General features: G+C 35.3%; 66 protein-coding genes and 2 tRNA genes (1 of these 68 cut by a window edge). 47 read left to right on the forward strand and 21 right to left on the reverse strand.

The window, feature by feature from the left end:
- Positions 1-2: 2 nt before the first annotated feature.
- From tuf to NF27_RS01460, 29 genes are all read left to right on the forward strand, one after another.
- Complete coding sequence (tuf, locus tag NF27_RS01320) at positions 3-1,178, forward strand: elongation factor Tu (RefSeq protein WP_039455024.1); 1,176 nt, start codon at positions 3-5, stop codon at positions 1,176-1,178.
- A 17-nt stretch (positions 1,179-1,195) separates the two neighbouring features.
- On the forward strand, positions 1,196-1,519 hold the full coding sequence (gene rpsJ, locus NF27_RS01325; protein WP_038540059.1) for a 30S ribosomal protein S10: 324 nt from the start codon (positions 1,196-1,198) through the stop codon (positions 1,517-1,519).
- Positions 1,519-2,211, forward strand: coding sequence for a 50S ribosomal protein L3 (gene rplC / locus NF27_RS01330; RefSeq protein WP_039455030.1), 693 nt, complete (start codon positions 1,519-1,521; stop codon positions 2,209-2,211). Before rpsJ ends, rplC begins: the two co-directional genes overlap by 1 nt.
- 14 nt (positions 2,212-2,225) lie before the next feature.
- A complete protein-coding gene (gene rplD / locus NF27_RS01335; protein WP_039455032.1) occupies positions 2,226-2,843 on the forward strand; it encodes a 50S ribosomal protein L4 in 618 nt (205 codons plus the stop codon).
- On the forward strand, positions 2,840-3,136 hold the full coding sequence (gene rplW, locus NF27_RS01340; protein WP_039455035.1) for a 50S ribosomal protein L23: 297 nt from the start codon (positions 2,840-2,842) through the stop codon (positions 3,134-3,136). Before rplD ends, rplW begins: the two co-directional genes overlap by 4 nt.
- A 2-nt stretch (positions 3,137-3,138) precedes the next feature.
- Positions 3,139-3,957: a 50S ribosomal protein L2 gene (rplB, locus tag NF27_RS01345; RefSeq protein ID WP_039455038.1), complete on the forward strand. Its 819-nt coding sequence runs from the start codon at positions 3,139-3,141 to the stop codon at positions 3,955-3,957.
- A gap of 14 nt (positions 3,958-3,971) precedes the next feature.
- Positions 3,972-4,253, forward strand: coding sequence for a 30S ribosomal protein S19 (rpsS, locus tag NF27_RS01350; RefSeq protein ID WP_038540044.1), 282 nt, complete (start codon positions 3,972-3,974; stop codon positions 4,251-4,253).
- Positions 4,254-4,258: 5 nt separating this feature from the next.
- A complete protein-coding gene (gene rplV / locus NF27_RS01355) occupies positions 4,259-4,633 on the forward strand; it encodes a 50S ribosomal protein L22 (protein WP_038540041.1) in 375 nt (124 codons plus the stop codon).
- Positions 4,634-4,638: 5 nt separating this feature from the next.
- On the forward strand, positions 4,639-5,301 hold the full coding sequence (gene rpsC / locus NF27_RS01360) for a 30S ribosomal protein S3 (protein WP_038540038.1): 663 nt from the start codon (positions 4,639-4,641) through the stop codon (positions 5,299-5,301).
- A gap of 5 nt (positions 5,302-5,306) precedes the next feature.
- Entirely contained in the window at positions 5,307-5,726 is a 420-nt protein-coding gene (gene rplP / locus NF27_RS01365; protein WP_038540035.1) for a 50S ribosomal protein L16, read from the forward strand.
- Between the two features lies 1 nt (position 5,727).
- Positions 5,728-5,925 (forward strand): 50S ribosomal protein L29, encoded by a 198-nt coding sequence (gene rpmC, locus NF27_RS01370; RefSeq protein WP_039455042.1) that lies wholly within the window; start codon positions 5,728-5,730, stop codon positions 5,923-5,925.
- A 19-nt stretch (positions 5,926-5,944) separates the two neighbouring features.
- Positions 5,945-6,187 (forward strand): 30S ribosomal protein S17, encoded by a 243-nt coding sequence (gene rpsQ, locus NF27_RS01375; RefSeq protein WP_039455046.1) that lies wholly within the window; start codon positions 5,945-5,947, stop codon positions 6,185-6,187.
- A 20-nt stretch (positions 6,188-6,207) separates the two neighbouring features.
- Entirely contained in the window at positions 6,208-6,576 is a 369-nt protein-coding gene (gene rplN / locus NF27_RS01380) for a 50S ribosomal protein L14 (RefSeq protein ID WP_038540026.1), read from the forward strand.
- 2 nt (positions 6,577-6,578) lie between these two features.
- Positions 6,579-6,911 carry a 50S ribosomal protein L24 gene (rplX, locus tag NF27_RS01385; protein ID WP_039455048.1) on the forward strand — a complete coding sequence of 111 codons (333 nt, stop codon included), beginning with the start codon at positions 6,579-6,581 and terminating at the stop codon, positions 6,909-6,911.
- Positions 6,912-6,923: 12 nt separating this feature from the next.
- Positions 6,924-7,469: a 50S ribosomal protein L5 gene (gene rplE / locus NF27_RS01390; protein WP_039455050.1), complete on the forward strand. Its 546-nt coding sequence runs from the start codon at positions 6,924-6,926 to the stop codon at positions 7,467-7,469.
- A 16-nt stretch (positions 7,470-7,485) separates the two neighbouring features.
- Positions 7,486-7,791 carry a 30S ribosomal protein S14 gene (rpsN, locus tag NF27_RS01395; protein ID WP_039455053.1) on the forward strand — a complete coding sequence of 102 codons (306 nt, stop codon included), beginning with the start codon at positions 7,486-7,488 and terminating at the stop codon, positions 7,789-7,791.
- Positions 7,792-7,814: 23 nt separating this feature from the next.
- The gene (gene rpsH / locus NF27_RS01400) at positions 7,815-8,213 is read left to right on the forward strand and encodes a 30S ribosomal protein S8 (protein WP_038540017.1); all 399 of its coding nucleotides are present in this window, start codon (positions 7,815-7,817) and stop codon (positions 8,211-8,213) included.
- Between the two features lie 13 nt (positions 8,214-8,226).
- The gene (gene rplF, locus NF27_RS01405; protein WP_039455056.1) at positions 8,227-8,760 is read left to right on the forward strand and encodes a 50S ribosomal protein L6; all 534 of its coding nucleotides are present in this window, start codon (positions 8,227-8,229) and stop codon (positions 8,758-8,760) included.
- 12 nt (positions 8,761-8,772) lie between these two features.
- Complete coding sequence (gene rplR, locus NF27_RS01410) at positions 8,773-9,132, forward strand: 50S ribosomal protein L18 (protein ID WP_039455059.1); 360 nt, start codon at positions 8,773-8,775, stop codon at positions 9,130-9,132.
- A gap of 16 nt (positions 9,133-9,148) precedes the next feature.
- Complete coding sequence (rpsE, locus tag NF27_RS01415; protein WP_039455061.1) at positions 9,149-9,688, forward strand: 30S ribosomal protein S5; 540 nt, start codon at positions 9,149-9,151, stop codon at positions 9,686-9,688.
- 131 nt (positions 9,689-9,819) lie between these two features.
- Complete coding sequence (gene rpmD / locus NF27_RS13125; protein ID WP_275574603.1) at positions 9,820-10,062, forward strand: 50S ribosomal protein L30; 243 nt, start codon at positions 9,820-9,822, stop codon at positions 10,060-10,062.
- Positions 10,063-10,084: 22 nt separating this feature from the next.
- A complete protein-coding gene (gene rplO, locus NF27_RS01425; RefSeq protein ID WP_039455064.1) occupies positions 10,085-10,549 on the forward strand; it encodes a 50S ribosomal protein L15 in 465 nt (154 codons plus the stop codon).
- Between the two features lie 27 nt (positions 10,550-10,576).
- The gene (secY, locus tag NF27_RS01430) at positions 10,577-11,920 is read left to right on the forward strand and encodes a preprotein translocase subunit SecY (protein ID WP_039455066.1); all 1,344 of its coding nucleotides are present in this window, start codon (positions 10,577-10,579) and stop codon (positions 11,918-11,920) included.
- On the forward strand, positions 11,917-12,576 hold the full coding sequence (locus tag NF27_RS01435) for an adenylate kinase (RefSeq protein ID WP_039455069.1): 660 nt from the start codon (positions 11,917-11,919) through the stop codon (positions 12,574-12,576). The genes secY and NF27_RS01435 overlap by 4 nt, the downstream gene beginning before the upstream one ends.
- 94 nt (positions 12,577-12,670) lie before the next feature.
- Positions 12,671-13,048 (forward strand): 30S ribosomal protein S13, encoded by a 378-nt coding sequence (gene rpsM / locus NF27_RS01440; protein WP_038539995.1) that lies wholly within the window; start codon positions 12,671-12,673, stop codon positions 13,046-13,048.
- Between the two features lie 15 nt (positions 13,049-13,063).
- Positions 13,064-13,441 carry a 30S ribosomal protein S11 gene (rpsK, locus tag NF27_RS01445; protein ID WP_039455071.1) on the forward strand — a complete coding sequence of 126 codons (378 nt, stop codon included), beginning with the start codon at positions 13,064-13,066 and terminating at the stop codon, positions 13,439-13,441.
- 34 nt (positions 13,442-13,475) lie between these two features.
- Positions 13,476-14,504, forward strand: a complete 1,029-nt coding sequence (locus NF27_RS01450; protein WP_204367850.1) for a DNA-directed RNA polymerase subunit alpha — start codon at positions 13,476-13,478, stop codon at positions 14,502-14,504.
- Positions 14,505-14,539: 35 nt separating this feature from the next.
- On the forward strand, positions 14,540-14,920 hold the full coding sequence (gene rplQ / locus NF27_RS01455; protein ID WP_038539989.1) for a 50S ribosomal protein L17: 381 nt from the start codon (positions 14,540-14,542) through the stop codon (positions 14,918-14,920).
- Positions 14,921-14,958: 38 nt separating this feature from the next.
- A complete protein-coding gene (locus tag NF27_RS01460; RefSeq protein WP_039455312.1) occupies positions 14,959-15,447 on the forward strand; it encodes a GNAT family N-acetyltransferase in 489 nt (162 codons plus the stop codon).
- Positions 15,448-15,600: 153 nt separating this feature from the next.
- On the opposite strand, the gene NF27_RS01465 is transcribed toward NF27_RS01460, so the two are convergent.
- The 4 genes from NF27_RS01465 to proS form a co-directional block, all read right to left on the reverse strand.
- On the reverse strand, positions 15,601-16,362 hold the full coding sequence (locus NF27_RS01465; RefSeq protein ID WP_039455074.1) for a GNAT family N-acetyltransferase: 762 nt from the start codon (positions 16,360-16,362) through the stop codon (positions 15,601-15,603).
- Between the two features lie 14 nt (positions 16,363-16,376).
- Positions 16,377-16,544 (reverse strand): EVE domain-containing protein, encoded by a 168-nt coding sequence (locus tag NF27_RS12255; RefSeq protein ID WP_161791761.1) that lies wholly within the window; start codon positions 16,542-16,544, stop codon positions 16,377-16,379.
- 167 nt (positions 16,545-16,711) lie between these two features.
- Positions 16,712-17,731, reverse strand: coding sequence for a tRNA (adenosine(37)-N6)-threonylcarbamoyltransferase complex transferase subunit TsaD (gene tsaD, locus NF27_RS01475; RefSeq protein WP_039455077.1), 1,020 nt, complete (start codon positions 17,729-17,731; stop codon positions 16,712-16,714).
- Positions 17,725-19,008: a proline--tRNA ligase gene (gene proS, locus NF27_RS01480; protein WP_039455081.1), complete on the reverse strand. Its 1,284-nt coding sequence runs from the start codon at positions 19,006-19,008 to the stop codon at positions 17,725-17,727. Before proS ends, tsaD begins: the two co-directional genes overlap by 7 nt.
- Positions 19,009-19,144: 136 nt before the next feature.
- Between proS and NF27_RS01485 the strand changes: the two genes are divergently transcribed.
- The 3 genes from NF27_RS01485 (at position 19,145) to mreC (ending at position 21,003) form a co-directional block, all read left to right on the forward strand.
- Positions 19,145-19,235 (forward strand) — tRNA-Ser (locus NF27_RS01485).
- 21 nt (positions 19,236-19,256) lie between these two features.
- Positions 19,257-20,165, forward strand: coding sequence for a lipoyl synthase (lipA, locus tag NF27_RS01490; RefSeq protein ID WP_039455083.1), 909 nt, complete (start codon positions 19,257-19,259; stop codon positions 20,163-20,165).
- Positions 20,158-21,003 (forward strand): rod shape-determining protein MreC, encoded by an 846-nt coding sequence (mreC, locus tag NF27_RS01495; protein WP_039455085.1) that lies wholly within the window; start codon positions 20,158-20,160, stop codon positions 21,001-21,003. The genes lipA and mreC overlap by 8 nt, the downstream gene beginning before the upstream one ends.
- 61 nt (positions 21,004-21,064) lie before the next feature.
- On the opposite strand, the gene NF27_RS01500 is transcribed toward mreC, so the two are convergent.
- From NF27_RS01500 to NF27_RS01515, 4 genes are all read right to left on the reverse strand, one after another.
- On the reverse strand, positions 21,065-21,529 hold the full coding sequence (locus NF27_RS01500; RefSeq protein ID WP_039455087.1) for a hypothetical protein: 465 nt from the start codon (positions 21,527-21,529) through the stop codon (positions 21,065-21,067).
- A 21-nt stretch (positions 21,530-21,550) separates the two neighbouring features.
- Positions 21,551-22,306: a pentapeptide repeat-containing protein gene (locus NF27_RS10970; RefSeq protein WP_053332473.1), complete on the reverse strand. Its 756-nt coding sequence runs from the start codon at positions 22,304-22,306 to the stop codon at positions 21,551-21,553.
- A gap of 89 nt (positions 22,307-22,395) precedes the next feature.
- Positions 22,396-23,151 (reverse strand): DUF748 domain-containing protein, encoded by a 756-nt coding sequence (locus NF27_RS01510; protein WP_039455088.1) that lies wholly within the window; start codon positions 23,149-23,151, stop codon positions 22,396-22,398.
- Between the two features lie 22 nt (positions 23,152-23,173).
- Complete coding sequence (locus NF27_RS01515; RefSeq protein ID WP_053332474.1) at positions 23,174-23,890, reverse strand: lysophospholipid acyltransferase family protein; 717 nt, start codon at positions 23,888-23,890, stop codon at positions 23,174-23,176.
- A gap of 212 nt (positions 23,891-24,102) precedes the next feature.
- Between NF27_RS01515 and pal the strand changes: the two genes are divergently transcribed.
- Both pal and obgE read left to right on the forward strand, forming a co-directional pair.
- On the forward strand, positions 24,103-24,567 hold the full coding sequence (pal, locus tag NF27_RS01520; protein WP_039455090.1) for a peptidoglycan-associated lipoprotein Pal: 465 nt from the start codon (positions 24,103-24,105) through the stop codon (positions 24,565-24,567).
- A gap of 75 nt (positions 24,568-24,642) precedes the next feature.
- Positions 24,643-25,629 carry a GTPase ObgE gene (gene obgE, locus NF27_RS01525; RefSeq protein WP_039455092.1) on the forward strand — a complete coding sequence of 329 codons (987 nt, stop codon included), beginning with the start codon at positions 24,643-24,645 and terminating at the stop codon, positions 25,627-25,629.
- A gap of 70 nt (positions 25,630-25,699) precedes the next feature.
- Here the strand turns inward: obgE and NF27_RS01530 are convergent, their stop codons facing one another.
- The 3 genes from NF27_RS01530 to NF27_RS01540 form a co-directional block, all read right to left on the reverse strand.
- Positions 25,700-26,686: a hypothetical protein gene (locus NF27_RS01530; protein ID WP_039455094.1), complete on the reverse strand. Its 987-nt coding sequence runs from the start codon at positions 26,684-26,686 to the stop codon at positions 25,700-25,702.
- A gap of 360 nt (positions 26,687-27,046) precedes the next feature.
- A complete protein-coding gene (locus NF27_RS01535; protein WP_039455096.1) occupies positions 27,047-27,592 on the reverse strand; it encodes a hypothetical protein in 546 nt (181 codons plus the stop codon).
- Between the two features lie 278 nt (positions 27,593-27,870).
- Positions 27,871-29,145 carry an MFS transporter gene (locus tag NF27_RS01540; protein WP_039455097.1) on the reverse strand — a complete coding sequence of 425 codons (1,275 nt, stop codon included), beginning with the start codon at positions 29,143-29,145 and terminating at the stop codon, positions 27,871-27,873.
- Positions 29,146-29,298: 153 nt separating this feature from the next.
- Between NF27_RS01540 and argS the strand changes: the two genes are divergently transcribed.
- From argS to NF27_RS01560, 4 genes are all read left to right on the forward strand, one after another.
- On the forward strand, positions 29,299-31,014 hold the full coding sequence (argS, locus tag NF27_RS01545; protein ID WP_039455098.1) for an arginine--tRNA ligase: 1,716 nt from the start codon (positions 29,299-29,301) through the stop codon (positions 31,012-31,014).
- A 76-nt stretch (positions 31,015-31,090) separates the two neighbouring features.
- A tRNA-His gene (locus NF27_RS01550) sits at positions 31,091-31,167 on the forward strand.
- Positions 31,168-31,477: 310 nt separating this feature from the next.
- Entirely contained in the window at positions 31,478-33,259 is a 1,782-nt protein-coding gene (locus NF27_RS01555; RefSeq protein WP_039455100.1) for a coiled-coil domain-containing protein, read from the forward strand.
- A gap of 232 nt (positions 33,260-33,491) precedes the next feature.
- The gene (locus NF27_RS01560; protein ID WP_039455101.1) at positions 33,492-34,646 is read left to right on the forward strand and encodes a hypothetical protein; all 1,155 of its coding nucleotides are present in this window, start codon (positions 33,492-33,494) and stop codon (positions 34,644-34,646) included.
- Positions 34,647-34,756: 110 nt separating this feature from the next.
- Here NF27_RS01560 and htpG read toward each other — a convergent pair whose 3' ends face one another.
- Positions 34,757-36,643, reverse strand: a complete 1,887-nt coding sequence (gene htpG, locus NF27_RS01565) for a molecular chaperone HtpG (RefSeq protein ID WP_039455103.1) — start codon at positions 36,641-36,643, stop codon at positions 34,757-34,759.
- Positions 36,644-36,830: 187 nt separating this feature from the next.
- Here htpG and NF27_RS01570 point away from each other — a divergent pair, with 187 nt between their 5' ends.
- The gene (locus NF27_RS01570; protein ID WP_039455106.1) at positions 36,831-37,532 is read left to right on the forward strand and encodes a hypothetical protein; all 702 of its coding nucleotides are present in this window, start codon (positions 36,831-36,833) and stop codon (positions 37,530-37,532) included.
- Positions 37,533-37,608: 76 nt separating this feature from the next.
- On the opposite strand, the gene NF27_RS01575 is transcribed toward NF27_RS01570, so the two are convergent.
- Both NF27_RS01575 and NF27_RS01580 read right to left on the reverse strand, forming a co-directional pair.
- Complete coding sequence (locus tag NF27_RS01575) at positions 37,609-38,154, reverse strand: histidine phosphatase family protein (RefSeq protein ID WP_152606814.1); 546 nt, start codon at positions 38,152-38,154, stop codon at positions 37,609-37,611.
- A gap of 22 nt (positions 38,155-38,176) precedes the next feature.
- Positions 38,177-39,754 (reverse strand): lysine--tRNA ligase, encoded by a 1,578-nt coding sequence (locus NF27_RS01580; RefSeq protein WP_039455108.1) that lies wholly within the window; start codon positions 39,752-39,754, stop codon positions 38,177-38,179.
- Positions 39,755-39,908: 154 nt separating this feature from the next.
- Here NF27_RS01580 and NF27_RS01585 point away from each other — a divergent pair, with 154 nt between their 5' ends.
- The 3 genes from NF27_RS01585 to NF27_RS01595 all read left to right on the forward strand — a co-directional run bounded on the left by NF27_RS01585 (position 39,909) and on the right by NF27_RS01595 (position 42,526).
- Positions 39,909-41,150, forward strand: coding sequence for an MFS transporter (locus NF27_RS01585; protein WP_039455109.1), 1,242 nt, complete (start codon positions 39,909-39,911; stop codon positions 41,148-41,150).
- The gene (locus NF27_RS01590; protein WP_039455111.1) at positions 41,150-42,094 is read left to right on the forward strand and encodes a glycosyltransferase family 2 protein; all 945 of its coding nucleotides are present in this window, start codon (positions 41,150-41,152) and stop codon (positions 42,092-42,094) included. The genes NF27_RS01585 and NF27_RS01590 overlap by 1 nt, the downstream gene beginning before the upstream one ends.
- A 129-nt stretch (positions 42,095-42,223) precedes the next feature.
- Positions 42,224-42,526, forward strand: a complete 303-nt coding sequence (locus tag NF27_RS01595; protein ID WP_039455113.1) for a hypothetical protein — start codon at positions 42,224-42,226, stop codon at positions 42,524-42,526.
- 230 nt (positions 42,527-42,756) lie between these two features.
- Here NF27_RS01595 and NF27_RS01600 read toward each other — a convergent pair whose 3' ends face one another.
- Positions 42,757-43,893 (reverse strand): glycoside hydrolase family 3 N-terminal domain-containing protein, encoded by a 1,137-nt coding sequence (locus NF27_RS01600; RefSeq protein WP_053332475.1) that lies wholly within the window; start codon positions 43,891-43,893, stop codon positions 42,757-42,759.
- Between the two features lie 230 nt (positions 43,894-44,123).
- Positions 44,124-47,024 (reverse strand): ankyrin repeat domain-containing protein, encoded by a 2,901-nt coding sequence (locus NF27_RS10975; RefSeq protein ID WP_053332476.1) that lies wholly within the window; start codon positions 47,022-47,024, stop codon positions 44,124-44,126.
- 180 nt (positions 47,025-47,204) lie between these two features.
- Here NF27_RS10975 and NF27_RS01610 point away from each other — a divergent pair, with 180 nt between their 5' ends.
- On the forward strand, positions 47,205-47,762 hold the full coding sequence (locus tag NF27_RS01610) for a DHH family phosphoesterase (RefSeq protein ID WP_161791762.1): 558 nt from the start codon (positions 47,205-47,207) through the stop codon (positions 47,760-47,762).
- 14 nt (positions 47,763-47,776) lie between these two features.
- On the opposite strand, the gene dnaQ is transcribed toward NF27_RS01610, so the two are convergent.
- Genes dnaQ through NF27_RS01625 form a run of 3 tightly spaced genes read right to left on the reverse strand, consistent with a single transcriptional unit; the run spans position 47,777 to position 49,995 of the window.
- Positions 47,777-48,463 carry a DNA polymerase III subunit epsilon gene (dnaQ, locus tag NF27_RS01615; protein ID WP_039455115.1) on the reverse strand — a complete coding sequence of 229 codons (687 nt, stop codon included), beginning with the start codon at positions 48,461-48,463 and terminating at the stop codon, positions 47,777-47,779.
- Positions 48,414-49,058: a dephospho-CoA kinase gene (gene coaE, locus NF27_RS01620; protein ID WP_161791763.1), complete on the reverse strand. Its 645-nt coding sequence runs from the start codon at positions 49,056-49,058 to the stop codon at positions 48,414-48,416. Before coaE ends, dnaQ begins: the two co-directional genes overlap by 50 nt.
- Complete coding sequence (locus tag NF27_RS01625; RefSeq protein WP_039455119.1) at positions 49,039-49,995, reverse strand: glycosyltransferase family 2 protein; 957 nt, start codon at positions 49,993-49,995, stop codon at positions 49,039-49,041. Before NF27_RS01625 ends, coaE begins: the two co-directional genes overlap by 20 nt.
- A 106-nt stretch (positions 49,996-50,101) precedes the next feature.
- On the opposite strand from NF27_RS01625, the gene nth reads away from it, so the two are divergent.
- Positions 50,102-50,734, forward strand: coding sequence for an endonuclease III (gene nth / locus NF27_RS01630; RefSeq protein WP_204367851.1), 633 nt, complete (start codon positions 50,102-50,104; stop codon positions 50,732-50,734).
- Here the strand turns inward: nth and NF27_RS01635 are convergent.
- The gene (locus NF27_RS01635; protein WP_039455123.1) at positions 50,731-52,275 is read right to left on the reverse strand and encodes a hypothetical protein; all 1,545 of its coding nucleotides are present in this window, start codon (positions 52,273-52,275) and stop codon (positions 50,731-50,733) included. The two genes, nth and NF27_RS01635, sit on opposite strands and share 4 nt — an antisense overlap.
- Positions 52,276-52,299: 24 nt before the next feature.
- Positions 52,300-53,391: a hypothetical protein gene (locus tag NF27_RS01640; protein WP_039455125.1), complete on the reverse strand. Its 1,092-nt coding sequence runs from the start codon at positions 53,389-53,391 to the stop codon at positions 52,300-52,302.
- A 186-nt stretch (positions 53,392-53,577) separates the two neighbouring features.
- On the opposite strand from NF27_RS01640, the gene NF27_RS01645 reads away from it, so the two are divergent.
- The 3 genes in view from NF27_RS01645 to NF27_RS01655 are tightly spaced (at most 40 nt apart) and all read left to right on the forward strand, a layout consistent with a single transcriptional unit that may run on beyond the window.
- The gene (locus NF27_RS01645; RefSeq protein ID WP_053332478.1) at positions 53,578-54,075 is read left to right on the forward strand and encodes an RT0821/Lpp0805 family surface protein; all 498 of its coding nucleotides are present in this window, start codon (positions 53,578-53,580) and stop codon (positions 54,073-54,075) included.
- Positions 54,076-54,108: 33 nt separating this feature from the next.
- A complete protein-coding gene (locus NF27_RS01650; protein WP_053332479.1) occupies positions 54,109-54,945 on the forward strand; it encodes an enoyl-ACP reductase FabI in 837 nt (278 codons plus the stop codon).
- Positions 54,946-54,985: 40 nt separating this feature from the next.
- Positions 54,986-56,041 carry the 5' portion of an aspartate kinase gene (locus tag NF27_RS01655; RefSeq protein ID WP_039455126.1) on the forward strand. Its footprint extends 162 nt past the window's final position, so 1,056 of the gene's 1,218 nt are visible here — the first part of the coding sequence; the start codon lies at positions 54,986-54,988; its stop codon lies beyond the right edge, outside the window.

Raw genomic sequence — 56,041 nt, forward strand, 5'->3', positions numbered from 1 at the left:
AGATGGCCAAACAGAAGTATGAAAGGAATAAGCCGCACGTTAACATAGGTACGATAGGGCACGTTGACCATGGGAAGACGAGTTTAACGGCAGCAATAACGAAGTTTTTTGGAAATTTTGTAAGTTACGATAATATTGACAAAGCGCCTGAAGAGAGAGAAAGAGGTATTACAATTAATACCGCGCATGTTGAGTATGAGACTGAAAGTAGGCACTATGGGCACGTAGATTGTCCTGGGCACGCTGACTATGTTAAGAACATGATTACCGGTGCTGCACAAATGGATGGAGCGATATTGGTGGTTAGTGCAGCTGACGGACCTATGCCGCAAACCAGAGAACATATATTATTAGCACGTCAGGTTGGTGTACCTGCGCTTGTAGTGTTCTTAAATAAAGTAGATATGGTAGATGATCCCGAGTTACTGGAACTGGTAGAGATGGAAGTAAGAGACTTGTTAAGCAAGTATGACTATCCTGGTGACGATATTCCGATTATCAGAGGATCTGCATTGTGTGCGCTTGACGGAAGTAACCCCGAGCTTGGCGAGAATGCGATCAGAGAGTTATTAAAGCAGGTTGATGCGTATATACCGTTACCTGAGCGTCCGGTTGACAGGCCGTTTTTAATGCCGATTGAAGATGTATTCTCTATTTCCGGAAGAGGGACTGTGGTTACCGGAAGAGTTGAGCAGGGTGTAGTTAAAGTTGGAGAAGAGATTGAAATAGTTGGTCTTAAGCCTAATGTTAAGACGACTTGTACGGGAGTTGAGATGTTCCGTAAGCTTCTTGATCAAGGACAGGCGGGTGATAACGTTGGTGTGTTGCTACGCGGTATTGGTAAAGAAGATGTAGAGAGAGGGCAGGTTTTAGCTAAGCCCGGAACTATAAAGCCGCATAAGAAGTTTAAGGCTGAAATATATGTATTGAATAAGGATGAGGGTGGAAGACATACACCGTTCTTTAGTAACTATAGACCTCAGTTTTACTTCAGGACTACTGATGTAACGGGCTCTATCGCGTTACCTGAAGGAGTGGAGATGATTATGCCGGGAGATAACACAGCTATAACGGTTGAGTTAATATCTCCGATTGCTATGGACAAGGGTCTTAAGTTTGCTATCCGTGAAGGCGGCAGAACTGTAGGTGCAGGCGTCGTAGCTGAAATAATTGAGTAAATTGGAATAGGTAAAATATGAGCCAACAAGAGATAAAACTAAAACTGAGATCATTTGATCATAGAGTTTTAGATGCAGCTGTAAAAGACATAGTCGGAACTGTAAAAAGAACAGGAGCTACAATCAAAGGACCTATTCCTTTGCCAAAAAAAATTGAGAGATTCACTGTAAACAGATCTACACATGTTGATAAAGAATCCAGAGAGCAGTTCGAAATTAGAAATCATACAAGATTAATGATTATTGAGCTTACTACTCCTCAAACGGTTGATGCCTTATCAAAGTTAGATTTAGCATCAGGTGTGGATGTTGAAATTAAATTGATTGGAGATGAGCAGTAATGGAAACCGTTAGAAGGACTGGTTTAATTGCGACCAAAATCGGTATGACTCAAATTTTTGATGCAACCGGAGAAGCTATACCTGTAACGTTAATGCACGTTGATTCTAATTTTGTGTTAGGCAATAAAGAAAAAAACAAAGACGGCTATGATGCGGTGATTTTAGGGTATGGGAAAGCAAAGCCTAATAGAGTATCAAAGCCTGTTAAAGGTCAATGCAGCAAAGTTAAAGTTGAGCCTGTTAAACATATTAGAGAATTTAGAGTTTCCGGTGGAGCTCAGCTTGAAGTCGGTAAACAAGTAATTGTATCCCACTTTGTGCTAGGGCAATTAGTTGATGTGAAAGGAACCAGTATCGGTAAAGGCTTTGCGGGAGCTATGAAACGCCATAATTTCGGTGGGCTTGAGGCTTCTCATGGTGTGTCGGTTAGCCATAGATCGCATGGTTCGACCGGGCAAAGACAAGATCCGGGAAAAGTCTTTAAGAATAAAAAAATGGCCGGCCATTTAGGAGATGAAAGAGTTACGATTCAAAACTTAGAAATCATTGATATTAATTCAGAAATGAATATAATAGCACTCCGTGGTGCAGTGCCAGGAAATAAAGGAAGCATAGTGTACATTGTTGATGCGATTAAAAAAGCAGTCCCGGTGAGCGCTAATTTCCCAGCAGCTTATGCAGAAAGTAATTAAACTAAGTGATAGTTATGAAATTAGATATAATAAATTTGAATAACGATATAACCGGGCAAATAGATCTTCATCCGGAAATCTTTGGTCTTGAGCCGCAAGAGGATATTTTATATAAAATTATCCATTGGCAATTAGCTAAGAGAAGAGCAGGTACGCATCAAGTCAAGGAAAGAGGGGATGTAAGAGGTTCTACCAGGAAGATTTATAAGCAAAAAGGTACCGGTAAAGCTCGACATGGGGCAATCAGAGGTGCTCAATTTAGAGGCGGTGGAATTATATTCGGTCCGCACTTTAGATCGCATGAGTATAAGATTAACAAAAAAGTTAGAAAATTAGGATTGAAGTTTGCTTTATCAAGTAAATTAAAAGAAGTTCATTTAACTATAATGGATGAATTTAATTTAAGCTCTCATAAAACTGCTGATTTAAAGCAAAAGCTAGGCAACTTTAATGCTAAGTCAATTTTAATAATTGATAACAATATTAACGAGAATGTGAAGAAATCTTGTGCTAATATACATACAATAAACGTTTTGCCTGTAGCAGGTATAAATGTATATGATATTATAAGGCATGAAAAGCTTATAATAACTGTTGATGCATTAAATGCGATTAAAGAGAGGTTAGCATGATTCAAGAGTATTTATACGATGTATTGATTTGTCCGTTATATACCGAGAAAAGTACAATACATGCCGAGCAATCAAAATCCAGCTTCAAAATAAGTGGTAATGCAACTAAAGCTCAGGTTAAAAATGCAGTAGAAAAGATTTTTAATGCAAAAGTTTTAAAAGTTAATGTTATTAATTGCAAAGGTAAGAAAAAGGTTTTTAAGGGTGTTAAAGGAAAAAGATCCGATTATAAAAAAGCTATTGTTACTTTAGAGAAAGGTAAAACTATAGATTTTGCAGGGGGGGCTAAGTAAAGATGGCACTTAAAAAGTATAACCCGGTTACGCCTGGTACCAGACAGTTAGTATTAGTTGATAAATCATCGTTATGGAAAGGTGATCCGGTTAAATCTTTAGTTAAAGGTAAAACCAAAAACGGTGGAAGGAATAACACCGGTAGAACTACTGCTTGGAGAAAGAGTGGTGGTCATAAGCAAAGATATAGATTCGTCGATTTTACAAGAAATAAAAAAGATGATCAATTTGCTACTGTCGAAAGGCTTGAGTATGATCCTAATAGGACGGCGTTCATAGCTTTGATTAAGTATGAAGACGGTGAATTATCTTATATCTTGGCTCCGCAAAAGCTGAGTATTGGTGATAAAGTTGTTTCCGGAAGTAATTCCGATATTAAAATAGGAAATTCTTTACCTTTGAAAAATATACCGGTAGGTACTATTGTTCATAATGTTGAAATGAAGCCCGGTAAAGGCGGGCAGCTTGCTAGAGCGGCTGGAAGTTATGTCCAGCTGGTCGGTAAAGATGGAGGTTATGCTCAATTGAAATTAAGATCGGGTGAGTTAAGAATAGTAGAATCAACTTGTAGAGCTACAATTGGTGCTGTTTCTAACCCTGATAATCAAAATATTTCTATTGGTAAAGCCGGAAGAAACCGTTGGCTTGGAGTTAAGCCATCAGTTAGAGGTATTGCGATGAACCCGGTAGATCATCCGCATGGTGGTAGAACAAATGGTGGAAGACACCCTGCTACGCCTTGGGGTAAACCTACAAAAGGTAAGTTGACAAGGAGTAATAAACGTACCTCTAAGTTTATCATTAGAAAGAGAGATAACTAATCAAAGGAACGAATATGGGAAGAAGATCTGTGTGGAAAGGGCCATTTATTGATAGTCATTTACTTAAAGCGGTTGAAAAAGTAGTTGCTTCAGGTAAAAATAATGTTATTAAAACTTGGTCGAGGCGGTCGACTATTTTGCCTAATTTTGTGGGCTTGACATTTGCTGTATATAACGGTAAAAAGTTCATTCCTGTTCTAGTGACTGAGCAAATAGTAGGTAAAAAATTGGGCGAGTTTGCTCCTACCAGGACATTTATGGGGCATGGTGCTAACAGAAAGGCAAATAGAGCGTAAATAAGATGACAGTAGTAACTAGAAGAAGACATTTGGATCAAAGTAAAACTGCTTATGCTAAAGCTGCGGCTCTTAAGACAAGTCCGCAGAAGTTAGGCTTGGTAGTCGATTTGATTAAAGGTATGGATATAAATCAGGCATTCATGCAATTGCAATTCAGCAAGAAACGTATAGCTAGAGAAGTTAGTAAAGTTCTCAATTCTGCTGTTTCTAATGCTGAGAACAATCATAATTTAGATATTGACAGACTGTTTGTATCTGAAGTTTTGGTTGGGAAAGCTTTTACTCTTAAAAGATTTCACGCAAGAGCCAGAGGAAGAGCAGGAAAGATTTTTAAGCCTTTTAGTAAAATGACAATTTTTGTATCAGAGAGAGGTTAATTAGTATGGGACAGAAAGTTAACCCATTAGGTTTACGTTTAGGTATTATTAGAACATGGGATTCTTTATGGTATGCCAAGAAGGACTATGCTGATAAGTTACTTCAGGATTTAAAGATAAAAGAGCAAGTTGAAAAAAACTTAGCTCATGCAGGCGTTTGTAATGTTAAAATCGAGCGTCCTGCTAATAAGACAAGAGTGATAATTTATGCTTCCAGGCTTGCCGTAATTATCGGCAATAAAGGCTCGGGTATTGAGAAGATTAAGAAAGATATTGAGAAGATTACCAATAATGAAGTTTCTATCAATGTTGTTGAAGAAAGAAAGCCGGAAACTAATGCGATTCTCATAGCTCAATCAATTGCGCAACAGTTAGTGAAGCGCGCTGCATTTAGAAAAGTTGCTAAAAGAGCAGTTCAAACTGCGATGAGAATGGGCGCTAAGGGTATCAGGGTTAATGTATCAGGAAGGTTAGGCGGAGCAGAGATTGCAAGAACCGAGTGGTACAGAGAAGGAAGGGTGCCATTACATACTTTAAGAGCTGATGTAGACTATGGTATAGCAAGAGCTAATACTACTTATGGTGTTATTGGTATAAAGGTATGGGTATACAAAGGCGATAAAATCGAAAAGCAGAAAGAAGAAAGAAATACTAATACAGCAGGTTGATTTTTATGTTGGTTCCTAAGAAAACAAAATATAGAAAAGCATTTAAAGGTAGAATCCATGGTGCTGCTAAAGGCGGTACCGAGTTAAACTTCGGTATTTTTGGCCTAAAAGCTTTGGAGCCTGAAAGAATTACAGCAAGGCAAATTGAAGCTGCTAGAAAGGCAATAACCAGGCACTTAAAAAGAGTCGGTAAACTTTGGATAAGAGTGTTTCCGGATATTCCTGTATCAAAAAAGCCAGCTGAAGTAAGGATGGGTAGCGGTAAAGGTGCAGTGGAATTTTATGCTGCTCGTGTTAAACCCGGTAGAATTATGTTTGAGCTTGATGGTGTAAATGAAGAGTTAGCAAGAGGAGCCTTTGAAAGAGCTTCTGCTAAGCTACCTATTAAGACAAAGTTTATTAAGCGACTTGGCGAGGAAAGTTAATATGAAAATGTCTGAAATAATTGCAAAAACTGATAAAGAAATCTTAATTGATATTCAGAGTCTAAAAAGAGAGTCGATGAATTTAAAGTTTCATAAAGCAACCGGTGAGCTTACTAACCCCTCGAGATTTAAAGTTGTGCGCAAACTAATTGCCAGATATAAAACTATAATAACTCAAAGAAAAAATACTGCTAATTAAGTGATTGGAGCAAATAAGAATGCCTAGAAAAGTATTAGAAGGATTGGTTGTAAGTGATAAAACGGATAAAACTATATCTGTTTTGGTAGAGAAAACTTATAGGCATCCCCTTTACCACAAAATTTTTAAGAAAAGCAAAAAATATGCTGTGCATGATCCTGAAAATTCATGCGCCGTCGGTGACCGTGTTGAGATTGTTGAAAGTAAACCAATTTCTAAAACTAAAAGATGGCACCTTGTAAAAAAAATAGATGCTAGATAGATTTTAGTTAGGAGAAGATTATGATTCAGATGAAAACTAACCTGGAAGTTGCTGATAATTCAGGTGCCCGTAAGGTTCAATGTATTAAAGTTATAGGTGGAACCCATAACAACACCGCAAGAGTAGGTGACGTTATAGTTATTTCTGTTAAAGATGCTATGCCTAAAGGTAAAGTGAAAAAAGGTGATGTGCACAGAGCAGTAGTAGTTAGAACCAGAAAAGAAATTAAGCGCGTTGACGGCAGTGTTATTAAGTTTGATACTAATGCCGCAGTGTTACTAAATAAGCAGCACGAACCAATAGGAACTCGTGTTTTTGGTCCTGTTCCGAGAGAACTAAGGTCTAAAAATTTTATGAGAATAATTTCTTTAGCTCCTGAGGTATTATAATTATGGCGTTAAAATTAAAAATGAGAAAAGGTGATAAGGTAATTATTATCACCGGAAAAGATAAAGGGAAAAAAGGCGAAGTTATAAAAGTATTACCTACTGATAATAAAGTTGTCGTTTCAGGGTTGAATATTGCTCACAAGCATGTTAAGCCATCGAAAACAAATCCTCAGGGTGGAATTATTCCTAAAGAAATGCCTTTAAACATTTCTAATGTTGCACATGTTGATCCAAAGACAGATATGCCAACTAAAGTAGGATTTAAGTTTTTGGCTGACGGCAAAAAAATTAGGTATGCCAAGCGCTCCGGTGAAGTAATTGATAATTTGAAATAATTTGGTATAGCTATGTACAAGAGTAGATTGCAAGAAAATTATGAGAAACAAGGACGTAAAGTTCTACAGGAAAAATTTGGGTATCATAACCCGATGGAAGTTCCGCGTATAATTAAAGTTGTTGTAAGTATGGGACTTAAAGATGCTGTGCAGGATTCTAAGATACCTGATCAGGCAGCGGCAGAATTAATGTTGATTACCGGGCAAAAACCCATTATAAGAAAAGCGAAAAAATCAATTGCTACATTTAAACTTAGGGAAGGTATGCCGATAGGCTGCAAAGTTACTTTAAGAAGACATATGATGTATGAATTTGTTGATAGGCTGGTAAATATTGCTCTACCTAGAGTAAAAGATTTTAGAGGTTTAGATGCAGGGCAATTTGACGGAAGAGGTAATTATTCATTAGGTCTAAAAGAGCAGATTGTATTCCCGGAAATCAATTATGATAAAATTGATAAGATTCGTGGAATGAATATTGCGATTATAACAACAGCTAAAACAAATGAAGAAGCAAAAGTTTTATTAGAAACATTTGATTTCCCATTTACAAAATAAGCGTTTAAAGGTATTTATGGCAAAGCTAAGTTCAATACAGAAAAATTTAAAAAGAATGAAAATGGCAAAAAGAGATGCTTCTAAGCGTCAGGCATTAAAAGCCATTGTTATGGATAAATCTCTTCCTATTGCTGAGAGATTTGAAGCTACCCTTAAATTTGCTAAATTGCAAAGGAACGGAGCTCCGACTAGAATCAGAAATAGATGTGAGCTGACAGGAAGATCGAGAGGTTATTATCGTAAATTTAAACTTTCTCGAATTTGTATTAGAGCCTTAGCAAATGAAGGCAAGCTTCCCGGCGTTGTTAAAGCTAGTTGGTAATTTTTATATAGGTATGGTTTGATATGGCATTAACGGATTTATTAGCAGATGCATTAACTAGGATAAGAAACGGGCAATTAGCAAAGCATGCATTTGCAACGGTTCCGTCATCTAAGCTTGTTAAAGATGTTTTAGAAGTGTTGAAAGATGAGGGTTATATTCTTGGTTATGAAGAGTTTGAACAGAAAAAAGGAATCAATTTAATTAAAATTGATCTTAAGTATTACCAAGGTCAGCCTGTAATAAATAAAATTGTAAAAGTTTCTACGCCCGGAAGAAGAATATATACTCAAATTAAAAAGATGAAGAAATATTTCGGCGGTTTAGGGATTTGTATTGTTTCAACTCCTAAAGGTGTTATGTCTGATGATAAAGCAAGAAAACACCATGTTGGTGGTGAAATTCTTTGTAATGTGTTTTAGTTAAGGATTATTTATGTCTAGAGTAGGTAAATTACCAGTAACTATCCCAGGTAGTGTAAAAGTTAACTTAGATCATTTGACGCTTGATGTTAGTGGTCCTAAGGGAAGTTTGAAAAGAACTTTTGCTCCTGAGGTTAGTATTAAGTATAGTGAGAATCAAGTCCAGGTAGCTCCGATTGAAGATACTTCCAGAGCTAGAGCTATGTGGGGCTTAACACAAAGACTTATATCTAATATGGTAAAAGGGGTTTCTGAGGGATTTACTCGAAAACTTGAAATTAGTGGTGTCGGTTTTAAAGCATCGTTTTCTGATAGTGTGTTAGTTCTTTCGCTTGGATTCAGTCACGATATAATTTATGCAATACCAAAAAATATCGCAGTAGTATGTGAAAAACCTACCCTGATATCGATTTCAGGTTGTGATAAAGAGTTGGTAGGTAAAATTGCGTCGGAAATCAGATCGCTTAAGAAGCCTGAGCCTTATAAAGGTAAGGGTATTAAGTATGAAAATGAGAAGATAAGACGCAAAGAAGGTAAGAAGAAGTAATAGGGCGGTAAAATGTTAAAAGGTAAAAAAAGTTTAGATAAAAGAAAAAGCAGGGTAAGATTTGCTCTTAAAAAAAGAGCGAATTGTAAGCTTAGGCTTTCTGTTTTCAGATCAAATAATCATATATATGCACAAATTATAGATGATATTAATGGTGTAACCTTAACTGCAGCATCTACTAAAGATAAAGAGTTTAAAGGTAAAAAAATGCGGGTAACTAAAGAGTCAGCTGCGGAAGTCGGGAAATTAATTGCAACTAGAGCAGTTGATAAAAATATTTCTACAGTGGTTTTTGATCGCGGATGCTACCTATTTCAAGGAAGAATAAAAGCACTTGCTGACGCAGCAAGAGAAGGCGGATTGAAGTTTTAACAAAGGATTATAAACTATGTTAGTAAGAGCAGAAACAAGTAACCAAGAATTAAGTGATAAACTAGTATATGTCGGCAGATGTGCAAAAGTTGTTAAAGGCGGTAGAAGATTCAGCTTTGCAGCGATTGTAGTTACCGGCGACGGAAAAGGTAAAGTTGGGCTTGGGCTTGGGAAAGCAACTGAAGTTATGGATGCAAAAGAAAAAGCTGTTAAAGTAGCTAGAAAAAATATGGTTAAAATACCCCTTAGAGACGGTAGAACTCTTCATCATGATATTACGGCAACTTTTTGCTCAGGTAATATCGTAATGAGGTCGGCTCCTGCAGGTACGGGAATAATTGCTGGTGGGCCGGTAAGGGCGTTATTAGAGGTATTAGGGATTAAAGATGTTGTTGCTAAGTCTGTTGGAACTACAAACCCGCATAATATGATTAAAGCAGCTTTAAAAGCACTTACAGAGATTAAATCTCCAAGATTTATTGCAGAAAAAAGAAGTAAGAAGATCGGGGAAATAGTTAGTAGAAGAGATAGACAACAAAAAGATACACAAGAATAACTTTGTAAAAAGGTCTTATAATGGTTACAGAAAATAATACAGAAGTGAAAGCTAAGGCTTCAAAAAAAAATAATACAAAAGAAAGTGCTTCTAAAACCGCTAAAGTGACAGCTGTAAAGCAAGATACTTCACTGAGCGCAGCTGTAAAGCAAAATGCTCCAGATAAAGAAGTAAAAGCTAAAAATAATAAAACTTTAGTTAAGAGTACAGTTAAAGTTAAGCAAATTGCAAGCGGTGCAGGAAGGCTGAAAAAGCAAATCGCCACCTTAAAAGGCTTGGGGCTTAATAAAATCAATCGTGAAGTAGAATTAGAAGATACGGTTGCAGTTAGAGGTATGATCAATAAAGTTAAGCATTTAATTAAAGTAATTTGATTGGAATTTAAAGGTAAGAGTCATGTTGAATCAGTTAAGAGATAGTAGCGGTGCAAGAAGAAAAAGTAAAAGACTTGGCAGAGGAATAGGCTCAGGTAAAGGTAAAACTTGTGCACGCGGCGGCAAAGGCCAAACTGCGAGAAGTGGTGTAGCACTGGCCGGGTTTGAAGGTGGTCAAATGCCTTTATACAGAAGGCTGCCGAAAAGAGGATTTAATAGTTTGCATGATAAGTATTTTGCAGTCAACTTTGATGATTTAGAAAAGTTAGTAGAAAAAAATGCTATTGACCCGAATAATGTTACACTTGATGCACTTAGAAAAGCAGGTCTTGTGAAAGGTAAGTCATCATTAAAAGTTAAATTACTCGGGGATGGTGAACTTAAAAATAAATTTAATATTGAAGTTGATGCAGTATCTAAATCTGCTGAAGAAATTCTAACTAAAGCTGGTGGTAAGGTAGTTTTAGTATCAAAAAATAAAAAGTAAATATACTAATTTTTTTATAGATACAATATGTCCTCATTATCTACTAAGCTTGGCGGAAATGTAAGTTTAAATAATTTTACAAAGGCAGCAGAGCTAAAAAAAAGAATATTTTTTGTTTTTCTTATTTTAGTTATTTATAGGATAGGAAGCTATATACCGCTTCCTGGTATCGATCCTCTTGCATTAAGTGAGCTGGTTGATTCACAGTCAGGTGGATTATTAGGCATGTTTAATATGTTTACTGGCGGTGCTGTTGGTAGGCTCTCAATATTCACTCTAAATATTATGCCTTATATAACTGCATCAATTATTATGCAATTGATGACGGTAATTTCGAGTGAAATCGGTGCACTTAAAAAAGAAGGTGAATCAGGAAGGAAAAAAATTGCTCAATATACGCGATATTTGACTGTATGCCTTGCATTGTTTCAAGGATACGGAATTGCAATAGGTATTGAGAAGATGACTACTTCATATGGTTCAGTGGTATTATTTCCGGGTTATTTCTTCAGAGTAGTTGCTATGTTTAGCTTGGTTGGAGGTACATTATTTGTAATGTGGCTTAGCGAGCAGATTACAGTAAAAGGAATCGGTAACGGAAGCTCCTTAATAATATTTACAGGAATTGTTTCCGGCCTTCCTACTGCAATAGCTGCATTTTTTGAAATGGGCAGAACCGGTGCTTTATCAACATTTGTTATTTTGTTAATAATCGGATTAGTTTTCGGCTTAATCTTTCTTATTGTCTTAATGGAAAAAGCCCAAAGAAGGATCTTAGTGCAATATCCGAAAAGGCAGGTAGGTAATAAAGTTTATGGCGGGGAGTCCAGTCACTTGCCTTTAAAAATTAATACTTCGGGAGTAATACCTCCGATATTTGCAAGCTCTTTACTGTTGTTTCCGGCTACTATTGCAGGGTTCTCTCAATCAATGGAGGTTGGCGGCTGGAGGCAATTTATTGCTGAAAACTTCTCACATGGTAAGCCTATCTACATAGTGCTTAATATATTGCTTATAGTTTTCTTTAGCTTTTTTTACACCTCAATAGTATTTAACCCGGACGAAACTGCAGAAAATCTAAGAAAAAACGGCGGTATAGTTTTAGGCAGAAGACCGGGCAAAAATACAGCTGAATATTTTGATTATATTTTAACAAGACTTACAGTAATCGGAGCAACTTACATATGTGCCGTATGTATAATACCAGAAATCTTAATCTCTAAATACTCTATACCGTTTTATCTCGGCGGGACTAGTTTGCTGATTGTAGTGAATGTTGTAATAGATATATTTTCGCAAATACAAACACATTTGCTTACAAAGCAATATGAAGGACTTATAAAAAAATCTAAGCTCCGAGGAGTTAAATGAGGATAATATTTTTAGGTGCCCCAGGGGCTGGTAAAGGTACACAAGCTCAAATATTTGCTTCGATGTATAATATACCTAAGCTTTCTACCGGGGATATGCTTAGAGAGTCTACCAAGTCCGGTTCTGAGATCGGGAAAATTGTCGATAGTATCATGAGCTCCGGTAATCTGGTTTCCGATGATATAATGATTAAAATTATTGAAGAACGGTTACAGAAACTCGATTGCAGTAAAGGATTTATATTAGACGGATTTCCACGTACTATCCCCCAAGCGGAGGCTTTAGATGCGCTGCTTGCAAATTTAAAATTTAATAACACGATTATACTTTTTTTAGACGCGGATACCGAGGAATTAACTAAAAGGATCAGCGGCAGGTTTAACTGTGCTAATTGTGGAGCCGGGTATCATAAATTATCTAATCCTCCGAAAAAGGAAGGTATATGCGATAATTGCGGAGCGAAAGAGTTTACTTTCCGTAAGGATGATAATGAAGAATCAGTAAAAAGAAGGTTGCAAGTTTATAATGAGCAAACTTCTCCATTGATCGGTTATTATGATGAGCAAAAGAGATTAAAAAGAATTAATGCTATGGATTCAATTGAAAATATAACAGCTTCAATTGAAAAGGTGCTTAGTTCTACTAAATTTGGATGATAAGAAGAATAAACAACTATTGACTTGCATGCAAAATTGGTTATTATTCACGATCACTCATATGATAAAAAGTACTAAATTAATGAGGTTATAGGTGGCGCGTATCGCAGGTATTAACATCCCGGCAAATAAAAAAGTTGAAATTAGTTTGACTTATATTTATGGGATCGGAAGAAAGAAATCAGTTGAAATTTGCCAAAAAGCAGGGGTGGATTTTACTAAAAAGGTTAATAATCTCAGCGAAGATGAGGTTATTAAATTAAGAGAAGTTATAGATGCCGGTTATAAAGTAGAAGGTGATTTACGCCGCGAAGTTTCTATGAATATAAAAAACCTTATGGATACTAAATGCTATAGGGGGTTAAGGCATATGAAAAAATTACCGGTTAGGGGGCAACGTACTCATACCAATGCTCGTACCAGAAAAGGTAAGGCTGTAGCAATTGCGGGCAAAAAAAAGGTAACTAAATAATAAGTAGGCATTTAGATGGCGATAAAACCAGTGAAGAAAAAAAGAGCAGTAGTAGTAGGCGTAGTACACATCGCAGCTACATTTAATAATACAACCGTAACCATCTCTGATATGCAGGGTGATGTTTTTGCATCTTCTTCTGCCGGAGCAAATGGATTTAAAGGTTCCAGAAAATCAACTCCGTATGCAGCTCAAATTACAGCTGAAAAAGCAGCTCAAAAAGCTATGGAATGCGGATTAAAAACTGTTTCCGTGAAAATTAAAGGCCCGGGTACGGGACGGGAATCAGCTGTTAGGGCTTTGACAAGTGCAGGCTTAACCGTAACTTCAATTAAGGATGTTACGCCTGTTCCGCATAACGGTTGCAGACCACCGAAAAGAAGAAGAGTATAAAGTGTTTTATTAATAACATAAATAAAGGAATACAATGGCAGAGGGAGCAAAGAACATCATTTCAGGCAATTGGACATCTTTAATTAAACCTACGCAGTACTTTTTGGAAAGTATTTCAAATAATACTGCAGTGTTTAAGGTGGAGCCTCTTGAGAGAGGGTTTGGTGTTACTCTTGGCAATGCAATTAGAAGAATTTTACTATCTTCTCTTCAGGGAGCAGCAATAATTTCTGTTAAGGTTGAAGGTGTTGACCACGAATTTTCAAGCGTTCCAGGTGTTAGAGAAGATGTTACCGACATGATTTTAAATATAAAATCAATTGTTGTTAAGTATGGCGGTAATGAAAGAAAAAGAATGAGATTATCTGCGGTTGGTCCTTGTGTAGTTACGGCGGCAATGATCCAAACTGTTGATGATATGGAAATTATTAATAAAGATTTAGTAATTTGCCATCTTGATAGAGATGCTAAGCTTGATATGGAATTCAGCGTCGGTACAGGAAAAGGATATATAACTGCAAGTGAAAATAGATATACGGAAATGCCGATCGGCGTTATTCCCGTCGACTCAATATTTTCACCGGTTAAGAAAGTAACTTTCAAGGTAGAAAACAGCCGCGTAGGTTCCGAGACTGAATATGATAAACTATTTCTTACTATTGAAACTAACGGTTCGATAACTCCTGATCTAGCTTTATCGCTTGCTGCAAAAATTCTTCAAGATCAATTACAAATTTTTGTTAATTTTGATGAAGTTGAAGAAGCAATTGAAGTTGAAGAAGAAAAATTGCCGTTTGACCCTCAACTACTTAAGAAAGTTGATGATCTTGAGCTTTCGGTAAGATCGCATAATTGCCTTAAAAATGATAATATTCGTTATATCGGTGATCTTGTAGTTAAAACTGAAAGTGAAATGCTTAAGACCCCTAATTTCGGCCGTAAGTCATTAAATGAAATTAAAGAAGTCTTATCTGCAATGGGGCTGAAGTTTGGTATGGATATAGTTGGCTGGCCTCCTGAAAATGTTGAAGAGCTAGTTAGAAAATATGAAGAGCAAAATTAATATAATTTTTGTGAAAATCAGTTTGGAGCAATAAGATGAATCATGGAATTAAAGGAAGAAAGTTTGGTAGGTTTACCGGCCATAGAAGAGCATTATTTGCTAACCTTTGCAAAGCTCTTATCAAGCATGAACAAATTACTACAACTCTACCTAAAGCAAAAGATTTAAGACCTATCGTTGAAAAATTAATCTCTCTTAGTAAGAGGGGTGATTTACATGCCAGAAGACAAGCAATTGCTTATCTGGGAGATGCACCTGAGGTTAGAAAACTGTTTGATGCGGTTGCAGGTCGTTATAAAGAAAGAAACGGCGGTTATACCAGAATCCTCAAAGCAGGTTTTAGATATGGTGATGCTGCCCCAATGGCAGTTATTGAGTTAGTTGATAGAGATGTTAATGCTAAGGGTGCCGCCTAAACCCTTTTATTACCGTTATGGTATTTAAAAAAGACAGTATGGTAAATATAAGCTTATTAGATCAAGATGATTGGCAAGCTTGGAAAGATTTAAGATTAGAAGCGCTCCAAAATGCTCCTCATACTTTTGGAGCTTCTATTGAAGAAGTAAATAATTTAGATAAAAAAGACTTTCAAAGCCTCCTTAGTAAAAATAAAATTTTTGGTGCTTTTCTTAATACGCAGCTTATCGGTTGTACAGGGTTTTATGTTTTAAATTCACTTAAAACAAAGCATAGGGGAGTACTTTGGGGGATGTATGTTACGCCTAAGCATAGAGGCAAAAATATAGCGGATAGTTTAGTTGATGCTGTTATTTCTTATTCTAAATCAATAGTTGAGCAATTAAACCTAAAATGTGTTATGACCAATCATAGTGCTGTTAAGCTTTATAAAAAACATGGATTTAAGATTTACGGTACTGAACCGCGAGCTCTGAAAGTAGATAATAAATATTATGACGAGTATATAATGGTATTAGAGTTATAATATTAAACTAATTTTACTATAGTAATCATCTTTAAAATTCAGTATTTGCTACCCTTGTCAAAGAAAACAACTTCGTTTTGCTTTTTACTAGTAAGGTTGATTATGCTTAAGCAGAGAGCCAATCTGGTTTGTTGCTACCCCCAATAATAAATTTTATTTTAAACTATAAATCTTATTGTTAAACAGTTCCTTAAACCCAATCTTCCTATAAATACTAAGGCCTGCTTTAGAGGCTTCCAGAAAACAATAATCTGCTTTAAACTTTTTTGCCTTATTTAATACATGCTTTATCATAGTGCTTGCATATCCTTTACCTTGAAAGCCGGGCAGTGTGCCAACATCATCAATTCTTGCTATGTTGTTATTGATAGAAAGGGTAATGGAAGTTACAGGGTTTGAACCCGTAAATCCTACATGATGATGAAAATATCCTTTTTTCTTGTTTGCTCTGGAATGAGCTGTTATATATTGATTCATAGCTTCTTCGGTAGATTCGAAAGCCTCTAACAGTGGTTTTGTCCAATTATTTAAATCATTATTACTTTCTATGATATTTAGGCTATTATCAATTTTAAAAATTTGGTTGCATCTTAAGTCGTAAACCATAGCAGTAGATTCATCTATTAATTCTAACCCATTATGCTCAAAAGTATTGTCTAACTCTTCTGTTACAAGCTCTTCTTTTGAAATCCAGATCCATGGCAGGTTATAAGAGCTATATAATTCTATAGCCTGTTTTAGAGATAATTGCGGATTAGTAAGAGTATCTCGTTGTGCAACTATATTAAGTCCAGCAGAATTAACACCTGTTACATAAGCAGTTGTATTATTCTCAAGAACAGCTACTTCTTTGCTAATATTTTTAAAAAAGAAATCTTCTGTTTGGTAAAATAATTTAATTATTCTATTTTCCATTTTCCATTTTACACCTATTTAATTGGCATGTACCCTAACATTTCTTCTGCAATATTTGCAAATGATTCTTGGTCAATTTCTAAAAAGGCAAATCTAAAAACATATCCCCAAGATTCTTTATTTTTTATAAAATTTAGCTTTGGAATTATATGAGTAATATCAACATGCTTTGCCCCTCTCAAATATTCGATATTACTTCTAAATGGTTTAAATTTCGGATACCTTTCTCCCTGATAAACCTCATCATCTTTCTCCTATAGCTGTAAACTTCTTATACGGCTCAGATCCTTCCATAGCCACTTTTGAAGAATAATAGATAATACGATCACCTTTACTAAAAATAATTATATTAAATACTATTAAGCTCTTCCAGGAGCCATCTTGAGCGAGGTTCGAAATTGAGAGAATCAACAATGCCGAGCTTAAATCTTTCAACCCCTACCCAGGCAATCATCGCGGCATTATCCGTGCATAAATGAACGGGTGGAGCATATAAATTGAAATTGTACCGTTCTAAAACTACTTGTAACTTTTCTCTAATATATAAGTTAGCGGCAACTCCGCCGGCAATCACAAAATTATTGGAATAAGGATGGCTTTCTCTAAAAATTTTTATGGCATTTTCCGCTTTTTTACAAAAAATCTCAGCCACCACGTGCTGAAATGAAGCGCAAACATCAGCTTTATTTATATCATCAGTTTGATCGATAGTTCGCTTAACAGCTGTCTTTAAGCCGGCAAAGGAAAAATCACAATTATTTTGATTAAGTAAAGGTTTAGGGAAGTTAAAAGCATTAGGGTTACCGAGCTTAGCCAATTTTTCGATTTCGACCCCTCCCGGATAACCGAGGCCCAGCATCTTTGCTACTTTATCAAAAGCTTCGCCAACTGCATCATCTAAAGTTGCACCTAATCTCTTATATTTGCCGACCCCTAAAACTTCCAATATCTGACAATGCCCACCTGAAACCAGCAGCATAAGGTAGGGGAACTCAATATCGGAAGTAAGCCTAACCGTTAATGCGTGCCCTTCCAGGTGGTTTACCGCAATAAACGGTTTTTTAGCTACGCTTGCCAGAGCTTTTGCCGTCATCACTCCGACCAGTACACCCCCGATAAGCCCGGGTCCGGCAGTTACTGCAAAAGCATCAATGTTTTTGAGTGAAATAGCCGCATTAATAAGAGCTTTATGTACTAGATTGATGATCTGCTCTATATGGCTTCTTGCAGCGATTTCCGGTACTACACCGCCAAACGGCTGATGCTCCTCAAGTTGAGAGAGTGTAAATAGTGATAAAATCTCTTTATTATGGTTTACTATTGCAACCGAAGTTTCATCACAGCTGCTTTCAATCCCTAATACTAACATTGCCTTAATTTATTAATTGCAGTTTCTAAGCTTAGCTCCTCTTTCTCCCCAGTCTTGCGATTTTTAAGTTCAACCATACCGGTACTTATCCCTCTGGGCCCTACAACTAACTGCCAAGGTAAGCCGATTAAATCCATTTTAGCAAATTTTGCACCTGCCGAATCCGAGGTATCATCATATAACACGTTAGGGATTGTATTAATTACCTGCATACACGCTGCATTGCATTTTTCGTCTTCCGCTTTAAGGTTAATCAGCCCTAAGCTAAAAGGTGCAACACTTGCCGGCCAAATAATGCCTTTCTCATCATGAGAAGCTTCAATAATTGCAGCAATTAATCTTGATACTCCGATCCCGTAACATCCCATATGCGGATAGATGAGCTGGCCGTCTTTGCCTTGTAATGTTACTTCCAAAGATTTACTATATTTCTGCCCTAAGTAAAATACATGCCCGACTTCAATCCCTTTTTTAACTAATAAGTTTTCTTCACTAACTTTACATTCTTTCGGGTTATGCTTATCTTTATCAGCTGCATAGTATTTAGAAAATAATTCTAAATCAAAATTACTATTAAGGTGCTTCTCCAGCTCTCTATCATAATAAATTGTGCTTTCACCGGTTTCGGATAAAATATGAAATTCATGGCTATAGTCTCCGCCTATTGAGCCGCTGTCGGCAGTAACGGGGATAGCCTTTAACCCTAATCGGTTAAATATATTTATATAGGTTTGCATCATAGTTTTATAGGTTTTAAGTGCAGCCTCTTTATCAATATCAAAAGAATAAGCATCTTTCATGAGGAATTCTCTTCCGCGCATTAGCCCGAAGCGCGGCCTAATTTCATCTCTGAATTTCCAGCTTATCTGATATAAGTTTTTGGGCAAATCCCGGTAAGATTGAGTATTATTATTAAATAATTCGGAGATTACCTCCTCGGCAGTTGGGGCAAATAGTAATTGATTACCATGTCGATCTTTCATTTTAAGCATTTCTTCGCTTAAATCATCGGTTCCGCCGAACCTACCGGATTTTTTCCATAACTCCGCCGGTTGAATGCAAGGCATTAAAACCTCTTGTGCGCCAGAAGCATCCATCTCTTCTCGTATGATGTTTTCTATATTTTTTAGAACTTTCAATCCCAGCGGTAACCAATTATAAATACCGGAGGTTAATTGGCGTATCATACCGCTTCTTAACATTAATTGATGGGAGACAACTGAAGCTTCAATCGGAGTTTCTTTTAGTATCGGTAAAAAATATTTACTTAAACGCATAATAAGTTCATTCTATATATGGATAAGCCTACTATTTAACATGAATAGAGAAACTATGGAATATGTTATTTAACTAAATCCTTCACCTTGTGTTTTAAAAGTTTATTTAGTATAGTCAGTAGGAATTTATGAATTCGGAAGGATGGCCGAGCGGTTGAAGGCGCACGCCTGGAACGCGTGTATATCTGAATAAGGTATCAAGGGTTCGAATCCCTTTCCTTCCGCCATTTTAAAATTGGTAATGGAAAATGTTAGCAAACCGAACAACCAACAAGCCGACAAAACCGGATTGGATTAGAGTGAAAGCTCCTACTTCAAAGGAATTTTTAAATACCCATGAACTGATTAGGAAGCATAAACTTAATACCGTATGCGAAGAAGCAGCTTGTCCGAATATCGGAGAATGTTGGCAAAAAGGGCATGCTACAGTCATGATTTTAGGTAGCGTTTGTACTCGTGCTTGTAGGTTTTGTAATATTGCTACCGGCATTCCGGATAAACTTGATCCCCATGAGCCTGAAAATTTAGCTAATGCTATTTCTCAACTTAATTTAGCGCATGTAGTTATAACTTCAGTCGATAGAGATGACTTAGATGACGGTGGGGCGAGTCACTTTGTAGAATGCATTGATAAAATTAGAGCTAAGGCGCCAAGTACTACTATTGAAATCTTAACTCCTGATTTTTTAAGAAAAGATGGGGCAGTAGAGAAAATAGTAAAAGCCAGGCCTGATGTGTATAATCACAATATTGAAACAGTTCCGTCATTATACCAAAAAATAAGGCCGGGAGCGAGGTATTTTCATTCACTGAATTTATTGCATAGTGTAAAGAAACTTAATCCTCATATTTTTACTAAATCAGGGCTTATGGTAGGATTAGGGGAAACTAAACAGGAAGTTTTACAAGTAATGGATGATTTAAGAGCAGCTGAAGTGGACTTTATTACTATAGGTCAATATCTTCAACCGACACCAGCTCATGCCGCGTTAGAAAGGTTTGTTACTCCAGAAGAATTTGAATACTATGAAAGAATAGCTAAGTTTAAAGGGTTTTTAATGGTTTCGGCCAGCCCGCTTACCCGGTCATCATACCATGCCGGAGATGATTTTATAAAACTTAGATCAGCAAGAGAGCAGCTTTTGAAAAATGAGTAAGCTGCCGATTAAATCAAAAAGTACTATTAAAGGGAATATTCTTACAATTATTGGTTTAATCTCCGAAAGATTCAGCAGCATCGGAGCAATTATACTTTGCTTGATATTTATGCTTATTCTAAACACAAATAATATAGTTTCAAAGTTTGTTAACAAACAGGCGATCAAGGTAATATCACAAGTATACCAAGTTATTAATTTTCCATTTGAGACAATAAATATGCTTGTTTCGGATATTGAAAGATATACCAGCGTTATTAATGAAAATGAGGTTTTAAGAAAGGAAAATTCCTACTTAAAATATCAACTTAAACAGATGGAAACCGAGATTAATTTTAATATCTCACTAAAAAAATTATTGAATGTAGTCGAATCTTCAAATTATGAGTTTATCACTGCTAAGGTAATCAGTAAGAGTTTTGATAATTTTCATGTAAACCTGTTAATTAATGCGGGAAGTAAGCATGGTGTAAAAGAAAATGATATAGTAGTTTATAATCAGGATCTTATCGGCAGAATTATAGAAGTCTCAGAAACTTCTTCTAGAATTCTTACTATTGCCGATCCTCAATCAAAACTTCCTATCATATTTCAAGATTCCGGCGAGCAAGCGATTGCAATCGGTAACCCTAACAATAAAAACATTTTGGCCGCAAAATATATTACAAATCCGAATATAATACATGAAGGAGAACAAGTAATCACTTCGGGAATGGGAGGAGTATTTCCGTTCGGAATTATAGTCGGTACAGCCAGAGTATTTAATAACGATATATTTATTGTAACTACAATAGATTGGAATAAGCTTGATTATGTGGTTGTTAATTTAAGTAGGTAAATTAATAATAGTTATTTTTTTAAATCTAACTTTAAAAAATATTTGATTTGGTATAAGAAAGCTATCTTTGAATTTGATCGGAGTTTATAATTTTATCTCTTACCGTAGCCTTCTCCACCGGAGAAGTTTCTTGCTGTAAAGCTTCCGGTGCTTCAGTAATACTTTGCTCAGATGGTATATTTTTCACTGTAGGAGCTTCCGACTTAATTTCCTGTAGTGTAACTTCCGTTGCCTCTATAATATTTTGCTCAGGTAGCATATCTTCTATTATGGGTACTTCTGATTCAGGTAAAGAAGGAGTTAGTCTTTCTGTTTCTGTTATTTCTTTCTGTTTGCTAAACAGCTCTCTTATAAAAGAAAAAATGCTTTTATTTTGTATAATTTCAGATTCCAACATTAAATCTTCTTTTCCGGGTAACGGAGTTTTAGTTTCATTAATTATTCCTTCGGTGGTTGCACCATGCCAGCTAACACCCTCAAACTGAGTTTTGTTCCCTTTTAGCTCACTATCATGAAAAGTTGCCATATAATATTCTCTCTCCCTATATTATACCCTAGCATTGCTTAGGTTAGCAAAATCAAAGTTGGAATGATAAAAATCCGAGTATTTTAAAATAGCACCAACCATGCTTGCTCTTTTCATATTAGTATATCTGGCATAAGTAGCAACAATTTTAGCGTTGTTTAAGTTAGCCCCTTCGAAATTAGATCTGTTTAGCCTGGCTCCTGAAAGATTAGCATACTGAAAATTAACTTCATTAAAATCCATGTCCTCTAAATCAAAGTAACAATAACTGTTAAATCCCAGCTCATTATCAACTATATAGCCACCGCTTAAATCCACGCCTTGTAAATCTGCTCCGCGTAAATTTACTTTTTTATTTTTTAACTGATCCTGTAGGGAAATTATATTTTTTCTATCAAGTTTAACTTGTTCAAAGCTAACTCCAGTAAAATCAATGTTATATAAGTTCAAGTCTATTAAATCCAAGCCTTTAATATCAATGCCCCGAATATCGGTCAACCCATTTTTAGCATAAGTTAAAATATACTTGAACTGTTCCTTATCAACTTTTGTATTAATAAATCTAGCTTCAGTAATATCAAATTTATTTAGATCGATGCCTCTTATATCCTGATCGGTAAAGCTCGTTTTTTGAATTTTTACTTTTCCGGAAATAGTTAGATTTTTTCTATTATTAGTAAATGTTTCTAAACAATATAAAAGGTTATCTTTAGTAAGATTAAAGTTTAAAGACTCAAGATATTTGTCAATAGTAAATCTTCTATCTTCAGGCAGCATATTGTTAACTATATAATTAGCATTAATTTTATATTAGCATATAAAAATCAAAATGTAATAGATCTAAAATCAGCTATAAATAACTGTATCTATTGTAACAATGACCTCAATTTACCTTCCGTACTTTTAACCGAGTCTTTTAATGACCCTCTAAGATTATTTAAAGTCTTATCAAAATTAATACTCGGGCTTTTGATATTAGCCTTAAGAGCATCTTTATAAATTTGCTCAAGAACAATTAATAGAACTTGCTCAAATAGTAATTTATTGTTGTCTTTACCAATATTTTTTAAATGTATGCTATTTAGTGTTAAATTTGCTTCAACTACACCTGCTAAAGTGTGTAAATATAAATTTTTAATTTCCAAATGCTCAAGTATAACAGCTTTTCTATCTGCTTTTGCTTTATATAGCTTATCTTTATTGCGTTCCGGAATTTCAGGAGTTTGAACCTTTAAGTTTTTAATAATTTGATTAAAGTTATTATTTTTAAGATTAAATTCAATAGTCATTTTTGGAGATTCGATAGTGACCTTATTTATTGTAATATTTTCACTGAATAGAGAGAGGGGGTTAAATTTAGTATATAGCTGTCTGATTTCAACGAAATGAGGAGAAGTATAGCCATGAGGATTGTTAATATTTACGTCTGAAGCTATAAAAGTACCTTTAAATATATCAAGTTTTATTTCTCTGACATTAACATCTACTTTCAGGAATTCAGAAGCTTTTTTCTCAAATGTGCTTTTAACTATTCCACCGATATCATAAGTAACAACTAGGAAGCCTGTAATTAATGATAAAACTACTATTATACTAATAAACCCGAAAATTCTTTTTATCATTTATTTTGCCTCCGCATTTATATTACTTAGAATTTGCCAGTAAATCACTCTCTAAGTCAATATTTTCTTTTAATTTTTTCAACAATTCTTCTTTCTCCAATTCTTCGTTTAGAGGGGGGAGAAAAGAAATTATAATTTTCCCAGGCTTTATTACTTTCAACCCTTTAGGCCAAAACATCCCTGAATTTAAAGCAACCGGAACAATAGGAACATGCTTATTATGCTTATGAATAGCCGCTACCCCGGGTTGAATTTCTTTAGATTCTCCGGGTGCAACTCTAGTGCCTTCAGGGAAAATTATTATTATATTACCTTTTTTTAAAGATATGGTGGTATCTTTAACTATTTTTTTTATTGCACTAAAACCTAAGCTTCTATCGATATATATCATGCCGCTTGCCAGTAGATACCATCCGTAAAAAGGAATTCTGGTCAGCTCCTTTTTTAGTATGTATTTCGCGTCTTTAAAATATGCGGTTAAAAAAACGGTTTCCCAAGTTGATTGGTGCTTTGAGGTTATTATATACGGAGCCTGCGGTAAATTTTCTTTCCCTCTTACTTCATAACTTAATTTACAAATTATTTTTAAAGCTAAAAGCACTACTTTAGCCCATACCAAGCCTATAATCGTTACAGCTTTTTGGTTGAAGGTAAGAAGTAAGGGGGAAAGGAAGGTGAATATAAAGATTGTCCAAAAGGTGATAAATATATGAAATACAGCTGATCTTAAAATTTGCATTTAGAATTTATATAAATTATATGCTGTAGAATAATTACAACATATAGCCAAGTTATTCAATTTTTTAATTAAACAAAAACTATAAAAAATCAAAACCGTTTGACCATAGTTTTTTATAATGCTACTTATTATATATAGGCATTAAAAATCCTAAAGAATTTTCATATATTCTTAACTATTTTATACTAAAAGGTAAGGAGGCCTTTGATTAAATGAAAATGACAAAATTAATGATAGCTGCATTCTCGTTGCTTCTTGTTACAGCATGTAGCCATAAAACAACGGGTAGTGGGGCAGGAACAGGTTCAGGTGCGGGATATTCGTCCGTATGTGATGAACTGCAAAATAAAATCGGCGACAAAGTTTTCTTTGAATACGATTCTTCTCATGTGACAATGGAAGGTAAGGAAGTGCTTGCCAGACAAGCTGAGCTTATGAAAGCTCATCCGGATCTGAATTTCATAATAGAAGGTCACTGCGATGAACGCGGAACCAGAGAATACAACATGGCTTTAGGTGAAAGAAGAGCTAATTCAGTTAAAAACCAATTAGTTGGTTTCGGAATTGAATCAAGCAGACTTACCACCGTCAGCTACGGCAAAGAGCGTCCGGCAATTATGGGTAATGACGAAGCTTCTTGGAGCCAAAACAGGAGAGGAGTTACTGTTGTAAAATAGTAATTTTTTCGTTATATAAGAGAAGAGCTGATTATCTTATCAGCTCTTTTTTTATTTTTTATTTTTTGGTATATAATGCATTTTATTGATGAAGTAAAAGTTTACCTGAAAGCGGGTGACGGAGGTAATGGTGCAGTTAGCTTTCGAAGAGAAAAATTTATTGAATTCGGAGGGCCTGACGGCGGCAACGGCGGTAAAGGCGGAGATATAGTTTTTATTACTACTCCGGGGCTTAACACCCTTATTGATTTTAGGTATAAACAGCATTTTAAAGCTGAACGCGGGGAAGGGGGAAGAGGTAGAAACTGTACTGGTGAATCCGGTAAAGATCTTATTCTTAATGTCCCTGTAGGCACACAAGTTTTTGCACAAGATGGTCAAACCTTAATAGCCGATCTTACCGAACCAAACCAAAGCTATATAATAGCTAAAGGAGGAAGAGGAGGTGCAGGCAATGCAGTTTTTAAATCTTCCGTTAACCAAGCTCCCAAAAGGTCTATACCGGGTGCAGAAGGAGATGAGATAGCAGTATGGCTTAAATTAAAGCTATTATCGGATGTAGGGTTAGTCGGGTTGCCTAATGCCGGAAAATCAACTTTTTTATCAGTTACTACCCAAGCTAAGCCGAAAATCGCCGATTACCCTTTCACTACTCTTAAGCCACAGTTAGGAGTAGTATATATAGATTTAGATGAATTTGTTATTGCTGATATCCCAGGCCTTATTGAGGGCGCGAGTGAAGGGCACGGATTGGGTGATAAATTTTTAAAGCATATTGAGAGATGCTCGGTTTTATTGCATTTGATTGACATAAGAGAAGATGTAGTAGAATCTTATCAAACTATTAGGGAAGAATTAAAAAATTATATTAATGACCTTTCTTCTAAGATAGAAATAATTGCCTTAAATAAATCAGACACACTTTCTCAAGAGGAAATAGAAGTAAAGCAAAACCGGTTAGAGCAATTGACGGGTAAAGAAGTACTAGTCTGTTCCGCTGTTGCTAAGATAGGTATAGAGCCTATACTTCGTAAGCTTAAAACTTTGCTTGGTAATAAATAAACCTGCTGATAAAAAAGCTCCCCAGATTTTAGCTTAAGGAGCTTTACTACTTTTTAATCAAAAAGTGAAGTTACAATTCAGTATGAATATGGATAGTCGGTATAGGAGTTGGTGCAGAAGCAATTATAAACATATCGGATGTTAATTCCGGTATTGTATTTGCATCATAATCATAAATACCTACTAAACACTTAGGGGTAGCCTCAGGTTCATAAATATCTATCGCTTTTAACGGGAGTTTATTCATAGTGCCGTTATAAGATCTAAGGTCGCTAAAGGTTTTACCGCTGAAATTAGAAAAATCAATTTTATCACCTTCATTGGGATTAAAATCTCTGATAATTACTTGGCAATCACCGAGTATGTTATCACTTGCTCCTATGGTTTTTCCTATAGAATAAAAAGCTTCCACGCTAGTTGGGATTTTTATGATGTCCTTATATCCGTTAAGACACTGTGCTTGGCCCTTGTTAAAGCTTGTAATTTCATTAATCGGTAAATTGCTTAAAAACTCACTTATTTTACTGCAATCAACTGCATCTTTCTTTTCAAATGCTTTTATACAGTAATCAAGCGTATCTTTTTCAGTTAAAGGATTATACCTTCCAATACTGCCGATGCCTGAATATGATTCAATTTTGGTATTATTGTTATAAGGATTGCATAAAGTAATACCGTTGTCACTTATAAGTTTAAAGCAATCTTCTGCTCTTTCCTCTTTGTCGCTTGTCCAGTTATCCGCAATTTTTTTGGCAGGTTCTAATTTCGCTTTAATGGTTTCCTTAGCGGAATCTTTTAAATTTTTAATAACTTCTATAGTATCTTTTCCGGTTATTTTAATGTCTTCTACATTATCTTTGCCGATCTTTTTAATATCTTCTCCGACTTTTTTAATGCCGCTTTTAAAATCCTTGCCGGTTTCTGCGGGGCTCTCTTTAATTTCTTTGGCAGTTTCTTTTACGGCATTCACTCCGTCTTTAACTTTTTGCTTTATAGTTGAGGGTGTATCTTTGATCGGCTTCTCAGTATCGTATACTACTTGCTTAGGTCTAGGCATAAGTACCTCCGTATTGGAATTAACATGAGTTCAAGTCGATGTTATTCTTTGAGAAGAATATGTCAATTATTTTTTTAAAAATATTTAAAAATGTAGATGATAGTCGCTGTTTATAGTGAAAAAAAGGTTGTTTATATTAATTTATCAATAATGTTAAGTGTTTTATAATAATTAATATGTTTATGCGAATTGATGTATTGGTGGTTAAGTATGGAAAGTAATACTTAAAAGTAATATTTTATTACATTAAAATCCTTTATAAACCTAAGCGGTTAAATAAAAAATATAGCTTAAGGTACAACCTAAAATAATTCATAAAATTATCTTGGTTGTAACAAGCTAATATAAAGTTATTATTAATTATATTTCATCATGTGCGGATGCTCCTTCGTGGGTATAAGTTGTATCTTCTTCGCTTAATACGGTTCTACGAGATTCAGAGTAAGGTAAAGACTTATCGCTGGAGTTGTTGCTTACAGTGTTTAAGCCCCAACTGAAAGCAGAAGCTCCCAATATTCCGGTAGCAGCACCTGTTCCTATTTGTTTTATTAGGTCTACTTGAGTAAAAATACTTGCAACTAAATCAGGAACTGAAGAGCTATCTTTCGTGTTGCTCATTAATGTATCATGAACATGAATTTTTGTGTGGCTATGATCTTGGTAACTACCCATAACGCCTAACATAGCTGCTGTTATATAGTAAGAATCAGTTACGCCAAGATATTTTAATATTACATCAAGGCTACTCGCAGTTCCGGCGGCAGCAGCAAATTGAGTACCATATTCTTTACCACCTAAAAAAGCGCCGATAGCAACGGAAGTAGATATAAAAAATATTCCGGTTTGGATATTTTTTTCTTCAAAAAAGCTTTTAGAGTCTTTTACAAAATTTTTTATTTTTCTCATAATCAGCACTCCTAAGTCGATTTATAAAAAACCATTACACTTTTGGAAACTATTATTTTTATAGCATACCAAGAAGTGAAAGGGGGAGTCTTGGCAGGCTCCATTGCGAGTAAAATAAGTTAATTTATTATTTAATTTTAATATATTAACATAAATCACAACATATTAGTTATATTATTAAATTGAGAATAAAAATGCAATTCAAATAATATGAAATCTTAAAGATTAAGTTTTACTTTAGTGCCTTATGTGATTGAATCTTTATAGGTAATGGTACCTTAAAATCTTGTAACCTTAATTTTTTTCAAAGAAAATGAAATTATACAACAAAAAATTAAGACTCCGGTTAAAACAGATAAAGCATTAATAAATTGAGTTGCCGTATATTGCCGATTACCATAAGAATTATAGGTTTGATCCCATTGCAGGTCGAGAAGTGTACCTATTAGCTGCTGTAAAATAGCGCTGCCTAACATGTTAAGAGTGTTTACTACTCCGATAATTTCTCCCGAATTTTCCTGCTTAGAAAATTGTAATGCGCCTGTAAAGCACATCATTTCCGCTCCGCAAAAAAATCCTAAAGCAACTAATAGTACTGAAAGTGAATATTCTGAAATAGGCGCGCCATATAATAAATATGAAAAGATAATAAGTATAATAAATCCGCAACTAAATATTGATATATTTAAAATATTGTATTTCTCAGATAGCCAAGGCAGAACTAAACTACCTACGCTTAAACCCGCATACATCATTAAAGCTATATAGGTTGCCGATGATTGGCTTAAATTAAATTTCTGCTTTAAAAAGGATATACCCCATAAATCGGTAAATACGGAAAGAGGCGTATAAAGACCTATGGCAAGGATTGCGTAAATCAAAATATTTCTATCCTTCATTATTTTTATTATATTCTTTAAAACTATCGGAAGCGGGTGTTTGTTCAATTTAGTGTGATGGGACTCTTTGTTTTTGTTAATAAAAATCAAAGCAATTATAAATATAGCCCCGCCTAGAAGCGTAGAATTTAATAAAACATGACGCCAGCTTGAGCTTTCCATAACATAAATTATAGTTTTGCCTGAAACTAAAGCCCCAACAGTACCGAGAGTGAGTGTAGCACCCATTAAAAATGCCCGCTTCCCGGGCGGAAAATGATCGGCAACAATTTTAAGAGCGCACATAAAAGCAGAGCCTGAGCCTATTCCTATAAACACGCGACTTAGTTGTGCGACCCAAAAATCCTGTGCTACAGCAAATAAATAGCTCCCCGTGATGCAAAGCAATATGGAAACAAGAACGGTACGCTTAACTCCGATTTTATCAACAATAATCCCTAAAGGAATCTGGCATATTGAATATGCAAATAATCCGAGTGCACCGAGGGTTGCGAATTCTTCAGCTCGAAGGTTGAATTCCCGGGTTAACTGGTCAACCATTATACCCGGGGAGATCCTTAAAATATATTGATAAAAATAGAAAAGAGCACCTGCAAACCAAGCAAGATATGCGCCGCGAATAATTTTATTATTAAATATTTTTTTAAGTAACATGAAAACTGATATATTCGAAAATGATAATAAATATAAGTTTTATTCTCAGCTAGTCAATATAGATTAAATATAATAGTTTTTAGATTGAATTAATAGACATTGTAAATTATTTTACCTATCTACAAATTATATCATTCCTTAGGCACGTAAATTATGAATATTTTTAATCAGTTTTTAGAAAAATTACATCAGATTATAACCATGAAGTACGGCTCGGGAATTGATATGCAATCAATTTCGATGGAGTATCCAAGGGATAAAACGCATGGAGATTTATCAACTAATGCTGCAATGATTTTAACTAAACAGCTCAAAAAAGCACCTAAAGATATTGCTTTAGAAATAGTAGACGAACTAAAGAAGCACCCTGATATTGTTAAATGTGAGATTGCTGGAGCTGGTTTTATCAATATCTTTTTAGAGAGCAGCTTTTGGGCTAATTTAGTCGGGAATGTACTTGAGTCGGGTGAAGAATACGGCAAACTTAATATCGGAGGGGGGAAAAAGATAGGTCTTGAATTTGTATCGGCTAATCCGACGGGACCCATGCATATCGGCCATTCCAGGGGTGCTATATATGGTGACGCATTAGCTAGCCTTCTTGAATTTACCGGATTTAAGGTTACCAGGGAATTCTACATAAATGATTATGGAGGGCAGATTGAGATACTGGGTGAATCAGTCTTTATAAGATATAAAGAAGTTTTAGGGGAAAATGTTACTATGCCGGACGAGTATTACCCGGGGGAATATCTGGTCGAGGTCGGTAAAAAGTTAAAGGATAAATTCGGTGATAAACTACTTCTTGCTGATGAAGTAGAGAGAAAGGATGTCATCAAACAATTTGCGGTAAAAGCCATGATGGGGTTGATTAAGGATGATCTCAAATTGCTTGGTGTCGAGCATGATATATTTACCTCTGAACGCTTTGATATAATTGAGAAAAATAAAAATGAAGAAGCTTTTGAATTATTGAAAAGCAAAGGATTAATTTACCGCGGAATATTAGAAGCGCCTAAAGGTAAAACTCCCGATGACTGGGAGCCGCGCGAGCAGGAATTGTTTAAATCAACCGAGTTCGGAGATGATATTGATAGAGCGCTTAAGAAATCAAACGGCAGCTTTACCTATTTTGCAACTGACATTGCTTATCACTTGGATAAAATACAGAGAGGTTTTGATGAGTTGATATTGCTGCTTGGAGCAGACCATGCCGGGTATATTAAACGTATTAAAGCGGTGGTCAGTGCCTTGAGTGACGGTAAAATTAACCTGGATGTAAAAATTAACCAACTGGTAAACCTGCTTAAAAACGGTGAACCGTTCAAGATGTCAAAGCGTGCGGGTAAGTTTATTACCGTGCAGGATATGGTTGAAGAGGTGGGCAAAGATATTTTACGATTCGTCATGCTTAGCCGTAAGGCGGATACCGTGCTTGATTTGGATTTTGCTAAAGCTAAAGAACAGAGTAAGGAAAACCCTGTGTTCTATGTGCAATATGCTCACACCCGTGCCTGCTCTGTGCTTAGAAAAGCAGCAGAGGCTAATATAAAAGTTGAGCAAGTAGATTATTCTCATCTAAAAGATAGGGGAGAAATAAACTTGATTAAGCAAATTATGCTGTTCCCCAAAATTATTGAAGCTTCAGCTTTAGCTCATGAGCCGCATAGAATCACTTTTTATTTATGTGAGCTTGCGAATGAGTTCCATTCGCTCTGGTCAAGAGGAGTTGAGGATGATAAGCTTAGAGTTATTATTGCTGATAATATGGAGCTTACAAAAGCAAGACTTGCGCTTATTATAGCGGCCAAAAACACCTTAGCAATCGGTCTTGGTATCTTAAAAATTTCAGCACTGGAACAAATGTAGGGATTTTCCTAGAATTTCTCCTAAAAAAGATTTGCTTTTTCGGCAAAGAAAGTTATATATATGTATATCTTTTATGGCGGGCGTAGCTCAGTTGGTTAGAGCGCAAGGTTGTGGTTCTTGAGGCCGCGGATTCGATCTCCGTCGCTCGCCCCATTTTTTTTTTATTTGCAATTTCTAATCTTTATTGAATAAGCTTGTCATTTTTGACATTTTTTATTAAAAAATAATTACTCTTAATATCTTATTAATATAATGTAATAAAAATTAGTATAATTTAGTTTTTTCTTATAAATGATAATATTGTTGTAACAATAATAGATTATAATATACCGATCATAAGTAAATGAATAATTTTAATGTTTTTCAGTAATTTAAAAATGGATAAATTCCTTTTTATAATTATCTGTTAATTAAAAAGTTATCTATTTGATTAAATATTTTAATCCTAAGTGAGAAGAATTTTATGCGAAATTTTGTTAGAAATTATAATCCGTTTACTCTATCTGCCGATGTGGTTAGAGGCGGGTTTAGCTTTGTTAAAGGTACAACCTATTTTATAGGCAAAGATCTTGTAATATTACCGTCTTTAACGATAGCTTCATCAACTGTAGCATTTTTAGGAACTGCTTTACATAATGATAGTATATTAAATTATGGCATTGATTTAAGAGAAAAAGCACAAGATATTTTTTACAGCTCTAAAAATGATTTTTTTGATGCTTTCGGTAAAAATGGGCTTGGAAATATCGCTAAAGGCATAAGTGGTCTAACTGTTCATGCGGCAATTACCAATGCTATCTCATTATATTATTTTAATTTTGCGTATTATGATCTAAAGTATCAATTAAGAGTAGTTTATAACCATGCATTATCCCAAGCAAGCTCTATTTATAGCTACGCGGCAGAGAAAGCTATTATTGCTTATAATTATGCTTATACACAAACAACTTCAATTTTAAATACTGCTTCTATAGAAATTTCTACTGCTCTTCAACCATACTATAATACTGTTTTATCTCATACTCAGCCGATTATAAATATGGCTAACGATTCGGTAAATAGTGTAGCAAAATATGCGGTTGATGCTTTCCATGATCCGAAGCAAGCTTTAACAGCTGTGCAAAATTACGTATCTTCTAATTTTAGTTTTAATTATGCAAATGCCGTAGGGCTCCTTATTTCTAGTGCCCAATTATATGGTGCATATAGTACTTTTAAAAATTTTAATGAGTTAGCAAAATTAGGTGTTAATTATAGGTTCAGTAAATATGCAGTAACATTAGCAGAGCTGGGCGCTGCATCTGTTACTGCTTTACAATCAACCGGACTATATACGTTTACTCCGGAAGTTGTGTTATGCTGTATGGCAGCTCATGCGGTTGGCCATTATGTGATTAACTCTCTGGTTAATATGAAAAAACAAGTGTTTTCTGAACAGCTAAAAACGGAAAGATTAGATGAAAGGATTGAAAACACCGGTAGATTTGCAGCTAAGCAGGTTGAATTGTTACATGCTGCAGAAGCTAAAGTTCAAGAGCTTAATCGGAAAGTAGTGACCCTTGAAAAAGAATCGGAAAGATTAGCTAAAAGACTTGATAATACCGGTGCATATGCAGCTAAGCAGGGTGAATTACTACATGTTGAACAGGGTAGAGTTCAAGAGCGTAATCAGGAAATAGCGGCGCTTAGGAATGAATCGGAAAGATTAAACAAAAGACTTAAAAAAACCGGTGCATATGCAGCTGATAAAGCAGGGCAGCTATGTGCTGAGCAAGGTAAAACATATGAAGCCAGAAAAGCTTTAAATAAAACCGAAGCTGAGTTTGCTCTAACCAAAGAACAATTAGCCGGTCAACGTAAACAGAATGACTTTAAAGATGGGATTCTAGGAAGATTGAGAGAGCATAAATATGAGCAAGGTATTGTTCTAGCTCAAACTAAAGCTGAGTTAGCTCTAACTAAAAAGTATTGTTTGGAAGCTTATGGTGAAAGAAATGAAGTTTTTGCTCAGGGTATGTTAAATGGTATGATAATTGCGGGCTCTGTGCAGGAAGGGATAGATACTCAAGCTCAATTAAATGAAGTTAGTAATCAGTTAGCACGTACTCAAGAACGCTTACAAGAAGTGCAAGAACAGGTAGTGCATCTTCGTAGATTTAATAAGAGGCCATCTGGAGGGTTCAGTGCGAAATTAATTGAGGATGCTCGTAGAGCGGTCGGTAATGCCATAGATAATGGCATCTAATATTTTAGCAGTTATACAGCCAACAAAAAAAGCGTGTGGAAAATATCCCGCGCTTTTTTATTTTCTGGACGGTAATTTAGAATTTTAATTATTAATAAAATTGAAATAATTTACTTAAAATCTATTAAATATTTTTATTTTAAAGCGCAAGTGTAATATTTATGTAGTATAAAGAGGTTGTAATTATATTTAATTAACAATAATAAATATACTACAGCTTCAAGAGGGGTATATGAGAAGAAGTGAAAAAAGAAGGGCGTCGCCGGAAGGCTTAAATAATATTCTTACAAAAAAACAGAAAGTGCAGCCTACACTTGATAAAGTGCCAGTATACGGTGCAGGGGTATTTTGGCGTGAAGGTGAGCCAAAAGCTGAGCGTATTGAAGGTTCTGAATTTCTTGATTCATCGGACTTTATTTGGTATGAGAATAATAGAGTCCAAGAAGATACAATAAATGATAGCTTAGAAGAAGAAATAAACACTAACGCACAGCAATTAGCTGAAACAATTGGAGAACCTATGTCTTTATCCGGTGCTTTTAAATCCGTCGTAAATTTAGTCGAAAGAATTGATTCTTATCCCAAAGTTAAGGATTTGTATCAACAATTTAAGGCTAGCGAGAAGCATAGAACTGCTATCTCTATAGTTAATGATTGTAAAAATGAATTTTTTATAAATTGCTTTGCCACTTCTTTACTAAGCTTTAGCTTACTTGTAAATTTTTCAGCAATTAGGCACTCAGCTACCATGCTTATGTATAGAAGTTTTGATACCTATATAGTTCCGCCTTTCAATCTAGTCTCCGGATTTTTAAGTAACAGTTATTTGGCAATTGAACCGATGCTCGGCGGTAACGTTTTGGATTTGATATCTAATACTAAAGATGTGGTTTTAGAGGCAATTCAAAATGCTCCGAGCCGTTGTGATATTGTTGGTACCGGCTTAGGTTTAGTATTAGCTGCATTTCAAGGAAAATCAGCTTATAGAACATGGGAAAAATTTGGGGAATTGGAAAAATTAGAGAATACTACATATAAATCAAAATATTTGGTTGCCGGATTAGAAGCTGTATGTACGGCTTCTACCTTGCTTCATTCTACCGCTCTGATTACCGTGCCGCCGGTTTATTTAGCTAGCTCAGCCGTGCTATATTGTATATCTCATTATGTTATTCAACCTGTTCTTGATAAATATGCTTCGCAATATAGTCAGATAGAGCAACTTAAGAAAGAGAATAGAAGATTAGCTAAAGGTAAGGATAAATTGAGTGATGGGGATGAACAACTGCAAATAGATGAAGAACCGGAATATATATTTAAATCTTCTCCGACTAGTTATGCACATTCAAGCTCCTCTTCCTCGAGCAGCTGTTCTTACACAAGATAAATGTAAGCAAAAAAATACTTAGAATAACTTAGGTTGTAAGTTCCAGTTAATAATAACAAAGCCCCTTGTGTGTGTGGGTAACTATCAAAGGGCTTTATAATATAATAAAATTAAGCGGATACCGCTTTAGCAATAAACTCATTTATTTTCTTAGTGAAAGCGTATGGGTCATCCATAGCTTCACCGGCGATTAGGCATGCCTGATTAAATATAATTTCAACTAAATCGGCTGCTTTATTTTCCTCACTGCCAAGTAGCTTTTTAATATTAATTAAAATCGGGTGGTTCGGGTTAATTTCTAAAATTTTAGCAGTTTTTTTAGAAAGCTGCTTTTGGTCTATAAGGTATTTTTCCATTCTGATATTCATTGCTCCTTCCGGAATAGCCAGACATGATGGACTATCAACCAGTTTTTTAGAAATTTTTACCTCCTTAACCCTATCGGTTAGAACGTTTTTAATATAAGTAACCAGTTCTTCATCGTTAGCTTGAGTGGAGCTATCTTCAGTATCAGGCATTTTTTCTTCTTGAGGTGCTTCAATTTTCTTAATACTGTCTAAATCAATTCCTGCCGTATTAATTGAGCGTAATTCTTTGTTTTTATATTGATTAATTACATTTACCCAGAAGTCGTCAACGTAATCAGGTAATAAAATTACTTCAATATCACGCTTGGCAAAGCCTTCCAGTTGAGGATTTTTTCTCAAATCTTCCAGGCTAATTCCGGTTAAGAAATAAATGTGTTCCTGTCCGTCAAGCATATTGCTTATATATTCATCAAGGCTAATTAAGTTTTCACCTGATTTAGTAGTATAAAAGCGGCATGCTTCAAGTAACTGTTCTTTTTCCTCCAGAGCACCTTCACACAAACCTTCTTTCATAACCTCGCCGAAGTTAAGCCAAAACTTCTTATACTCTTCTTTCTCTTGCTCAGCTTTAGTTTTAAGCGTAGATAATACACGTTTTACAATAGATTTTCTTATCTTTGTTATAATCTGATTATGTTGAAAAGTTTCTCGGCTGATGTTTAGCGGCAAATCTTCCGAGTCAATCACCCCCCTCAAGAACCTTAAATATGAAGGAATAAGATTCGGTTCATCTTCAGTGATAAATACTTTTTTTACATACAATTTTACTCTTCCCTTACGGTCAGGATGGAATAAATCAAAAGGTTTTTGGCTGGGTATATAAAGTAAGCTGGTATACTCTACTGCACCTTCTGCTTTATTATGTAAAGTTATCCAAGGAGTATCGGGAGCATGTGCTACATGATGGTAGAACTCTTTATACTGCTCTTCACTAATTTCCCCCTTGCTTCTAGTCCAAAGTGCGGAAGCGGAGTTGACGAGTTCCGAATTAGCATTTTCATCGACCAGATATATAGGGAAAGAAATGTGATCCGAATATGTTTTTATAATATATTGCAGCTTATATTTTTCTAAATATTCAATGTCGGAATCTTGAATAGTAAGCCTGATTTCAGTGCCTCTGGATTTAGGTTCTGCGGAAGATGAGATGGAATATTCCCCACTTCCTTCCGATTCCCAAACATAAGTTTGATCCTGGCCTGCTTTAGTAGAATAAACTTTAACTTTTTTCGCAACCATAAAAGCGGAATAAAACCCAACCCCGAATTGCCCGATAAGCTGTAAACCTTCTTTAGAGTTTTTATCCTGCAGATTAGAAAGGAATTTTTGGGTACCGGAGCTTGCAATAGTTCCCAGGTTTTGAATAAGATCATTCTTATCCATCCCGATACCATTATCTCGAATTACAAGCTCACCGTTTTGCTTATCAATAATTATTTCAATTTTTAGCTCATCTTCAGTAGCAAAGGTAGGATTATTTATTGACTCATACCTAAGCTTATCGCATGCATCTGAAGCATTGGAAATCAGTTCTCTTAAAAATATATCTTTATTAGTATAAAGAGAGTGAATCATAAGTTGTAAAACTTTGCCGACCTCGGCATCAAATTTTCTGATTTCTTGAGACATAGCCATATCAATTAAAAATTATTTTCAAGAAATGATATAATAATTAATTATTAATTCTCAACCCCTATTATTAAAAATAATTTTAAAAAATATATTTGATTAATTATTAAAAATTTGCGACAATTAAATTATATATTTGATCAAATATTTAATGTTTTATTATTAATTAATGAAAATAGGGGGAATTATGAGTAAGGGAGTGGTAAAAGAGGTTTTAGATGTATTAAATAGTTTAGGTAACTTAGCTGAGGGTGCGGTTAAAATGGATCCGAATGAGGTAATGAGTTCTACTAAATCGCTTGTGGCGGAATTAGGTGGATTAATTAGCCAAAGCGGAGATATCAGAAAAGACTTAAAGGGTAATATCAGTAGTATAATTGATGAATTTAAAGATAATAAAACCCCTGCCGACATAATTAACGACTTGGTAAAACTGGAGCAAAATTTTGAGCAAATATCCGGATCGTTTATAGTTCTTAAGGATGCATTGGTTGCTACAATTACTAAATTGAAAGAAGCTTTCGTAGAAATAAAAGACTATGTAAGCCAAGTGGTTCAAAGCGGTAAAGAGATGGTGAGTACTTTTATAGCCACAGATAAAGAACTTATCGCAGGGATTAAATCAACATGGAGTGAATCTAAGAATGAAACAAGCGGGCACCATGATCTCGGGTTCTTCTTTAAACAAGTTGCCGGGAAAACTAAGGAAGTTATCAAGGATCAGATTGAAGCTGTAGGAAAGTGTGTGCATGATGTAGTTGCAATAAATGATACTAAAAAGCTAATTGATTTTGCCGAAGGTCTCTTAAGTTCCGCTCAAAACAGCTCGGATTCTTATATGGCTATAGAGCCGGCTTATAATGTATCTTCAGTACATAGCGATCTATAATTACTAAAACATTATTATAAAGAAACGGTCTAACAACATCAAATGTTAGATCGTTTTTTTATTGGAAGTTTAAAGCTTAAAGTTTTAGATCTACCATTAAAGAAAATCCTTCCAAATAGCCGATATATCTGGTTTTAATTTCCTCAAATTGAGAAGAAAATTTATAGCCGATTAAGTTAAGTATGGTTCCGTGACCGATAATTAATACGTGAGAAAGTTCAGATGACGGGTTATATTGCTTAATAGCACTTAATATATCAGTATAAGCTTTATTAGTATATCTTTCCCAGGAATTGTTTTTATCTTTGCTTAAGATTTCATTGGGGGTGGCATAGGGACGTAGCATAATACTTTTACTGACTTCGCTGATATCTTTATCATCTTCGGGCAAGTATAAAGTAGGAATCTCAATATAGGGGACTTTAGTGCTTACCCCATAAAGAATAATATCAGCTGTTTCTCTGGTTCTTACCGCCGAAGAATGAATTACTAAGTCATACTTAACACCATTCGATATCTTTTTATAAGTTAAGGCTTGTTCAATGCCTTTTGAGGTCAAAATCCTGTTTTTGTCGTCACCGGCGGGGCTTGAATGTGCGTGTCTTAAAAGAGTTAATCTCATAATTTGATTTACTGGGGGGTTACTAAATTTGATAATTACTTTTAATCTTGCTATCAATTAATTCTATAGTCTCCTTTATGCCGTATAAAGCAATAAATGAACCGAACCTCGGACCTTGCGCAGAACCGAGTAGAACCTCATATAATGCCTGAAACCATAGCTTTAATTCTAAATTAAATTCTTTACCTACCGTAAAAGTTAGAGTTTGAAGCTCATCAATTGAAGGAGAATCTAAACTGGATAAATATTCTTTAAATTTAATGAGAGCTGATCTCTCAATCTCGGTAGGTGCTCTAAACTTTTTATTGGGTTTTATAAAGTCGTGGTAGTAGTTAATTGCACACTTTATCATTTTATCAACAAAGCTATTTTCTTTTTCTTCTATGCTTGCATCGTATCTTTTTATATATTTCCAAATTACTTTCGGATCTTCAAGATGGCTTGCACTTACTAAATTCAGTAATAAAGAGTATGTAATTGTAGTCTCCGGTTTAGGCGGGCTACCCTTATGTATATGATATACGGGATTAGCCAATCTTTTCTTTTCATCTTGCTCGGTGTGATAACTGTTTAAGTAATTTAAATAGTCGTCAACATTTTTAGGTATTACATCAAAATACAGTTTTTTAGCTTTCTGAGGAGATTGGTACATAAATAAAGATAAACTTTCCGGCGGTGCATATCTGAGCCATTCATCAAGAGTAATTCCGTTACCTTTGGATTTAGATATTTTTTGACCGTTTTCATCTAAGAATAATTCATAATACATTTGGTGCGGAGCTTTGCCCCCGATTGTTTTACAAATTCTGGTATAAATAGGGCCATTGACTAAGTGATCCTTACCGTACATCTCAAAATCTACATCAAAAGCAGCCCATCTCATTCCGAAATCAGGCTTCCATTGTAATTTACAATTACCGTCGGTTACTTTGACCGTAACTATTTCTCCGCTCTCATCCTTATATCTGATTAATCCGTTTTCTGCGTCTCTATCAATGATTAAAACCTGAAGTACTTTTCCGCTCTTAGGGCAGATGGGTAAAAACGGGCTATAAGTTGCCCGTCGTTCTTCACCCAAAGTAGGTAACATTATATCCATTATTTCATCATAATGCTTTAAAACCTTTAGTAAGCTTTCATTAAACACGCCGCTTTTATAGCATTCGGTTGAGCTAAAAAACTCATATTCAAAATTAAAAGCATCAAGAAATGCCCTTAACCTTGCATTCATGTGATGCCCGAAGCTTTCACATGTATTAAAAGGATCGGGAATCTTAGTTAAAGGTAAATCCAAGTATTTTTTATATTCTTCTTTATTCGGTATTGTATCGGGAATTTTTCTCATCCCGTCCATATCATCCGAAATGCAAAATAGCCTGGTCGGTATATCGGAAATAAGCTCAAAAGCTTTCCTTACCATAGTGGTTCTAACTACTTCACCGAATGTTCCGATATGAGGAAGTCCGGAAGGTCCATAGCCGGTTTCAAAAAGAACATATCCTTTCTTCGGAAGTTGATTATTTATTTTTTTTAAAATTGCTTCAGCTTCTTTAAAAGGCCAAGCATTACTTTCTAAAGCTTTAGTAATAATATCAGACATGTATTTCTATTATATTGTTTTATAGATAATTTTTTAATGGAATATATTTAAAACATTATAATAAGACAAGGCAAATTATGGATTGCAAAATATTAATTGCAATTATAAGATCTTTCAACATAATACACTCTGTTAAAAATTTATTTAATTGGTAATGAAAAAAAGAAAAGTTGTAAGCTCTGCTTTGGTAGGAAATATTGTAGAATATTATGATTTTGGTATCTACGCAGTTTTTGTACCAAAGATAGCAGCGTTGTTTTTTCCTGCCGCTGATAAGTCTATACAGATACTTTTGACTTTAAGTGTATTTGCCGTAGGGTTTTTAATGCGACCGATAGGCGGAATGATATTCGGTCATATCGGTGATATTTTCGGAAGAAAACTTGCGCTTACCATATCAATTGTTTTGATGGCGGTTTGCACTATGGCTATAGGATTATTGCCCGGTTATGAAACAATAGGTATATTAGCGCCCATATTATTAGTATTGATCAGGCTTGTGCAAGGCATATGCGTCGGCGGTGAAAGCGCAGGTTCGGCGATATTTATCTTAGAACATCTTGAAGGGTATAAACCCGGGTTCGTAGGGAGCATAGTTATGGCTTCCAATATGATGGGGACTCTGCTTGCTAATTTTGTAGGGATATTAATTGTCAGCTTTTTCGGGGATAGTGATTTTGCATGGCGTTATGGCTTTTTATTCGGCGGGTTAATGGGATTAACCGGCCTTTACATGCGTTATAATGTTAGTGAAACTCCCGTATTTCAAGCCAGGAAAGATGAAAACTTAACCGTTAAGTCTCCACTACTTGAGGCGATTAATAAAAGCTGGAGAAGATTGCTGGTCGTTTGCTTCCTCGGCGGGGTGACCGCAGCTCTGGCTTATATGATCAGAGGATACTTTAACGTGTTCTTTGAGACTGATCTTAAGTACGATAAGCTAATGACCGGGTATTTTACTTCCTTTGCATTATTTATCATGATTGTTATGATGCCGTTTTTCGGTATCTTAGCTGACAAGGTGGGGTATAGGAAGTTCCTTTATATAACTTGCTACGTGATTATTATAGGTGTTGTTCCGATATTTATGATGATTACCGATCCAAGTCATAGTATTCTAAAAGTTTTTTTTGCAATTTTCTTATTCGCCATGCTGGCCAGTGCAATTTGCGCACCGGCTTATCCTTATGCAATCAGTGCATTTGCACCTGAACTCAGATATTCAGGAGTAGCGGTAAGTTGGAATATAGGAATTGCTTTATTCGGCGGAACTACGCCTGCAATTTCAAAGTTCTTAGTAAATAAATTCGGGGTGAATGCTCCGGCACTTTATATTGTTGTAATGTGCACATGCTTTATAGCAATCAGCTTTTTAACCAGAAGAGATAAGCACTAATGAAATTATCAGTTATTGTTCCCGTAATGAATGAAAAGGATAATATTAAGCCTCTAGTAATTAGCATTAATAAGGCGCTTGCAGGTATTGAACATGAAATTATATTTGTAGATGACGGTTCCACTGATAATACGGTGGAAGAAATTTTAAAACTTGAACAGAAAAATATAAGGCTATTAGTTTTTACAAGAAATTTCGGTCAGACTTCAGCGCTTGCCGCAGGAATTGAGGCAGCTGACGGTGAATATATTGCAACCATCGACGGTGACTTGCAAAATGACCCGGAAGATATCCCGCTTTTACTGAAAAAACTTGAAGCAGAAAATCTTGATGTGGTAGCCGGAATTAGAGCTAATAGAAATGACGGTTTTATCTTAAGGAAAATACCAAGTAAAGTTGCAAATTTCTTAATTAGAAAACTATCACAAGTAGAGATAACGGATACCGGGTGTACTTTAAAGGTGTTTAAAAGTTATTTAGCTAAAAAGCTTGATTTACATGGAGAGCTTCATAGATTTATACCGATTCTCGCCAGTCTTCACGGGGCAAAAATTGCCGAGGTTCCCACTCGTCATTATGCCCGCCAATTCGGCACGTCAAAATATGGTATAGGCCGGACGTTAAAAGTGTTAAGCGACTTAATTTTAATGCTGTTTTTTCAAAAATATAAGCAAAAGCCAATGCATTTATTCGGCACTTTAGGAGTATTATTGTTTGGTATCGGAAGTTTAATCAGCACCTATATGCTATGGCTGAAAATTTGCGGGGAGAGCATAGGTCATAGGCCGCTATTCTTTATAGGGGTGCTTTGCATTATTGCTGCATTCCAGTTTATTACTACCGGGTTTATCGCAGAATTAATGATGAGAACCTATTACGGTTCCCAGAAAATGAAGCCCTATAGTATTAGTTCCGAATATAAAGACGGTGAGAAAGTTAGATAGTTAAAAACTAAAGGTAAGTTTGTTACCTTTGCAATAGTTATTTTTGATAAATATACCTTTTGTTATAAAATGAAAAATTTATATTTATACAATTTTTTATTTAATGAATGTTAAATATAAGGAAAGAAAATGAGTATCGCAGATATGATTTTCGGTGAAGTTGTTAATTTAAAAGCAGGTAAACTACTTGCTCTTAAGGGAGAGAAAGTAAAAGTTAGTAAAAAGTGCTCTTTGGAAGCATTAAAAATTGAAATAATTAATTCTGAGATGAATTTGGGAAAAGAAGCTCATTTTATTGCTGAGCAGTTTTACTGTAAGAACAGTAAAATAATAGCACAAGATATATATTTACCTGCTCAAGATCACCTGTATAATACAAATTGCGAGTTTATAGGGAAAGTACATTTTAATTTTCAAAATGATGAGTTATAAATTTACAAAATTAAATATTTTACAAAGTAGGTTTACTTCTTTTAAAATCTAATTTTTATTCTTTAATTTCATTTAAAAACTCCCTAATTACGCTCGGGAAAGAATTCATAAATGCATATCTTCGCACCTCAGTAGAGGGGGGCGCTCTGCCCCCTGATACGCATTTATCCTAACTTAATTTATAATGAAATTGCTAAATAAAGCGGTTGTAAAAAAATAAGGGTTCGAATTTATACTAATTGTAACTTGTTTTTAAGCTTATCAATTCTATTATATGACTCTTCGATTCTTTCTTGAGAAATCTTACCTTCATCTATAGCTTGCTTAACAATATCTACAAACTTTGCAGGCAAGTCATAATCCTGCTCACAGTTTTCAACTCCCCCGCAGGCTGCTTTATTATTAGAAATAACCAATAGGTCATTCCCTGCATCAATAGATCGTATTATCGCTTCTTCAATTCCATAGCTTCCTATTATTGCTCCCATATGTAAATCATCGGTTACAATCACCCCGTCATAATCCTTATCTCTTAGCAATGTTTTTAAAACAGTAGGAGATAAAGTGATCGGATGAAGCGGATCCAGCTTTGTATTAACCACATGTGCTGTCATTATCATATCCACCTTATCTGATGCAATAAGATCATAAAAAGGCTTTAATTCTCTTTCATGTACGGTTTCGGTTACATCCACCATACCTTTATGAGTATCGCCACTTGCGAGCCCGTGACCCGGGAAGTGTTTAAGGGCTGTAAATGTATTAAACTTATGATGAGAGTCAATAAAAGCATTTGCATAATCAACTATTTTCTCAATATCTCCACCGAAACTTCTGCCTAATCCCCCTATTACACTGCAAGGCTTCTCTTCATCGTTAATATCAACCACGGGGGCGAAGTTTAAGTTTATACCGTTTTTGTTTAATTCCTTGGCTAAATTATCATATATATCGGATGCGCCATCTATATCATAATTATTTGCAACATCATAAGCTGAAGGGAAGCCTGTGAATCCTTTATCCTTAATAAGACGCTGAACTTTCCCGCCTTCCTGATCGGCAGCAACAAAAGCATACGGGTTTGCCTGGTGTAGGGATTTTGTTAACTCTCCCAGCTGCTCGGGATTTTCGATATTATAACGAAAAAGGATTGTACCGCCCAGCAACCCGCTTTTCAAATAAGAAATAGTTTTTTGAACATTAGGGTCTGTACTGTGTACACCTTCAAAGCCCATTATTAACATGGAGCCGATTTGTTTTTCAAGCGGAATGACAGCCTCTCCTACTTTTAAATCATCATGATTTAAGGGGTGGTCTTCTAGAGGGTAAGTAGTATTATTTGTACTAAATATAAACTCATGCTCCATTTTCTTACTCTATCAATTTTGATTAGAATGAAGTTTATTACAAAGGATCTTGAGTGTATAGTTAAAAAATTTAAAACTAATAAAATATTAAATTTAGGTTTATTAACTATATCTCTATTATTCTGTAATATTTAGAGTTTTATATTTTATAAAATAAAAGTAATAGTCGCTTTGATTATTACTTTTAGTTTTTAGTAACCTAAGAGCACTACATACTGCTCTGAAATGTATTAAAGTATTGAAGCATACTGATAACCTTGAACATTACCGGAGTTATTTTTTTCAACTTTGCCCGTCAAAGTTGAGGTATCTTCTTTGTTTGCTTCAGGAGTTTTTAACGATTTTTCATTATCTGCAAAGTAATTTAAAGCAAATTCTTTAACTATGTAAATTCCCTCTAATGTCATATTAAATGCTTCTTTTACACCATAAAATGCATAGGAGATAACGCTATAAGCCATAACAGCTAAAGAGCAGGTTGCATTGAATACAAATTTACAAACTTCCCAACTTTGAGAAGGCCATTTATATAAGGCATAAGCACTGCCGGCCAAAGCTACTGCAGGTAAGGAATAGATGCTGTCATAAAATTCCCTTATCCCTACATGTAAGGCGGAATTAACCATAGCCCCAAGAGTAGAAATTCCTTCCGCTAAATAATGATGAACTTTATTGCGGGAAGATCCGGCTGCATATGCTATGCCTTTTACTCCTCCGTCAAGCACGGCATGCATAATATTAGCCGAGGCGCCGCTGATCAATTCAAATAAAGTTTTCGGTTCATAATCATTCTCTAAGCCTTTTTTAAATTCATGCTCAACAATTCTGAAAGTAGTATCTAAATCCACCCCTTCAATTGTTAGGTTATGGCAAAATTCTACAAAATCATCAAAAGAAATATTTTGGTTAGAATGATTTTTTTCAACTTGTACTTGTTTAAGTATTTCAGGGGAGTGTAATAACTGTTCGAATTTTTCCAAGTTATATCTGGTTTCTAAATCTACTGACAAAGCACCGAGCTTAACCAGGCTATGAAATTTGTAGAATAACTCTCTTTTTTCTCCTGAAGCAAAAATCTCTTCCACCAATTTCTGATGATTAGAGGAGATAAATATTGCAGTTAGCTTCTCTAAAGAAGTACTATTTATTTTATAACCATAGTTAGTCTTTTCATAAGCCTGCTTAATTTCTTCGCTCAAATTTTCTAAAGCTTTACGAGTCCAAGGAGCCATCCAATGATTGCCTAAATCTTGTTTTAAACGATAATAACGGTTAAATAAAGTTTCCGCCATTATAAGCTGTGCTTCTTTGCTTAATCTTAATTCCGAGGTATCACCTGAAGTTGTCGGTATACTTTCAGTTGTAAAGAAAGCATTTTTAATATTTCTATAGCCTACATGGTTTGCCATGTAATTTTTTAAGTCATCCCCGGCTATAACTTTGCCGTACCAATTAATATGGAATGCACCGATCATCGGTTTTTTATCCATATTAATTAGAGTATCGTTAGCATATTCGGTATCCAAGATAGTTCTGGATAATACATAGAGAGGGTTTTTTGCATCAAGATAAGCTTTATAAGCAATAACTACATTTAATGCATAATCTACTAATCTAATAACCGGGTAAAATATGGTTCTACCGATTATACCTAACCCGATATAATTAATTATTGCATTCTTTGCAGTAGTAAGAGCTATTGAAATACCCAGGGTTATAAAAAACTTAGCCTTAAAGCTAAGTTCAAATCCACCGAAACTCGGATCGGCACCTGCGGCGATTAATTTTTCAATAGCACCGTGGTCTCCTCTTAGTTCGGCGATACCTTGTTCATTTTTTATAACCGAATGCTCTAGTAAAATTTGCATTGCGGTTTTACCATCTACTTTATTTTTAGCATTTAAATCAAGTCTTTTATCTTTAAGTAGTGCAGTAATTATGCTGTTCTTAGCAAGTTTTAAATCTTTTATTGTTTCGGATTGCTCTTCGCTCGATTTATTCAGTTCTTTAACTTGCTCATTTGTATAGAGAGCGGCATACATTAAGGCATTATAACCGTTTCCATCAATTAGGGTAGGATCGGCGCCCATAGCAATCAGCTTTCTGGCAAGAGCTGAATTACCTTCTTTACAAGCTTCCATAAGCGGAGTAAGGCCTGAAGGCTGTCTTTTTTCAACGTGCGCAATTTCATTAGCACCAAAGCCGAACAGTTCGTGCTCAACCATGATATCTAAGAGATCAAATCTACCTTTTTCAAAAGTTTGGTAAAATAAATCCATATGATCTTCCAAAACTCCTTTGGGGAGCTTTTTATTATCCAAGCAGAGTTTTATAAAACTAAGGTCATTATTTCTAAACGCCAAGCTCAAGCATTCGGCCAGCTCCGCTTTGGCAGGGAAATATTCTTGGGTTATTTTATCGCCTGAAAACTTGGTTATAAACCCTAACTTTTCTTTGTGTCTTGCTATTTCCTTATCAACCTGCTCAGGAGGCAGGACTAAAGTCTTAGGAGCTGAGATAATTTCGCCGTCACGAGTAAGGTCATGCAGTTGAATAACCGCTAACTTGCCTGCTCTGACTCTCTTAATTATCTTATCATTAGTTAGGTCTAAGTATTCACCGGCTAATGAACCCGATGTTCTGGCATGATTAATCGCTTCTCTCAGTAAATTTATATCAAGTTCTACTTCATTAGGGTTAAGCAGTTTTTTGATACTCTCCTGCATCACTTCCACAATATAAGGCCTTGCAAGGTAGGCTACCATCTGACTTAGCTGAAGTAGGCTTACTTGCTCGGGAGAAGTATCCTGAACCAGTTCAAGCTCGTGATTTACTATAGCTTTATATGCATGTAATAACTTGCCTCTAACGGAAGAATTTTGGCTTACGCCTTCTTTCATAAGTTCAGTTATTTCTTCTTGAAAAATTCCTAAGCTAACCTGAAGGGTTAAAAGCCTATTCATAATGAAAGGAGTTAAAAAAGAATCACTTAATTTCTTTAGCTCTTCAGCTTCAGCCGGATCTTCAGTAAGATTGTTAAGCATATGAAGTAAAGATTCATCAAATTCTCTAGCTTCCATAGAAGTTGTTTGGATCTCGTCCGTGCGTACACTTGTATCTTTTGAGTTCATAGCTAAAAAACTATATTAATATCCCCTTATAAAATTATTATAACATACTTGTATTAAAAAAATAATACATAATTAGATTTTCTTGTATTTTTAATAATAAACTATTAATAAGTTGATTTATGTGGTGCTATCCCATATATAATGTTGGTCGCTTGCAAGATAGGAAAATGAGGGTTAATGATGGAAAAACCGATTATCATTTGTGCAGGAAGTAAATATGTTGATATTGACGTATTAGCTTGTGCCGTTGCTTATAAAGAACTTTTAGGGCTGAAGAACAAGAAAGCAAAGATAGTTTTTACTGGTGCTTTTAACAAAACTGTGCCTACAAGTGTTTTGACATGGAACATGGATGTATCGCATGGTGTGCCTGAAAACCTTTCTGATTATAACTATGTGTTAGTAGATATCTCAAACCCGAATTACTTTGAAAAATTTGTGGTAAGAGAGCAGGTGATTGAAGTATTTGATCACCATCATGGCTTTGAGAAATATTGGACAAACCTAATAGGAGAGAGTGCAAGGATTGAACCTGTCGGTTCGTGTGCAACGCTCATTTGGGAAGAGTATAAAAAGCATAATAAAGAAAACATGATTTCACCAACTAGTGCAAATTTAATCTATACTGCTATCATTTCAAACACACTTAATTTTCATTTAGGTGCAGTATTTACTGGGTATATCGGTGAAACAAAGCAGCTGTTCCTACGAAAAGAAATATTAAAAAAGTTTGATTAAGGAAAAGCCGATAATTAGTTGTTATAAGATTTCCACAAAGAATTAGGAATTTTTTCAACAAAATCTTTATGGAGTTTTTCTTCCTGCGTAGTTATTTGGAACCTACGATAAGGGAAGTTACTTTCCGCTTTAATTGTTTTCATTATGTTATCAACGTCTTCTGCAAAACTTAGGGTTGATTGGGAGCCTTCAAGAAGCGCAATATAAACCTGAGCAAGTAATTCGGAGTCAATTAAAGCACCATGCTTCTCACGGTTTTCCAAGCTGATGTTAAACCGCTGACATAAAGCATCAAGGCTTGCAGGCGATTTAGGGAACTTGCGTCTTGCTAGAGTTAAAGTATCTATAACATTATCAAAATTTAAAAGTTTAAGCGAAATTAAATTCAGTTCATAATTAATAAAACCGATATCGAAACCGGCATTATGAATGATTAAGTTACCACCTTCTAAAAAATTTAGAAAGTCGTTAACAATATCTTTAAAAAGAGGTTTATCCAGCAAAAACTTTGAAGAAATACCGTGAATTGCATAGGAATCTGAGGGCACATCTCGAAGCGGATTAATATAAGTATGATAGGTTCTACCAGTTATTTCACGATTAATTAATTCCACGCAACCGATTTCAATAATCCGATGACCTTCATAAGGGTTAAGGCCTGTGGTTTCCGTATCTAATACTATTTCTCTTATATCTGCCATATACTAAAATTTTAATTTGTTTAAACGTATGTGCCATGCTGACACCTGTATTAATAATAAAATCAGAATTTTTGATTCTATAATTATCCGTAGTTTGCCGCTCCACAATAGCATTAAATTTATCAATAGTCATATTTTTTCTCTGCAAAACCCGATTTAGTTGGGTCTCTTTATTAACAATCGCACTTATTGTAATATCAAAACCATACGGGTGAGCAGTTTCAAATAAGAGAGGTACTTCTACTACTATTGATGTTTTACTGTGCTTTTTTATTTGTTTAACGAACTTATATAAATCTTCTCTGACGATTGGATGAACGATAGATTCTAATTTTATCAAATCATCTTTATTACTGAAAACTTTTTTAGCCAGTAGTTGTTTATCAATCATATAAGGAGTTGCACACTCAGGGAAAGCAGCTGCTACTGCCTGATAGGCACTGCCACCCTTTTTATACATATCGGCAATTATCTGATCAAAGGAATAGATGACAAATCCTAAGCGTCGGAAGCATCTTAAAATAAAAGATTTCCCGGCACCGATTCCACCCGTAATCGCAATTATTTGACCATATTTATTTAGTTGCTTCTTCATCTTTAGTATAAACTTCATTAATTAAATAAATGGGGCGGTTTTTAGTTTCTTTATAAACTCGGGCTATATATTCTCCGATTACTCCAAGGCTTATCAATTGCACTCCTCCCATAAAAAGTATTGCAACCATTATTGAAGCATATCCCGGAAGCTCAATACCGTAAAATATAGTTCTAAGTACAAGAAATAACGCATAACTTAAAGAGAAAAGTGAGATCATCACCCCAATATAAAGCCAAATTTTAAGCGGTAGGGTAGAAAATGAGAAAATGCCGTCCAGAGCGAAGCTAAAGAGTTTTCTATAGTCCCAAGAAGTTTGGCCATGCTTTCTTTTCGGTCGATCAAAAGTAATGGTGGCGGTTTTAAACCCTACCCAAGAAAATATACCTTTCATAAAACGATTTTTTTCTCGTAATAATTTTATCTTCTCAACTACTTTTTTATCCATTAACCTAAAATCGCCCGTGTTCTCCGGTAGCGGAGTTTTAGATAATTTTAAAAATAGTTTATAGAACATTTTAGCGGTAAACTTTTTGATAAAGCTCTCACCTTCGCGATTATTGCGCTTAGCTAAAACGACATCATAACCTTGCTGCCATAAGCTTATCATTGAGGGGATGAGTTCAGGGGGATCCTGAAAATCCGCATCCATCGGAATAATGATATCCCCGCTTGCATAATCTAAACCGCAGGTTAAAGCTGCTTCCTTGCCGAAATTTCTGGTTAAATCTATTATCTTTATATGATCGTGATTCAAATATATTTCATTTAATGCTTCTATAGTATCGTCTTGGCTTCCATCATTAATAAATATGATTTCATAAGTTTTTTTTAAATGACCAATTGTTTGCATAATACTCATATAAGCCTCTTTAATGCCTTGAGACTCATTATAGCATGGTATTACTATGGATATTTTATATACTTCTTGCCGCATGTATTCTTTCCTAAATACTTTTTATAGTAATATAACAAAAAACTTATTGTACAGAATTGTTTTCTCGCGTATCAACTTTTCGGAAGAATATTGAGAATAAAATATGTTGAAAGCTAAGCAAATCAATGAAATTTTTGAAAGGTTTTCCGCTAACAAACCTGATCCTAAAATTGAGCTGGATTATTATTGTCCTTTTACATTATTAGTTGCGGTAGTTTTATCGGCGCAAGCAACCGATAAAGGGGTGAACCGTGTAACCCCCAAGTTATTTGAGATTGCAAACACTCCGCAAAAGATGATTGAGCTCGGAGAAGAAAAACTAAAAGAAATAATAAAGTCTATCGGTTTATATAATGCAAAAGCAAAGAATATAATTTTAATGAGTAAAGCTTTAATTGAAAGGTTCGGGGGCGAAGTGCCGGCTTCAATGATTGAGTTATCTTCCCTTCCCGGGGTAGGGAGAAAATCGGCAAATGTTATTTTGAATTGTGTATTTAATGAGCCGACCATAGCGGTGGATACGCATATTTTTCGCGTATCCAATCGAATAGGTTTTTGTAAAACTAATACTCCCGAAAAAACTGAACTGGAACTAATGAAAAAAGTTCCTGCTAAGTGGAGACCTAAGGCGCATTTCTGGTTAGTTCTGCATGGGCGTTATACCTGTAAGGCAAGGAAACCTGAGTGCGGTTCATGTATTATTAATGATATATGTGAGTATAAATATAAGTGTTTTTAAGCTCTACCTATATCCTGGTGTTTAACCCGCTGGTTGAATATTATTAGGCTAGGCTCTTCTCCGTTGCAGGCAGCTTTACATTTTTCATATAAATCCATTGCCTCACCAAGGGAGGCTAAACCATTGAAGCCTGCTTTGCCTTTTTCCAGCTTCCCTAAAATTCTGTCACCGGTGCTACGTGGTCTGATTTCATATTTATCCGAAGATTTAATGTATTTTATAGAGGAATTCTTGTTAGATACATGCCCGCTAGCTAATGATCTTTCAAATAAATTTTCATCACCTTTATATTTTTTTAGCTCAAGTACTCCCCAAGTGTTTTTGAGTAATCCAGAATCAATTTTATAAAAAGTATAAATTTCCGTAGTTATTTTATAAGGGGTTGTAAAATCTTGTTCTTGTTCCATTTGGGGAAGTTGCTCTTTTTTATCAATGCTACCCGGCACCCTGGACGTTGAAGGTCGGGTTTTAACTTTTTCCTTAACTCTGTGTCTAAGTCTATCGTCCGGTTCCTTATCCGGTTTAGCATAATCAATAGTAGCAATGTTTTTTCTTAAATCTGTAATCTCCTGTTCAGCTGTTTTATTCTCTTCTTGCATTCTCTTATATTCAAATCGTTGTTTTTTAGTCCAAGGCTCGCGTATAGGTTTATTACCCACTTCCAGAATCTCCTTATTAGTATTTGCAAAAGCATTGATAAAAGGAGATCTGATATCTGGAATATAACCGAATGCATTTAATCCTAAAATGCATGTATCGACCGCAGTTTTGCCTAAAAACCATACTGCCTTGTCTACAATCGAGATAAGAGGTATAGTTGAATAGATCAGTTGCCTTATTTCCAGATTGGAAGCACTATGAATGGAATAAGACGAGTGATTTTTAAAACAATATACGATAGTATTATGAAAACCGAATTGGTTTACGGGATTCATATAATACTGCATACCGTGTAAGCATGCTGATAAAAAGATATCAATAGCTGATGAAGTAAGTAATCTGCTTATATAACCAGTTTTACTGAACTCGTTGTCATATGAAATTAATTCTAAGCTTCTTAAAAAGTTACTTGCTCTTAAAGAAACAAATGAAATAGCAGCTGCAGATAATTGAGTAATGCATGCATTTAAGATTAAATCTTCAGCAGGATATCCTACAACATAAATTAAAAATAAAGCAGGTATTGCGCTGAGTGCAAGTGAAGTAGTATATTTAAAAAGCGGCCTAATATTTGAGTTATCAGTATAAAGCTTCGCACTGGAAGCGGTTATGCTTATAATACGATGTATCAGTGATAAAGCAAACAGATCTCCTAACCTTTCGGCATCAGTTAATAACCTTATATTGCTTGATAATACGCCGGAAATGGAAATTTTATCCGGTGTTGAAATAGAGCCCGGCCAAATCCCTTGCAGCATTCTCACTATAGTTGTTGATTTGGAACCGAACAAACTGACTGACTGATCCCTAAGAAACAGAGTAGTATCTCTTTCAAAATAAATTTTATCGCAGAAATGAATTGAGGAAATTTTATTGTTCATAATTTAACCATTGCTTTTTATATTTTAATAAGAGTATATGTCATTGAAATTACCGACGGCTGCTAGTGCTTCCTCCATGGTGCGGCAATCAAAGGTGTATAAGTCATTACGGGCGGTATGCATCTGATCATCCGAATCCGAATAACTACTTTCAATCATCTCCTTACATGCTTTTTGAGCATTCTCCGTGGCCATAGAAATAGAGGCTAACGTACCGCTTAATCCTTCGCATAGTTTTATTTCAGTAATTGAGTGAACTTTATAATTTTTAGGTTTCAGAGTAAATTTATCTCCTTCATCAATGATTAATATGGTTCCTTCGTTATTATTGCTTATACAGGACCTCCACTTACTTAATTTTTCCAAAAACTCCAGACCGAATAATTTAGGTAAAGAAGCCTTGTAGTCTTCATAAATATCGTCTTGTTGGATAATTGCTTGTTCATCTTTATATATGAAAGCATTTTCTATCTGGTCAATATGAAGCGGTACACATTTGGAATTCTCTTTACCTGCTAAAAGATAAGTTAAAAAGTATTTATCTATACCGTAATATTTTTTATTACTGCCGTCATTAAAATCACTTTTTTGTATGGTTCCTAATAAGCGATCATGAAATTCGGTTTCCGGAATATGAAATAAATAAGATTTTTGCCATAAGGTATAAAACTCTTCAGGTTTATTTTGGTTCATCTCCGTGACCGGCTTAGAGCCGAGCCAGGAAATCAAAGATTGTGAAGCGATAAACATTTGGTCAAGGGCAGAGGGTACATGTAATTTTATAATTGCACTATATATCCATGGATTGTCAAAAACTTTTATCACGTTTGTAATAGTATCACTTTCATCATAAAGTGAAATATGCCTGTAATCAGACAAATCTCTGACATAATACAGTTTGTTGGCAAGGTTTTTATATTCTGGCGTGCTAATTTCGAGTGCCATAACTTCTAATTTTTTAGCCACATGATAAGCTTTGGCAGCACGTAGGGCTGGATCGGATATGTTGCCGGACATCTGGTAATCATTAAACTCACACGGTCGGCAGTTCTTATATCTCAAACCAACTAGTTCTAAGACTTCAATTCTATCCAGTTCGCAAATAACTTTAAACATAGTTTTTGTTGATTTTAAATAAAAATAATAAAATATTTTATTATTTTAGCCGAAAAATTCAATACTCAATATATTAATTTTTTTAAAACTTACGTAAATAAAGTTGTTTAAATCTACTAGACCCATATTAAAAAAAGTATATAATATTGGTTTAACTATTAAAAATAAACCTTGTGACGAGGAATTATGAACGGAATTTTTAAAAAATATGTAGCATTAACTGCGGTTGTATTTACGCTTGCAGGCTGTGATAACATGGCTTTAACTAATGAAGCGGGGTATGCAAATAAAAGAACTATCGGCGGTTTAACCGGGGCGGTAGCAGGTGCTTGGGTCGGATCTAACATGGGTAAGGGTAAAGGTCAGATCGCAGCAATCGCGGCAGGAACTTTACTTGGCGCATTAGGCGGAAGTTCGCTGGGTTCTTCTTTAGATAGGGCGGATGTAGCTAATCATAATAATACCGCGCAAAGAGCTTTAGAAGCAAACAGAACAGGTGTAGCTTCAACTTGGAGCAACCCGGATACCGGTGCATCAGGTGTAGTTACCCCGGCAAAAACTTATGAAGAGCATGGAAAGTATTGCAGAGAATATACCCAAACTGTTAAGGTAGGTAATAAAATTCAAGAGGCATACGGTAAGGCATGCCGTAACCCAGACGGTACTTGGCAAATTGTTCAGTAAGTAAATAGTGGTATATAAAATTTTGAGGATAATATGTCTGAAGCAATTACAGTGCAAGGTTTGCCGAAAGGTGAGCTCTTAAAGGGCAAAAAAGGTTTGATTATGGGGGTGGCAAATAATAAGTCATTGGCTTGGGGAATTTCTCATGCTTCTTATTTACAAGGTGCTGAACTTGCATTTTCTTACCAAGGGGAAGCTTTAGAGAAAAGGATTTCGCCGCTTGCGGAATCAATCAGTTCGGATACACTTATTGCTTGTGATGTTTCAGATATGAACTCCGTAGATGCAGCATTTAAACTTATTAAAGAAAAATGGGGTAAGCTAGATTTTTTAGTGCACTCAATCGCTTATTCTAATAAAGATGAGCTTAAAGGCAGATATGTCGATACATCTTTAGAAAATTTCCTACATACAATGAATATTTCCTGTTATTCATTCATAGCGACCGCAAAGCGTGCAGCAGAGCTAATGAAAGACGGTGGAAGCATAGTAACACTTACTTATTATGGAGCCGAAAAAGTTATTCCTAATTATAATGTTATGGGAGTAGCAAAAGCTGCGCTGGAAGCAAGCGTTAAATATATTGCAGCAGATTTAGGGGAAAAAAACATCAGAGTAAACGCAATTTCTTCCGGGCCGGTAAAGACATTGGCAGCTTCAGGGATCGGAGATTTTAGAAGCTTCTTAAAATGGAGTGAAGATAATACGCCGCTTAAAAGAAATACTACTCTTGAAGATGTCGGCGGAACAGCCGTATATTTATTAAGTGACTTATCAAGCGGTGTAACCGGGGAAGTTATTCATGTTGATAGTGGTTATCATGTAATGGGTATGAAAATGTTAAGTCCAGAAAATAACTCTGAAGAATAATTAAAACTTGAGCGCAAAGGAGTAATAAAATCTTGTCTATATGGCGCTAATTGTACAAAAATTTGGTGGTACATCGGTTGGGACTCTTGAGAGAATAAGAAATGTTGCTAAAATTATTCAAAAAGAAAGAGAGCAGGGCAATAAAGTTGTCGTGGTGGTGTCAGCAATGGCCGGTGTTACTGATAATTTAGTAAATGACGCTCTTTTCTTATCTCGCATTAAAACTAATGAGGAATTAGCTGAGTATGACTCTATTATTGCAGCAGGAGAGCAAATATCATGCGGCTTAATTGCTCTTGCGTTAATAAATAAAGGCATTAAAGCACGTTCGTGGTTGGGATGGCAGGTGCCGATATTTACTGACGGGATATTTTCAAACGGAAAAATAACTCATATAGAAACCAAACAATTGATGAAGTGTTTAGAGGAGGGTGAAATACCTGTAATAGCGGGCTTTCAAGGGGTTTATAATGATCGGATAATAACTCTCGGTCGCGGAGGTTCCGATACAACCGCTGCCGCAATTGCAGCTGCGCTCAAGGCTGATAGGTGTGATATTTATACTGATGTAGATGGGGTTTATACCGCGGATCCCAGGATAGTACCGAAAGCCGGAAAACTAAAGCATGTCGCTTTTGATGAAATGTTGGAAATGGCATCTTCAGGTGCAAAAGTATTGCATTCACGATGTGTGGAAATCGCTATGAAATTTGACTTAAAAATGCAGGTTTTATCAAGTTTTGATAACGGAGTAGGAACTATGATTGTAGGAGAAGACCAAATTGTTGAAAAGCATATTGTTACAGGAATCACCTGTAAGGGTGATATTGCAAGTATTACATTAAAAGCTATGTCGGATGTCCCGGGATCAGCTTCTCAGCTGTTTAATTCTATGGAAGAAAAGAATATAAATGTTGATTTAATTGTGCAAAATATCGGCAGTAGAGGTAAAACCGACCTCACTATCACCATTGCTAAAAATGATCTTGACAAGGCTTTGGATTCAATCGAGACTAATAAAAAGATAAACTGCCGCGATATTATTGTAGATGATAACGTCGCTAAAATTTCAATAATCGGCATTGGAATGAAATCT

Origin of the sequence: Candidatus Jidaibacter acanthamoeba (assembly GCF_000815465.1) — a bacterium.
GTDB classification, from domain to species: domain Bacteria; phylum Pseudomonadota; class Alphaproteobacteria; order Rickettsiales; family Midichloriaceae; genus Jidaibacter; species Jidaibacter acanthamoebae.

Bases quoted from the DNA above. Each gene is read 5' to 3' on its own strand.
- pal (WP_039455090.1), top strand. From the start codon at position 24,103: ATGAAAATGACAAAATTAATGATAGCTGCATTCTCGTTGCTTCTTGTT.
- rpsH (WP_038540017.1), top strand. From the start codon at position 7,815: ATGGCATTAACGGATTTATTAGCAGATGCATTAACTAGGATAAGAAAC.
- rpsK (WP_039455071.1), top strand. From the start codon at position 13,064: ATGGCGATAAAACCAGTGAAGAAAAAAAGAGCAGTAGTAGTAGGCGTA.
- rplE (WP_039455050.1), top strand. From the start codon at position 6,924: ATGTACAAGAGTAGATTGCAAGAAAATTATGAGAAACAAGGACGTAAA.
- rpsJ (WP_038540059.1), top strand. From the start codon at position 1,196: ATGAGCCAACAAGAGATAAAACTAAAACTGAGATCATTTGATCATAGA.
- secY (WP_039455066.1), top strand. From the start codon at position 10,577: ATGTCCTCATTATCTACTAAGCTTGGCGGAAATGTAAGTTTAAATAAT.
- rplF (WP_039455056.1), top strand. From the start codon at position 8,227: ATGTCTAGAGTAGGTAAATTACCAGTAACTATCCCAGGTAGTGTAAAA.
- NF27_RS01595 (WP_039455113.1), top strand. From the start codon at position 42,224: ATGAGTATCGCAGATATGATTTTCGGTGAAGTTGTTAATTTAAAAGCA.
- rplB (WP_039455038.1), top strand. From the start codon at position 3,139: ATGGCACTTAAAAAGTATAACCCGGTTACGCCTGGTACCAGACAGTTA.
- NF27_RS01635 (WP_039455123.1), bottom strand. From the start codon at position 52,275: ATGAACAATAAAATTTCCTCAATTCATTTCTGCGATAAAATTTATTTT.
- rplV (WP_038540041.1), top strand. From the start codon at position 4,259: ATGACAGTAGTAACTAGAAGAAGACATTTGGATCAAAGTAAAACTGCT.
- tuf (WP_039455024.1), top strand. From the start codon at position 3: ATGGCCAAACAGAAGTATGAAAGGAATAAGCCGCACGTTAACATAGGT.
- NF27_RS01555 (WP_039455100.1), top strand. From the start codon at position 31,478: ATGCGAAATTTTGTTAGAAATTATAATCCGTTTACTCTATCTGCCGAT.
- coaE (WP_161791763.1), bottom strand. From the start codon at position 49,058: ATGAAGAAGCAACTAAATAAATATGGTCAAATAATTGCGATTACGGGT.
- rplW (WP_039455035.1), top strand. From the start codon at position 2,840: ATGATTCAAGAGTATTTATACGATGTATTGATTTGTCCGTTATATACC.
- mreC (WP_039455085.1), top strand. From the start codon at position 20,158: ATGAGTAAGCTGCCGATTAAATCAAAAAGTACTATTAAAGGGAATATT.
- rplP (WP_038540035.1), top strand. From the start codon at position 5,307: ATGTTGGTTCCTAAGAAAACAAAATATAGAAAAGCATTTAAAGGTAGA.
- NF27_RS01515 (WP_053332474.1), bottom strand. From the start codon at position 23,890: ATGCAAATTTTAAGATCAGCTGTATTTCATATATTTATCACCTTTTGG.
- NF27_RS01540 (WP_039455097.1), bottom strand. From the start codon at position 29,145: ATGTTACTTAAAAAAATATTTAATAATAAAATTATTCGCGGCGCATAT.
- NF27_RS01600 (WP_053332475.1), bottom strand. From the start codon at position 43,893: ATGGAGCATGAGTTTATATTTAGTACAAATAATACTACTTACCCTCTA.
- NF27_RS01535 (WP_039455096.1), bottom strand. From the start codon at position 27,592: ATGAGAAAAATAAAAAATTTTGTAAAAGACTCTAAAAGCTTTTTTGAA.
- rplR (WP_039455059.1), top strand. From the start codon at position 8,773: ATGTTAAAAGGTAAAAAAAGTTTAGATAAAAGAAAAAGCAGGGTAAGA.
- NF27_RS01500 (WP_039455087.1), bottom strand. From the start codon at position 21,529: ATGGCAACTTTTCATGATAGTGAGCTAAAAGGGAACAAAACTCAGTTT.
- rplO (WP_039455064.1), top strand. From the start codon at position 10,085: ATGTTGAATCAGTTAAGAGATAGTAGCGGTGCAAGAAGAAAAAGTAAA.
- NF27_RS01435 (WP_039455069.1), top strand. From the start codon at position 11,917: ATGAGGATAATATTTTTAGGTGCCCCAGGGGCTGGTAAAGGTACACAA.
- argS (WP_039455098.1), top strand. From the start codon at position 29,299: ATGAATATTTTTAATCAGTTTTTAGAAAAATTACATCAGATTATAACC.
- NF27_RS01560 (WP_039455101.1), top strand. From the start codon at position 33,492: ATGAGAAGAAGTGAAAAAAGAAGGGCGTCGCCGGAAGGCTTAAATAAT.
- NF27_RS01645 (WP_053332478.1), top strand. From the start codon at position 53,578: ATGAACGGAATTTTTAAAAAATATGTAGCATTAACTGCGGTTGTATTT.
- rpsC (WP_038540038.1), top strand. From the start codon at position 4,639: ATGGGACAGAAAGTTAACCCATTAGGTTTACGTTTAGGTATTATTAGA.
- NF27_RS01640 (WP_039455125.1), bottom strand. From the start codon at position 53,391: ATGTTTAAAGTTATTTGCGAACTGGATAGAATTGAAGTCTTAGAACTA.
- htpG (WP_039455103.1), bottom strand. From the start codon at position 36,643: ATGTCTCAAGAAATCAGAAAATTTGATGCCGAGGTCGGCAAAGTTTTA.
- NF27_RS01450 (WP_204367850.1), top strand. From the start codon at position 13,476: ATGGCAGAGGGAGCAAAGAACATCATTTCAGGCAATTGGACATCTTTA.
- tsaD (WP_039455077.1), bottom strand. From the start codon at position 17,731: ATGTTAGTATTAGGGATTGAAAGCAGCTGTGATGAAACTTCGGTTGCA.
- rpsQ (WP_039455046.1), top strand. From the start codon at position 5,945: ATGCCTAGAAAAGTATTAGAAGGATTGGTTGTAAGTGATAAAACGGAT.
- NF27_RS01575 (WP_152606814.1), bottom strand. From the start codon at position 38,154: ATGAGATTAACTCTTTTAAGACACGCACATTCAAGCCCCGCCGGTGAC.
- NF27_RS01585 (WP_039455109.1), top strand. From the start codon at position 39,909: ATGAAAAAAAGAAAAGTTGTAAGCTCTGCTTTGGTAGGAAATATTGTA.
- NF27_RS01590 (WP_039455111.1), top strand. From the start codon at position 41,150: ATGAAATTATCAGTTATTGTTCCCGTAATGAATGAAAAGGATAATATT.
- rplN (WP_038540026.1), top strand. From the start codon at position 6,208: ATGATTCAGATGAAAACTAACCTGGAAGTTGCTGATAATTCAGGTGCC.
- dnaQ (WP_039455115.1), bottom strand. From the start codon at position 48,463: ATGGCAGATATAAGAGAAATAGTATTAGATACGGAAACCACAGGCCTT.
- NF27_RS01625 (WP_039455119.1), bottom strand. From the start codon at position 49,995: ATGCGGCAAGAAGTATATAAAATATCCATAGTAATACCATGCTATAAT.
- NF27_RS10975 (WP_053332476.1), bottom strand. From the start codon at position 47,024: ATGAACTCAAAAGATACAAGTGTACGCACGGACGAGATCCAAACAACT.
- NF27_RS01580 (WP_039455108.1), bottom strand. From the start codon at position 39,754: ATGTCTGATATTATTACTAAAGCTTTAGAAAGTAATGCTTGGCCTTTT.
- NF27_RS01650 (WP_053332479.1), top strand. From the start codon at position 54,109: ATGTCTGAAGCAATTACAGTGCAAGGTTTGCCGAAAGGTGAGCTCTTA.
- rplD (WP_039455032.1), top strand. From the start codon at position 2,226: ATGAAATTAGATATAATAAATTTGAATAACGATATAACCGGGCAAATA.
- NF27_RS01510 (WP_039455088.1), bottom strand. From the start codon at position 23,151: ATGATAAAAAGAATTTTCGGGTTTATTAGTATAATAGTAGTTTTATCA.
- rpsN (WP_039455053.1), top strand. From the start codon at position 7,486: ATGGCAAAGCTAAGTTCAATACAGAAAAATTTAAAAAGAATGAAAATG.
- NF27_RS10970 (WP_053332473.1), bottom strand. From the start codon at position 22,306: ATGCTGCCTGAAGATAGAAGATTTACTATTGACAAATATCTTGAGTCT.
- NF27_RS01570 (WP_039455106.1), top strand. From the start codon at position 36,831: ATGAGTAAGGGAGTGGTAAAAGAGGTTTTAGATGTATTAAATAGTTTA.
- NF27_RS01460 (WP_039455312.1), top strand. From the start codon at position 14,959: ATGGTAAATATAAGCTTATTAGATCAAGATGATTGGCAAGCTTGGAAA.
- rpsE (WP_039455061.1), top strand. From the start codon at position 9,149: ATGTTAGTAAGAGCAGAAACAAGTAACCAAGAATTAAGTGATAAACTA.
- NF27_RS01465 (WP_039455074.1), bottom strand. From the start codon at position 16,362: ATGGAAAATAGAATAATTAAATTATTTTACCAAACAGAAGATTTCTTT.
- NF27_RS01530 (WP_039455094.1), bottom strand. From the start codon at position 26,686: ATGCCTAGACCTAAGCAAGTAGTATACGATACTGAGAAGCCGATCAAA.
- rpmC (WP_039455042.1), top strand. From the start codon at position 5,728: ATGAAAATGTCTGAAATAATTGCAAAAACTGATAAAGAAATCTTAATT.
- NF27_RS01610 (WP_161791762.1), top strand. From the start codon at position 47,205: ATGGAAAAACCGATTATCATTTGTGCAGGAAGTAAATATGTTGATATT.
- rpsS (WP_038540044.1), top strand. From the start codon at position 3,972: ATGGGAAGAAGATCTGTGTGGAAAGGGCCATTTATTGATAGTCATTTA.
- proS (WP_039455081.1), bottom strand. From the start codon at position 19,008: ATGCGTTTAAGTAAATATTTTTTACCGATACTAAAAGAAACTCCGATT.
- rplQ (WP_038539989.1), top strand. From the start codon at position 14,540: ATGAATCATGGAATTAAAGGAAGAAAGTTTGGTAGGTTTACCGGCCAT.
- lipA (WP_039455083.1), top strand. From the start codon at position 19,257: ATGTTAGCAAACCGAACAACCAACAAGCCGACAAAACCGGATTGGATT.
- obgE (WP_039455092.1), top strand. From the start codon at position 24,643: ATGCATTTTATTGATGAAGTAAAAGTTTACCTGAAAGCGGGTGACGGA.
- rplC (WP_039455030.1), top strand. From the start codon at position 1,519: ATGGAAACCGTTAGAAGGACTGGTTTAATTGCGACCAAAATCGGTATG.
- rplX (WP_039455048.1), top strand. From the start codon at position 6,579: ATGGCGTTAAAATTAAAAATGAGAAAAGGTGATAAGGTAATTATTATC.